The following is a 57,671-nucleotide window of genomic DNA, read 5'->3' as shown; positions in this document are numbered from 1 at the left end:
TTCCGGAGCCTGGTAAAATCGACTTCGTAGAGGAGCCTTACGTAAAGGCTGCTGTTATTGTCCCCAATGATTTTGTTGGAGCCATCATGGAGCTTTGCCAAGGCAAGCGCGGCGAATTTATCAATATGGAATATTTGGATACAACACGTGTAACCTTGACTTATGATATTCCGCTGTCCGAAATCGTTTACGATTTCTTTGATCAGTTAAAGTCAAGTACCAAGGGCTATGCTTCATTCGATTATGAGCTGTCAGGCTATAAGAAATCCAATCTTGTCAAAATGGATATCATGCTGAACAGCGAGCAGGTCGATGCTCTTTCGTTTATCGTTCACCGGGATCGGGCTTACCATCGCGGAAAAATTATTTGCGAGAAGCTGAAGGATTTAATTCCACGCCAAATGTTCGAGGTGCCGATCCAAGCGGCGATTGGCCAAAAAATCGTATCGAGGGAAACCGTTAAAGCGATGCGGAAAAATGTATTAGCCAAATGCTACGGCGGCGATATTTCGAGAAAAAGGAAGCTGTTGGATAAGCAAAAGGAAGGCAAGAAGCGGATGAAACAGGTCGGCAGCGTCGAAGTGCCTCAGGAAGCGTTCATGGCCGTATTGAAGCTTGACGATTAGAAAAATAAATCATGAGCAGGTGCGTGCAACTGACGCACCTGCTTTTATGTCACGTGAAGAAAGATAACAGGGAGGAATGTTAACGATGATCCACAGAAATGAAACACCCGCTGCGGTATATATCCACATTCCGTTTTGTACAAACAAATGCCATTACTGTGACTTTAACTCCTATGTATTAAAAGGCCAACCAGTCATGGATTATTTGGATGCGTTGGAGCGGGAGATGGAAAGGACGGTTCAGCTCGTACCGCCGCAGCAGATCGAGACTATTTTTGTTGGCGGCGGAACACCTACCGTACTTCTGCCGGATCAGATGGAAAGCTTTTTGAAGCGAGTGCGCACCTACTTTCCGAATCAATCGGCCGAACTCGAGTTTTCGATGGAAGCTAATCCGGGGACAACCGATAAGGAGAAACTTCAGGCCATGAAGGAAGGCGGCGTCAATCGGATCAGCTTCGGGGTCCAGTCGTTTGACAATGCTTTATTGGAAGGGATAGGCCGGATCCACAATACGGATGACGTGTACAGGAGTATCGAAAATGCACGAAGCGTTGGATTTACGAATATGTCCATCGATTTGATGTTTGGACTTCCGAATCAGACGGTTGAAGTAATGAACGATACCCTTGATAAAGCGCTGGCGCTTGACTTGAAGCATTACTCCATTTACGGCTTGAAGGTGGAAGAGCATACGTTGTTTCATTCGCTTTATCAAAAAAATCAACTGCCTCTTCCGGACGAAGATCAAGAAGTGGAAATGTTCCTTTTAATTATGAAGCGTTTGAGGCAGGCCGGGTACGAACAGTACGAGATCAGCAACTTCGCTAAGCCAGGCTATGAGAGCCGGCATAACAGCATGTATTGGTTGAATCGGAGTTACTACGGTTTAGGGGCCGGTGCTCACGGGTATATGTATGGAAAGAGACATGTCAATATTAAAGGCGTACAGCCTTATATTGATGCGACCCTCCATGGACTACCGCTGCTGGAGCAATATGAAATCAGCGAGCAGGATGCGATGGAGGACTTCATGATGGTCGGCTTGCGGATGCTGTGTGGAGTGAAGCGAGCTGATTTCAGCAAACAATTCGGCAGGGAGCTGGAAGCTGTTTTTGGCAATCCACTGAGCAAACTTTTGGAACGAAAGCTGCTGGAGCCGACAGAGGAGGGCTACAAGCTGTCGGAGAATGGGCTGCTGCTTGGTAACGAAGTGTTTGGAGAATTTGTAAGCCTGACAGCCGAATAAATTTTATATTGAATTATTTATACGTTTTGTTGTATATTTATTCATATAAATTGAATTTACGACATGAAATGGTGGGTTTTCTATGACAGTAACGTGCAGAAAAGCAACTGAGCAGGATATCGAGACGCTGTATACTATTATTCAAGGCTATGCAGAGCAAGGGATCATGCTGCCCCGAACGAGGGAAACATTAGCCGAGCAAATCGATACTTTTGTTGTCGCTGTTATAGATGACCAATTCGTTGGCTGCGGATCCTTAACGCGGCTCGGCCAAGATCTGGTTGAAATTCGCTCTCTCGGAGTAACTGAAGGACATAAAGGCTTGGGCATCGGCAATACAATCGTAGATTTTCTTGTAGAGGAAGCCAGACAACAGGGAATTCCAAAGGTAATGGCATTAACCTATGCGGTTAATTTCTTTGAAAGAAATGGTTTTTCTGTTGTTCAGAAAGAAATTTTCCCTGAGAAGGTATGGAAGGATTGTATTCATTGCAAAAAGAGAGATTGCTGTGATGAGATAGCGGTCTTAAAAATGGTAGATCCAATCGGTGTTGCAGCTTCGGGCAACTAGCCGTCAGAAGTATAAATGAATCGGTCTCTTGATTAAATATCAGGAAGACCGATTTTTGCTTTTCTTGATGATGGGGTGAACAAGGGGGGGCGCTCGAAAATTGCAGTATTGTAGCGGTAGTTTAACTTGACACAGACCGTTGGGTCTGTTATTTTTGTAATATGAATTAGCACTCGTCAGATTGGAGTGCTAACGACAAACAAACAGAAGCTTTTAATTGAACATAATGAATGACTGTGGATGGGGGGTATGTTCATGTTGACAGAACGCCAACGCCATATTTTAAGTGCCATTGTAGACGATTATATTCGCTCCGCCGAGCCGGTTGGCTCGCGCAGCATATCCAAACGGGGCAATGTAGGGTTCAGCCCGGCAACCATTCGTAATGAAATGTCCGACTTGGAGGAAATGGGCTTCCTGGAGCAGCCGCATACTTCTGCAGGCCGAATTCCGTCCCATAAGGGATATCGGTATTATGTGGACCACCTGGTTACTTTCGGGGGTCTTGGACAGCATGAGATTGACGTGCTTAAATTATTTTTTGCTGAGAAAATGCAAGAGATGGAGCAGGTCATCCAGCAGGTTGCGATGATTTTGTCGAATCTTACTAATTATACATCTATTGTAATGGGACCTGAAATGTTCGGCACTACACTGCGTCATCTGCAGCTCGTTCCTCTGAATGAGCGAACCGCAGTCGCCATTGTAGTTACTAATAGCGGCCAGGTAGAGAATAAGACGGTGTCGATTCCCGAAGGCATACCTATGTCGGAAATTGAGAAGGTCGTAAACCTGCTTAACGCCCGACTCAAGAATGTACCGCTGCTTCAATTCAAATCAAAGCTGTTTACAGAGATTGGCGAGGAAATGCGCAGCTGTATATCCGGGTATGAGGAAATTCTCACCATGCTCAATGGCGTTATCGATCAAGGAGAAGAGGACCGGATTTTCTTGGGTGGCACGACGAATATGCTTACACAGCCGGAATTTCAGGATATGGAGAAGGTCAAGAATATACTTGATTTACTCGCTGAGACACCGACGCTTGCCAAGCTTTTCACGGGCGCTTCCACAGGTATACAGGTGCGAATAGGCAGTGAGAACACGATGGCCGCCATCAATGATTGCAGCTTGATTACCGCATCTTATACTTTTGAAGGCAAGCATCTGGGAACGATTGGTATTCTGGGTCCGACCCGTATGGATTATGGCAAGGTTATTCATTTGTTGGATCATTTGTCCAAGGATATGACGCTGGTGCTGGAGCGATGGTATAAATGAATTCAATGAAGCCAGTGTCGCATGAAGGTGATGACACGTATGCCACATTGCTCAATAATGCAGGCGCAATTCGTGCGATCTGCTCCGCAGTCGAAGGTACGCTTGGACCCAAAGGCTTGGATACGATGCTTGTCGGCGGACAGGGTGAAGTCATCATTACTAATGATGGCGTGACCATTCTTGAGAAGATGGATGTCACTCATCCCGCTGCACGCCTGCTAATTCAGGTCGCGCGTTCTCAACAGCAGCAGGTAGGGGACGGTACAACGACAGCCACCGTGCTGGCTGGGGCTATTGTCGCTGAAGGGGTTGCACAGGTGACGCGCGGAGTGCCGGTAGCGAAGGTCGTCAAGGGCATTCAAGAAGGGGTGGCGACGGCGCTGGCTTCATTAGCCAAACGCAGCCGCAGGATCGAAGGATTTAAGGATCCTCTACTGTACAGGGTCGGCTACATTGCCGGCCGTGAGCATGCAGATTTGGCTGAGCTGATATTGGAAGGCGCGAAGCGTCTAGGTATTCACAAGCTGCAGGAGGAAAGCTTCCGATTTGCGGATGTTGTGATTTCACACAGCCGCGCAATCAGCGAAGTATGGCCGGGGCTTCTGATTCAGAAGAAGCCGGTTAACGCACAGCTGGACTTTCCTCCGGATTCAGCTTCGGTGCTCGTCTTTCAGGATGCATTCGAACCGGAGACGATCGATGAGGAAGCGCTCATGACGGAAGCCGGCTTTCAGAAGCAGATGCAGCTGAAGGAGCAGTTCCGACAGTGGCTCGACAAGCTGGTCGAGCTGCGGGTAGGGCTTGTAATCGCCGACCGGGGCGTTAACGCGGAGGCGGAGCAGTTCTGCACCGACCATGGTATCATGGTCGTGCAGCGGGTCCCTCGCCACGATTTGCGACTCGTGTGCGAATACACGGGCGCGCGGCCGATCCGCCGCAGCGGGCTGCGCAAGCCTGCCGCCGAGCTGGCAGGCTATCTCGGCTTCGCTGGGCGCGTATCGTATGACGAGCGTCTCGAATGCGTCCGCATGGCCGAAGGCAAGGGCCGGACGCAGGTGACGATCGTCGTCGGCGCCAGCACGAGCGAGGTCGTTGGCGAGCGACTGCGCATCGCCAAGGATGCGGCTTCCGCCGTGCAGGCTGCGCTGCGCGGCGGGTGCTTGCCCGGCGGCGGCGCAGCCGAGATGGCCGCCGCATACGACCTGGATCGTCACCGCGAGACGATCCAGGGCATGGAGGGCTTCGGCGTTGCAGCCGTAGCCCAGGCGCTGCGCAAGCCGCTCGCACAGATTGTAGTCAATGCCGGCTACAATCCGCTCGAGAAGGTCGAGGAAGTGAAGGCTGCGCAAATTGCAGCCGGTTCAGATTCTCTCGGCATTGATTGCGATACCGGCTATTTGGTTGATATGTTGGAGCACGGCGTGGTTGACCCTGCCCAGGTGAAGCTGCATGCGCTGCAGGCTGCCGGGGAAGTTGCCGCGGCGGTGCTGCGGATTCATACAGTAATTAAGATGAAGCAGCCTCGTACGGAAGAATAACGGGGTTGTGGTTAGAATAGTAGAGAGAGTATTGTGGATTCGGATCAAGGAGGTGACAGAAATTGAGTGCAAATCAAAAAAATCAGACAGAAGTTACTGCGGACACCGAACAAAATGTGGATACTACATATCCCGGTGACGTAGAAAATGCCAATAACATGTCCACAGAAGCTGAAGAGGCCGCTCAAGAGCAAGCTTCCGAGCAGGAGCTTGAGCAGCTGCGCAAGGAATCTGAGGAGAACTACCAACGTTATCTGCGGGCCCAAGCGGATTTTGACAATTTTAGAAGAAGAACCCGCCTGGAAAAGGAAGAGTTTGCTAAATATGCTTCTATGAAAGTTATTGAGCAGCTTTTACCTGTATTGGACAACTTGGAACGCGCTTTGAACGCAGGCCAAGAGGGTAAGGATTATGAAGCGCTGCATAAAGGTGTAGACATGATCTCCCGCCAATTGGACCAAGCTCTTGCGAACGAAGGCTTGCAAGCTATGGAATCCGTAGGACAACCGTTCAATCCGGAATTCCACCAAGCCATTATGCAGGTTGAGTCCGAAGAGCATGAAGAGGGTATTGTAGTAGAAGAAATTCAAAAGGGCTATTTATTGAAAGATAAAGTTCTTCGCCCTGCGATGGTAAAAGTGAGCTCTTAATTAATTATGACTTAATTAGCGAGTTGTTTACTTGGATTATCAGACATTTTTCGTTCTTCCACATAGATTAGTGAATATGGCTTCAAAATTAAAGGAGGATTATCTGACATGAGTAAAGTAATTGGTATCGACTTAGGAACAACCAACTCCTGCGTTGCTGTTATGGAAGGCGGCGAGGCCGTTGTTATTCCAAACGCGGAAGGCAATCGTACAACACCTTCTGTTGTAGGCTTCAAGAAGGATGGCGAACGCGTTGTAGGCGAAACGGCCAAACGTCAAGCCATTACAAATCCGGATCGTACTGTAATCTCGATCAAACGCCATATGGGTACTAGTCATAAGGAAACGATTGAGGGTACAACCTATACACCTCAAGAGATTTCCGCTATCATCCTTCAGAAGCTGAAGGCCGATGCAGAAGCTTATTTGGGAACTACGGTAACACAAGCTGTAATTACGGTTCCTGCTTATTTCAACGACAGCCAACGTCAAGCAACTAAGGATGCAGGCAAAATTGCCGGTCTAGAAGTGCTTCGTATTGTCAACGAGCCGACAGCATCCGCTTTGGCTTATGGTATGGAGAAATCCGAAGATCATACTATTCTTGTATATGACTTGGGCGGCGGTACATTTGACGTATCGATCCTTGAGCTTGGCGAAGGTATCTTCGAAGTAAAAGCAACCAGCGGCGACAACCGTTTGGGCGGAGATGATTTTGACCAAGTTGTTATCGACTATTTGGTAGCAGAATTCAAAAAAGAGCACAGCATTGATCTAAGCAAAGATAAAGCAGCTGTTCAACGTCTTAAGGATGCTGCGGAAAAAGCAAAGAAAGAGCTTTCCGGCGTATTGACTACAACCGTTTCCTTGCCATTTATCACTGTGGTTGATGGAGTGCCTCAGCATTTGGAAATCAACCTGACTCGTGCTAAATTTGATGAAATTACGGCTGCTTTGGTAGAAAGAACGATGGGACCTACTCGTCAAGCTTTGAGTGATGCTGGGCTATCCCCTAACCAAATCGATAAAGTTGTTCTTGTCGGCGGTTCCACACGGATTCCTGCCGTACAGGAAGCTGTTAAGAAGCTTATCGGAAAAGAGCCTCACAAAGGTGTAAATCCAGATGAAGTTGTTGCTTTGGGCGCAGCTGTGCAAGCAGGCGTACTAACGGGTGATGTGAAAGACGTAGTACTTCTTGACGTAACTCCGTTATCCTTGGGTATTGAAACTGCGGGTGGCGTATTTACTAAAATGATCGACCGCAACACTACTATTCCTACAACTAAATCCCAAGTTTACACTACTTATGCCGATAACCAACCAAGCGTGGAAATCCATGTTCTGCAAGGCGAGCGCGCTATGGCTAATGATAATAAAACATTGGGCCGCTTCATGCTGGGTGATATTCCTCCGGCACCGCGCGGTATTCCGCAAATTGAAGTTACTTTTGACATTGACTCCAATGGTATTGTTAATGTTAATGCAACGGATAAAGGAACAGGCAAAAGCCATAAAATTACGATCACTTCCTCCAGCGGCTTGTCCGATGAGGAAATCGACCGCATGATGAAGGATGCTGAATCCAATGCGGAAGAAGACCGTAAGCGTAAAGAGCTTGTTGAAGCCCGCAACAACGCGGATCAACTTGTTTACTCTGTTGATAAAACGATCAAGGATCTTGGCGACAAAGTAGATCAAGCTGAAATCGACAAGGCAAATGAAGCCAAAGAAAAAGTGAAAAAAGCTCTTGAAGGCGACAACCTGGATGAAATTAAAGCATCTACTGAGGCTTTGACCGAAATCGTACAGCAGTTGTCCGTGAAGCTGTATGAGCAAGCGGCGCAGCAAGCTCAAGCGGGTGAAGCTGGTGCAGCAGGTCCGGAAGGCGCAGCGAAGAAAGATAACGTCGTAGACGCTGACTTCGAAGTTGTTGACGAGAAGAAAAACAACTAATAAGAGCCAAAAAAGCATAGGTTGAATGAAAGGTCAAAGCCGTTTTTCGGCTTTGACTTTCCCTTTGTTGCTTAAGAAATTATGCGGAGCAAATTTCTGTGGATAGCGGGGGATTTTCTATGGTCTTATGAATGGGAGTGGGATAATGAGTAAACGCGATTACTACGAAGTGCTTGGGGTTAGCAAGAATGCATCGCAGGACGATCTAAAGAAAGCATACCGGCAAATGGCCCGTCAGTACCACCCGGATGTGAACAAGGCCGCTGATGCGGAAACAAAGTTCAAAGAAGCAAAGGAAGCCTACGATGTATTGAGTGATGATCAGAAAAAAGCTCAGTATGATCGATTTGGCCATGTCGACCCGAACCAAGGTATGGGTGGCGGCGGAAACGCTGATTTCGGCGGCGGCTTTGGCGACTTGTTCGATATGTTTTTTGGCGGCGGAGGTGGCGGGCAACGACGCAATCCGAATGCACCTCAGCGGGGTAATGATCTTCAGTATACAATGACCATTGAGTTTAAAGAGGCGGTTTTCGGCAAGGAAACGGATATTCATATTCCACGCACCGAGTCATGTGATACTTGTCATGGCAATGGGGCGAAGCCTGGGACGAAACCGGAAACCTGCTCGATTTGTCATGGCAGCGGGCAGCAGGAAGTGGTGCAGAATACGGCATTTGGTCGGATTGTTAACCGTCGCGTATGCTCAGGCTGCGGTGGTCAAGGTGTAACGATTAAAGATAAATGCGGAACATGCCACGGTACTGGTAAAGTGAAAAAACAGCGCACCATACACTTGAATATTCCAGCCGGTGTTGATGACGGGGCGCAGCTTCGTGTTACTGGTGAAGGAGAAGCAGGAACTAAAGGCGGTCCTTCCGGTGATTTGTACGTTGTTATTCGAGTTAAAGCCCATGACTTCTTTGAACGAGAAGGCGATGATATTTATTGTGAAATCCCGCTTACCTTCGCGCAAGCTGCATTGGGTGACGAGATCGAGATTCCAACCTTAACTGAAAAAATTAAGCTGAAAATTCCTGCGGGTACACAGACGGATACTTATTTCCGCCTGAAGTCCAAAGGGGTGCCTCGCTTACGGGGATATGGTCAAGGCGATCAGCACGTTAAAGTCGTCGTTGTTACTCCAACTACTATGAACGAAGAACAAAAGGAATTGCTGCGGGAATTTGCACGTCAAAGCGGCGAGCACACTCACGAGCAGAACCAATCTATTTTTGAACGAATGAAAAAGGCTTTTCTTGGAGATTAATTTATACGTAAACACAGCAGAAGGGTTATTCGTCTGCTGTGTTTTTTTGTGTTGAATAGATTTTACTTTATTGCGGAGAATAGGTGGAGCGTTTAAAAAGACATATAAAGCGAGGGATTTTTTCAATGACACATAAGGAAAAACAACACTTCCAACTGAAACAGCAAAATGTGGCTGACGGGAAAAATGAAGATGTCGATTTCAATGCAGAAGTTGCTGATGAGGATGATTTGAGGGCAGTGGAAAGAGCTAAAGAAGCTGACGCAAGACAAGAATAGCATTACTCCACTTGGTTACGAAGAGAGGTATTAGGATGACTGAGAAAGGCATACTGGCATATTTCCGTTCACCGGCCGAAGCAGAAAGTGTTTTGCCCAAGCTAAAAGCTCTGAGGGTGATCGATATGTCTATTGATAAGATAGGACAGTTCTCTGGCGATGGAGTAAGTGAATCTATCAATCCGGTTAGCGGAAATTTCCCTGGTTTAGCTTACTTGGATCTTGGGGCGGATGGATTAGATATCGATTCAAGCATATTGGCTGCGGCTAATACGGATGCAAGTGGTCTAAGCGCACCAAGAGCATCGGACGGCTCTATCGAGGATTATGGAGGGATTAACGGCTTGGATACATTGCTTACCGTTGTAGTTAACGATCAAAGCTATGACCAAGCTCTGCGCGTTATACGTGATGCTGGTGGACAAGTATAAAGTAAGAAGAACAGCTGCATGTACCTATTAAGAGGGTGTCCCAAAAGACATTTTGAGACAACCCCTCCACCATTTTATACTGAATAGATGGTAGCAAAAGAGCCCTCAATTCCACTTTAATAGTTGAAGGCTCTTTTGCACATTCTTGTGTATTCTTAGAATGAATAAGATGAGGTCGCTTTCCAGCGCGTGCTCATCGCGGGTATCGGGTTCGGGGTTCGGTTACGGCATTGCATGGCATTTTGGCGCACTCTGTGCAAAATTATCAGGAAAATGTCAAGTTAGTTACTCCGAAAATAGTGTTCCAAGCCTTATAGCTGGAATTCCTCATGCTAATTCTACGTATTTTGGCTAATATCGACCATTTCACCTATATTAGAGTTAGTTTTTCCAGTTAGATTGATTTCAGGCGATATCCACGCTGGATTAGCGTTACAATTTCCATCTATTTTCTTTCGCAGCGGCCCCGACAAATCATGGTCTCCTCTAGATTGAAAACAGCCTTTGAACATCGCTTCTTGCCCCATCACTTAAGCAACATCCAAAAGCGGCCGAACTCATTTCTGGATCTTCGAACCCCCACTCTGAGGGGAATTTCCCTACGAAAAAGACGCTTCCATTTCCGCTTACATGGTGGTTTTGGAGGCGTTTTTGTACATCCTTGGGACTGATTCATTCACTGATACCCTTTTGGGACAGCCTCTTTTTCTTTACAAAAAGTTCATATTATGTTCAAACATTTCAAAAAAAAGACCCACACAAAAAACAATCTCTGTGATATATTTCGCATAGAAACATTTCGTATAAGAAATATAAAGAAATCATACATTTCCTGTGCGAAATGAAATACATATAGAGACAGGATGGAGAAAAACAATGAAAAGAAGAAAAACACAATTTATGGTAGGTATGCTTTCCGCAGCATTATTATTTAATGGAACAATGGCTTTGACGCCATCTGTATATGCAGATGACGATGATGCAGTTGTCATTGTTAAAGCTCCTTTGGATAGCAATAAAATATTAACGGACTGGATGAGATTGATGGTTGTTAATACGTCCGGGGTTGCAAACAAGGATTTGAGTGATATTCTGGATGCTTTGGCCTCTGGACAAACATTAAGCCAAGCTTCAGGTTTGAATGGGAACTTGTCCAGTGAGCTGTTCAAGTTAGCTGACCAAACCGTTGCCAATGCAGCAAATAATTTTGCAGCGAGTGTTGATGAATTGGATAACTTAAGCAAAGAAATGAAAAGTAAGACGCTGGAAGTGTTATCGATTCCGGGTTACAGGGGAGGCAGTTTGAAGGCATTCGATTTTAAAGCGGTTCTTCAAAGTCGTATGTCGTCGCTCAATTCGGCTGCCATTACATTATCCGAGGATGATAACATAGATGTTCAGGATCGTTTGCAGAATGGTGCAACGCTGGTACAGGCAACCCGGTTAGATTCAGCGCAGCTGGTAAAGGGATTGCAGCAGCCGATCTATCAACAGCTTGAGCAAGCTGAGGCGGAAGGTACTATTTCATCTGAGCAAGCTTCGACATACAAGGAAGAGGCATTGCAGGCAATCCGAACAGGAATTGAAACTCCGGGCGGTATTACTGTAACGGTCCAGCAAGTTCAATCGAATTTTGATGGTGCAGCATTGTTAAAAAAACGTGAAAAATCGATCATTCAGGATATTTCCTTATTCACTGCAGAATATGATGCGAACGAGCTTAATGAAGCACTTAGCAGCGGCTTGAAGCTATCTCAAATTTCAGGGATTTCCACCTATGAGTTAATGGTTAACCTGAAAGGGTTGTGGGGAAAAGATATCGAGGAGGTTTATCTTAACGGACTAATCTCCGATAAGGAGAAAGAAGAGCTGTTGAATCAAGCCAGTATTGACATCCAAGCCGCAATAAATGCGTTAAATTAGGTTCTTTATGTATTGAACAATATCCAATGGCCCCTGCAAAGGTAACTCTTTTGCAGAGGCCATTTTTGTTGTCCACTTCTATCTGAAAAATAGAGCTTGTAAACTGTATTATTGAAAGCTTTCCAAGTCTGCTATTTTACCGGTGCGGTCAAGTATAGTATACTGGTAATCATGTGCAATTTTATGAGCTGTAGCTCAGCATATGCATATGAGACAGTTTTTGCTGGCGTTATAACTCAGCTTAAGCTTAAAATACAGGTTTTCCAATGAAAACTCCAAGGAGGATACAAAAGTGCGCTGGCATGAAGTGACGGTACATACAACTGAGGAAGCAATTGAAATGATTTCGAATTTTATACATGAGTTAGGTGCCGGTGGTGTTTCTATTGAAGAATCCGGTACATTGAACAAGAAGAGAGACACTTCGTTAGGCCAATGGTATGAACTGCCTTTTAATGATATTCCGGAAGGGAGAGCGGTTATAAAAGGCTACTTTTCTGAAGGAACTGACATGGAAGCAGTGATGGAGGAATTGAAGCAGTCCGTTGTTCAACTGGCTGAGTACGATATCGATACAGGCAGCCCTGAATTTGAGCTTAAGGAAGTGGATGATGAGGATTGGGCTAATGCGTGGAAACAGTATTTCAAGCCGATTCGCATTTCGGAACGCTTAACGATCAAGCCTACATGGGAGGACTACACCCCCGGACCGGAGGAATTAATTATTGAATTGGACCCGGGAATGGCTTTTGGTACTGGAACGCATGCAACAACCTCATTATGCTTGCGGACCTTGGAGAAAGTTGTCCAAAGCGGCGATGATGTGATTGATGTAGGTACCGGCTCCGGTGTGCTTGCCATAGCGGCGGCTAAGCTTGGAGCGAAGCATGTTCTAGCGCTGGACTTGGATCCTGTGGCCGTATCTAGTGCCAACGAGAATAGTCGATTGAATGGACTCGAAAGTCACATTACGGTAAAACAAAGCGATTTGCTGCAGGTACTGCGGGAAAGTACTTTGGAAGGCTCGTCAGATGCTCCTGTTTCTGCATTGGGTGTAAAAATTCCTGTACAGGTAGTCGTAGCGAACATACTGGCCGAAATCATTCTGATGTTCGTAAAGGATGTCTATGATGTGCTGGCCCAAGGCGGAACTTATGTTGTATCAGGTGTCATCAAGAGCAAGCAGGACGATGTGGAAAAAGGGTTGACGGCTGTTGGGTTTACTATTGCCGAGCACTATGAGGATCAAGATTGGGTTGTTATTATCGCCCGGAAACTATAGGAGGAAACTATGGATTTCAGCTCATTTCTTCCTTTTCCTTTAGAGGAAATGCCGTTTGTTTTCGTTGTTCTGTTGATTTCTTTTGCTATACATGAGTTTTCACACGCTTTTTTTGCAGACCGCTTTGGAGATCCGACGCCCCGTTCTATGGGGCGTCTGACGCTTAATCCCCGCGTTCACATTGATTGGCTGGGGATGATCTTTTTTCTAATCATCGGCATTGGCTGGGCTAAGCCCGTGTTAGTAAACCGTGCGAAATTCAAAAGTCCCCGGGTAATGGGAATTATTGTCTCTTTAGCAGGACCGCTCAGCAATCTGGTGCTTGCTTTCCTCAGTTTGATTATCTATTATTCATTGCTTCAGCTTCATGTGTTTGATGGATTTTCAGAGGGTGGAATTAAAGCAATCAAATTATTTTTTAATCTTATGGTTATCCAAAATATCTTTTTATTCATTCTCAATCTGATTCCATTCCCACCTTTGGATGGTTACCGTATTTTGGAGGATGTGCTGCCGCGATCCATGGCAATGAAGCTTAAGGCTTATGAGCAGTGGCTTTTTTTCGCGATATTGCTGATGGTTTTCATCCCGCCGATTCGCAGTGTAACCATTGGACCAGTGTTTGCGCTGCAATGGCCGATTCTAGGTGCGTTTAATCAGGCTGCGGGGCTCATTTTCGGCGCATTTAAGTGAGTGGTGAATGGCTGGGAGAGACCTTGGGGAATGCTGTAAATGATAGCTTTTTCATAAAAAACATAGTATGATGTAGGTTGATATTTTATTAAACGATGTTCATTTAAGCTAGACAGAAAGTAGAGAAGAGCATGCAGCGTTATTTTATTGCACCTGAACTTTTTGCCGACAACTCTGTAACGATTACAGGGGATGATGCTCACCATTTAATCCGTGTTATGCGGGCCAAAGTCGGGGAGAAAGTTATTGTCAGCAATGGTGTGAACCGTGAAGCGATAGTCCAAATTAACGAATTGGGTAAGGAGCAGGTGCTTGCCGATATTGTGGAGCTTCTTGAAATGAACCATGAGCCTGCTGTCGAGGTTTGGATTGCGCAGAGCCTGCCTAAAGGCGACAAGATGGAGCTTGTAATCCAAAAGGGGACAGAGATCGGTGCCGGAAGGTTTATTCCTTTTGTATCCGAACGAACCGTAGTACAGCTTGATGCCAAAAAAGAAGGCAAACGTGTGGAGCGATGGCAGAAGATCGCCAAGGAGGCGGCTGAACAAGCGCATCGTAACAAGATACCTGCTGTTGATGCTCCGCTATCGTGGAAACAGCTGCTCCAGTGTGCAACACAAGTTGATGCAGCATGGATATGTTATGAAAAGCAAGATGGTTTACAGTTGCGCCAAGAGATTCAAGCCGCTTTATCCACGATGAAGGATAGATTGGCTCCAATAGATTGCGGGTTGAAATCGATTGATGGCATATCCATGCCTGTCTCTACTCTGACGCAAGCTGGGAGCGAGAGGTCCTCGCTTAAGCTGATGCTGATTGTTGGTCCCGAAGGGGGCTTCAGCGAGCAGGAGATCGAAGCCGCAGAAGCGGCAGGATGCAGGTCAATCAGCCTAGGGCGGCGAATTTTGCGGACGGAGACAGCCGCAATGGTCGGACTAACCTGTATTTTGTACGAATCCGGAGAGATGGGAGGATAATAACAATGGCTTCAGTAGCATTTCATACATTAGGTTGCAAAGTGAATTTTTACGATACGGAAGCTATTTGGCAGCTGTTCAAGCACGAAGGCTATGAGCAGGTCGATTTTGAATCGACAGCTGACATTTATGTCATTAATACATGTACCGTAACCAATACAGGAGATAAAAAAAGCCGCCAGATGATTCGCCGAGCAATACGCCGTAATCCGGAAGCGATTGTCGCAGTCACTGGCTGTTACGCACAAACATCGCCTGCAGAAATTTTGGCGATCCCTGGAGTCGATCTGGTTATTGGGACACAGGACCGTGATAAAATCATTCCTTATGTTCAACAGCTGCATCAAGAGCGACAGCCGATCAATGCAGTCCGCAATATAATGAAAACCCGCCAGTTCGAAGAATTGGATGTTCCTGATTTTGCAGACCGTACACGTGCATTTTTAAAAATTCAGGAGGGCTGCAACAATTTTTGCACCTTCTGTATTATTCCTTGGTCCCGTGGCTTGATGCGCAGCCGCGAACCGGTTAGCGTTATTAAACAAGCTCAGATGCTGGTTGAAGCGGGATACCAGGAAATCGTGTTGACAGGGATTCACACCGGTGGCTATGGTGAGGACATAGAAAATTACAGCTTGGCTAAGCTGCTGTGGGATTTGGATAAAGTTGAAGGCTTGAAGCGAATCCGTATCAGCTCAATTGAAGCGAGTCAAATTACCGAGGAAGTGCTGGATGTTCTTAAAAACTCGGATAAAATGTGCCGACATTTACACATCCCGCTTCAAGCCGGCGATGACCGCGTATTGGCAAGAATGCGCCGTAAATATACGACGGCTGAGTTTGCGGGTAAAATTGAGCAAATTCATAAGATTATGCCAGGTGTCGCGATAACTACCGACGTAATTGTCGGATTCCCGGGTGAAACTGAGGAAATGTTCCGCAACGGGTACGAGTTTATGAAGCAAATGCAATTCTCTGAAATGCATGTGTTTCCTTATTCCAAGCGGACAGGCACTCCTGCGGCTCGGATGGAGGATCAGGTTGACGAGGAATTGAAAAATGCTCGCGTTCATGAGCTGATCGACTTATCCGAACGTATGCAGCTGGCATATGCACAGAAATATGTTGGTCAGGTGCTTGAGGTAATACCGGAACGCGCTCATAAAGGTGAGCCGGGAAGCGGTCTGATAATGGGGTATTCAGATAATTATTTACAGGTTGTTTTTGAAGGCAGTGAAGATTGGGTAGGCAGTGTATGCAAGGTAAAAGTTTTGGAAGCGGGCGTTAACGAGAGCCGCGGCCAATTGGTGCGTACTCTGGATTTATCTCATGCCCAAGCAGTGAATGTGTAGTGACTAGCAAGGATTTCATTCCGAATTAAGTGGATGAAGTCCTTATTCTTTCTCCTAAAGGAAAGGGTGGTTGGTATGAGAGAAATTTCCGCAGGCGGTGTCGTATATCGAAAAAAACAAAATGAATTGAAAATTCAAATGATTCAAGACCGTTACGGCAAAATTACACTTCCCAAAGGTAAAATGGAACCTGGGGAAACGGTGGAGCAGACCGCGCTGCGGGAAATTTTAGAAGAAACAGGTATTGTAGGAACAATTACGAAACCGCTTGAAGTTATTACCTATCAATTTACTTTAACTGGGGTTGGCTTGGTTGATAAAGAGGTTCATTACTTTTTAGTGGAAGCGAAGAGTGGCGAACTGCAGGCGCAGGTTGAAGAAATTCGGGGTGTTGAATGGCTTGATCCTATGAATGCCTGGTATCAGCAGAAGCATTCCGGGTATGGGAATAACGATTCGGTTATGAAAAAGGCATTACATTCCTTAGGATATGAGGTGAATTGAATGAGCGAAGCTCAAAAAGGGTTGTCCATCGACCCTAAACAAATTCCAGCTTATATAGACCACACTTTACTTAAAGCTGATTCCAATGAACAGGCTGTTCTGAAGCTGTGTGATGAGGCGGTAAAATACGGATTCTACAGCGTGTGCGTTAATGGAGTATGGGTGCCAGTCTGCAAGAAAGCTCTAACAGGCAGCGAGGTCAAGATCAGTGTTGTTTGCGGTTTTCCTTTGGGTGCCAATGATAGCGCGGTCAAGGCGTTTGAAGCTGCTAAAGCTGCTGAAGCCGGTGCTGATGAAATTGACATGGTGCTGCAGGTTGGACAGCTGATGGAAGGAAATTATGACGCAGTTCGTGAAGATATCCGGGCAGTCGTTCAAGCAGTTCAAGGACAGGCTATAGTAAAAGTAATTTTTGAAACGGGTTTCTTAAATGAAGAGCAGAAAATCGCTGCTTGCAGGCTGTCCGAGGAGGCTGGCGCTCATTATGTGAAGACCTCAACGGGCTTCGGTCCAGGCGGTGCGACTGTCGAAGATATTCGTTTAATGCGCGGTAACGTATCTGCTTCGATCGGCGTTAAAGCCTCCGGTGGAGTGCGTGATCTAGAAACCGCTCTGAAGATGATTGAAGCCGGTGCAACACGTCTTGGTACCAGCTCAGGTGTTGCTATTGTGAATGGTCTTAAAGACAATAGTTCGTACTAGTTTACGGTATATTGAACTTCAGATGTAGGGAGAACAACCGTAAAGCGTGTCCCAAAGGGACGAAAGCGATAGTTCACTTCAGTAACAAGGGAGTGGCTACTGAATGTCCCCTCCAAACTTTCGGGTGTCCAGAGGGCGTAGCCCTTTGGGCCCTCCCTTCCAGGGAGGGTTTGGGAGGGTAGGAAAACATATTAGAGATGGGGAACAGAATGTGCCCGCAGTATATTTAGATAAAAAGAGAAAAAAACGACTGGAAGCCGGACATCCCTGGATTTACAAATCCGAGCTGGAGCGCACCGAGGGAGAGCCCGTTCCAGGACAATTGGTAGCTGTACAGTCCCACCTGGGACAGTATCTTGCAACCGGTTATTGGAATCCTTTATCACAAATCACGGTGCGTATTGTTGCTTATGAACCGATTGAGGAGATGACGCACGCTTTTTTTGTGGAGCGTTTTATTCGCTGCATGGAACAGAGGGAGCGGTTTGTGCCGGGCGCGCTTTCGTACCGACTGGTATATGGGGAAGCGGATTTTTTGCCAGGATTAATCGTAGACCGGTTTGAAGATGTACTTGTTGTGCAGGTGCTGACCCTAGGAATGGAACGGGTAAGGGATGCTATCGTTTCGGCTCTGGTTGAGGTTGTGCAACCCAAAGGGATTTATGAACGCAGTGATGTGAGCATACGTGAGCTGGAAGGCTTGGAGCTGCGTAAAGGGCTTCTGTATGGTGAATGTCCGCGTCATGTACAGATTACCGAAAATGGTCTTCTGCTGGAAATCGATATTATGGAAGGCCAAAAGACGGGCTATTTCTTTGACCAAAGAGAAAATCGTGCTGCTATTGCACCATTAATGACAGGCTGGGGAAAACGAAGCGGCATCGCGCTGCAAGAGCTGCCGGCCGAGGATGGTTCTGGCGGAACCGTTAAGGTTCCAGTAAATGCTAATGGCAAAAAAGTTACATTTCCTTTATGGGATGGCGCTACGGTGCTGGAATGCTTTTCTCATACCGGCAGCTTCACATTGAATGCATGCAAGTATGGTGCGAAGAAGGTGACCTGCCTCGACATCTCGGAGCATGCAGTGGAAAGTGCACGGACCAATGTTAAGCTTAACGGCTTCGAGGATCGTGTAGAGTTCGTTGTTGCCGATGCTTTTGAATATTTGCGCCAGCAGGTGAAGGGGCTCGATCAGCGTCAGGAAAGAAGTATGGCTGATGTTAAAAAAGTCGACACATCGAAACCTCTAGATTCTAAAAGTCGAACCTGGGATGTAGTTATATTGGATCCGCCTGCGTTTGCAAAAACAAAGAGCGCGGTCGAAGGGGCATGCAGAGGCTATAAGGATATTAATCTTCAAGGGATGAAGCTGGTTAATGAAGGCGGCTATTTGGTTACGGCCAGCTGTTCCTATCATATGAGGCCGGATTTATTTCTTGAGACGATTCATGCGGCGGCGGCGGATGCGAAGAAAATTTTGCGGCTTATTGAGTTTCGAGGGGCAGGCAAGGATCATCCGCGAATTTTGGGTGTGGACGAAGGCCATTACTTGAAATTTGCTATATTTGAAGTGCGCAGTAAGTAGTGCTTCAGAGAATTCCCAAAAGGATAGTGCGAACAGCATCAGCCTCAAATTCGTCCAAACAAGCTTCCAATCCGCGGTCAACGTGATGGGGGCTTGTTTTTTTATAATATCAGACTTGATAAGTTTTCAGCGGAGCTGAAGAAGAACGTTTCTTATGGATCTAAGCCTCTAAGTGGTCGGGATAACCCGAATATGAACTATGCCATACAATGATTTAAACTGGTTTTCAAAAGAACGTCGTTTAGCCAGTTGAAAAATTGTGGTCTTACTTATATAATCATAATGATAATTATTCTCAAGTAGAGGGATGCTCTGAGCTGAAGATCTGAAATATAAACTGCAATTCGAGCGAAGGTGGTATATCACATGAACCAGGAAACGATTAATACAATAGGCTTGTGGGAAGCGATCCGTGATAGACGAAGCGTAGGTAAAGTAAAACAAGACCCTTTGGATCGTAATGATATTGAAAAACTTCTAGAAGCCGCAGCATGGGCTCCAAGTCATCACACAACAGAGCCATGGCGTTTCTTCGTCATGACAGGTCCGGGCAGGCAAGTGCTGGGAGATGCTTACGCGGATATTGCCATGGAGCTGGATCGGAAGAAGACGGATGATGAGCTGGAAATTTTGCGTAAAAAGCAGGCTGACAAAGCATTCCGCGCCCCAGTCGTTATTGCGGTTGCGGTATCTCCGTCCTCGGCTGCAGGCGTTAACCGAATGGAGGAATTTGCAGCTGTTCATTCAGCGGTGCAAAATTTACTGCTAGCCGCTCATGGTATGGGTTTTGGAGCCGTTTGGCGTACTGGTGAGCCCGCTTATCATCCGCGAATGAAGCAAGCGTTCGGTCTATCGGAAGCCGAACAGATTGTCGGCCTAATCTATATCGGATACCCTGTTAATCCGCAGCAGCCGGGCAAAAGAGAGCCTGTTGCCGCGAAAACAGTATGGATCACTGAGTAATTCTTTTACTTTTATTAATATGAGAGCCCGCTTGCTTCCTTTATGGATGATATGCGGGCTCTTTTCTTGCTGCGTACAAACATACGTTCCTGGGTTGTGGTATAATAATACCATAACATCCCTTACCATCAAGCACATATATTTGGTAGAATAATATAATTGCTAGAGATGGCTGAGAGGGAAGTTTTTTCTGGAGGAATAACTTGGCAGAGCATGGATGTAAGTTTTGCTATGGATACGATACAATAAAGGTTTCCTGAAGGAAGCTTAGTTTGGGGGGATACATAATGGCTCTGCGTTTTGTGCTGGGAAGAACCGGCAGCGGAAAAAGCGACTATTGCCTGAGCAGTATAAAGGACAAGCTCTTGGAGGCGCCCAACGGACGTCCATTGATTTTATTAGTACCCGAACAGGCCACATCCCTTGCCGAATATGCTCTCGTCTCATCACCAGAGCTGGGCGGGACATTGCGGGCACAGGTACTGAGCTTTCGCAGACTGGCATGGCGGGTTATGCAGGAAGTGGGGGGCACAGCCCGTCTACCGATTGATGGAACCGGAAAAACGCTGCTTATACATAAAATTTTGCATAAACATCGTGACAACTTGCAATTATTTCATACATCAACAGATCAAATGGGCTTTATCGAGAAGATTGGTGAACTGTTTACGGAATTTAAAAGGTATTGTATTACGGCTGACGGACTTGCGGATTTTGTTGCGAATACGCAATTAAGATCCAATAATTCAATACTGCTGTCAGACAAGCTGCAGGACTTGCAGTTGCTTTATAGAGAATTTGAGTCGGAGCTATCCAAGGCATATTTGGACGGAGAAGATTATTTAACTCTGCTCGCCGCCCAGTTGCCTCACTCTGAGTACGTTCAGGGGGCTGAATGCTGGATTGATGGATTTCATGGATTTACTCCTCAGGAGCTTGCAGTCGTCGAGGGATTAGCAAGCTTATGCAGCAGTGTAACTATGACGCTTACCTTAGACAAGGAATACCGTTTGGGACAAAAGCTGAATGATCTGGACCTCTTTCATCCGCCTGCCCGTACGATGCTGCAATTGCAGGAACGAATGGATCGTCTTCAGCTCCCCTTACAAGAGACGCTGATACTGCCTTCGCAGCCTCCGGCCCGTTTCAAGGACAGCCCGATGCTTGCTTATATGGAGGGAGCTTTTGAGCAGCGCTTGAAGAAACCATATCCAGCCGGAGAGCCTGCTGGCGGAAAGACCGGAGTTCGCTTGTCTGCAGCTGTCAGCCGTAGAGCGGAAGTGGAAGGGACTGCGAGAGATATTTTGCGGTTGGTTCGGGATGAAGGCCTCCGATATCGGGATATTGCGGTTACAGTAAGAAATGCTGAGGGGTATGGCGATTTGCTTGGCATGACCTTTACTGATTTCGGAATTCCTCATTTTTTTGATCAAAAAAGGACAGTAATGGATCATCCGTTGGTTGAGCTGATTCGTTCTGCAATGGAAGTTATATTGCGCTACTGGAAATACGAAGCTATTTTTCGTTGTACGAAAACGGGATTTTTTCTACCGCTTAGCTCGGACGAGAATCCGAATAATCTCGATCGCCATGCGCTGGATCAGCTTGAAAATTATGTGCTTGCATTCGGTATTCAAGGCGCTAGATGGTTTGATGGCAAACCGTGGACATACTCACTGCGTTCCAGCTTGGAGCAGCCGGACATAGAGGTCAATGAAGCAGAGGCAGCTTACTTACATAAGATTAATGCAAGCCGTAAACAGATTGCTCAGCCACTGCATCAATTTCAAGAGGAAATGAAGAAATCCAAGACAGTCAGGTCCAAGGTGGAGACACTGTACCGTTTGTTGACTTATCTGAAGGTGCCTGAGAGGCTTGAAAGCTGGAGCCAGGCTGCCGTTCATGCCGGAAATACAGAAAAGGCGAGAGAGCATTCGCAGGTATGGGACCGTATAATCGATATGCTTGATCAGCTTGTTGAATTAATGGATGCGGAGGAAGTTTCGGCTGAAGTATTTGCGGGACTGCTTGAGGCTGGAATGGAAAGTATCAAGCTCGGTCTTGTGCCGCCGTCCTTGGATCAAGTGTTGATTGGAAGTATGGACCGTACTCGCATGGGAAGCGTAAAGCATGTGTTTGTGTTAGGTGTCAATGAAGGAGTGATTCCTTCCAAAATGAATGAGGAAAGCGTTCTGTCCGAGCAAGAAAGAGAGACGCTCACTGATTTCGGTCTTCCGATGGCGGAAGGCAGCACAAGAAAGCTGCTGGATGAACAGTTCTTAATTTATTGCGCCTTCTGTACTCCTTCCATTTGTCTCTGGTTGAGTTATCCGCTAGCAGATGAGGAGGGGAAATCGCTTCTTCCATCCGATGTGATAAGGCATATGAAACGGATGTTTCCTTTCGTTAAGGAACGGCTTTTATTAAATGAGCCGACGTCGGCTATGAGCATAAGCGAGCAGATCGATTATGTGGAGCATCCGGGCAAAGCAATGTCGTTCCTGATTGTTCAGCTTAAGCAATCGATGCGAGGTGAGCCGGTCTCAGGAATCTGGTGGGCCGTTTACAACTGGTTTATCCAACAGCCTGGTTGGCAAAAGCGGCTGCGGTTAATGATGCAGTCCCTGCTGTATACGAATGAAGCCAAATCTTTAAGCAGCACGGTAAGCCGCCGATTATACGGAGACCATGTGCTTACAAGCGTGTCCCGGATGGAACGTTTCGTCTCTTGTCCGTTTTCGCAATATGCCTCTCATGGCCTGCGTCTTCAGGAACGGCGGATTTACCGTCTGGAAGCTCCTGATATCGGACAGCTGTTCCATGCCGCTCTCAGCATGTTCGCAGGGCAAGTGGCAAGCCTCGGCGGACATTGGAGCCGATTAACCGCTGAAGAGTGCTTATCGATTGCCGGAGATGTGGTGGATTTGCTTGCTCCAAGATTGCAAAGCGAAATACTGTTCAGTTCGAAGCGGCATCATTATATAACACGCAAGCTGAAGCAGGTAGTGGGTCGAGCCGCCATGATGCTTGGTGAGCATGCACGGCGTGGCCAATTTGAGCCCATCGGCCTGGAGATTGGATTCGGAGAGGGACAGGCGATTCCCCCGTTATCCTACATTCTGGAGAATGGCGTACGAATGGACGTAAGAGGCAGGATTGATCGAGTGGATCGAGCGGACACGGATCAAGGTACGCTGCTTCGCGTCATTGACTATAAATCAAGTCCTACCGCCCTCCATCTTGCTGAGGTTTTCTATGGATTATCACTGCAAATGCTGACGTATCTGGACGTTATTTTAACACATTCCAAAGAATGGCTAGGAACCGAAGCCAAACCTGCGGGAGTGCTCTATTTCCACGTTCACAACCCGCTGCTTCAGCTCAAAAATCGGATTTCTGCGGATAAAGCCGATGAAGAGCTGCGCAAACGCTTCAAGATGAGAGGGCTTGTAAGCGCGGATGCGCAAACAGCCCTATTGATGGACAGCGCATTGGCTGGCTCCAGCGGCCATTCCCAATTAATTCCGGTAGCTATGAAGGCTGACGGCAGTTTTTATAAATCATCCTCAGTAGCCGATGACGGGCAGTGGAATGTGCTGCGGAGTTATGTACGTGGTGCTATTAAAGGAATCGGTTCGTCGATGACTGGAGGCAATGTAGATATCGAGCCTTACCGAATGGGAACGGAAGCGGCCTGTACATTTTGCTCCTACAAGCCGGTTTGCCAGTTTGACTCTCAGTTCGAAGCTAATCAATTCAAGGTCCTTAAGCCGTTAGGCAAGGACCGCGCGATGGAGCTGATGAAGGAAGGGCTGGAGAACCGAGGTGCAGATCATGTGGTGGCGTTACGTGCAACCAAAGCAGGTGGCTGGAACCGGAAGGCCTCGGTTATCGAGGTTGAGCCCGAGCGGGAAAATGAGCAGTCAATTTTGAAGCAAGACGATAATTACGAAGCCGGCTTCACTAAAGTGAAGCGTTCAGGAGGTGCGTCGGATGATCAACAAGATAGCTAAGCCTGAAGGCACCTCATGGACGGATGATCAATGGGACGCTATTTCTATACATGGACATGATATGTTGGTTGCAGCAGCAGCAGGCTCAGGGAAAACGGCTGTACTTGTAGAGCGGATAATTAGCAGGGTATCCGATGAGTTGAATCCCGTGGACGTAGACCGACTGCTGGTAGCCACTTTTACGAAAGCTGCAGCAGCGGAAATGAGACACCGGATTAGCGAAGCTCTGGAAAAGGCGTTGGAGCGGAATTCCAGCTCGGATCATCTTCGTCGTCAGCTCGCGCTGATTGGAAGAGCGCCTATTACAACGCTGCATTCCTTTTGCCTGGAAGTTATTCAGACGCATTACCAAAGAATTGGGTTGGATCCTGGATTTCGCATAGCCAATGAGACGGAGAGCGAGCTAATGCGTCAGGATCTGATAGAGGAGCTGTTCGAGGAGCGGTATGGCTTATCGACCGAGGGAAGCGACTTCTGGCGTTTGGTGGATTGGTTTAGCGGAGAAAGAAGCGATGGTGCGTTATTCCGGTTGGTGCAGCGTTTGTATGATGAATCCCGCAGCCATCCGCAGCCGTCCAAGTGGCTGCGGGAGACGGCAGCGATGTTCGAGATAACACTGGATGCTCCGAATCCGTGGCTGCCCAGCTTGCTGTCATCTGTACAGCTGGAGCTGAAGGGAATAGCTTCGATTTTAGGAGAGGCCGTGTTAATCGCGGAGCAGCCGGGAGGTCCAGAGCCTTATTTGCACAATTTACGTGAGGATTTGGAGGCCGTGGCCTATTTACAGGAAGTGGCGGCTTATTCGTGGGAGCATCTGTATGATTCGTTCCAGGGCACTTCCTTTGGGAAATTAAAGCCATGTAGAGGCGATCAATATAATAAAGCATTGCAGGAGCAGGTTAAGGATTTAAGAAATAAGGCCAAGGAACAGCTGTCGGGTATGGCTGAAGAATTGTTCTCGCGGACCGTAGAGCAGTATGATGAAGAGCTGCAGGTCATGGCGCCTTTGATGAAAGCGCTGGTGGAGCTGGTTATCGAATTTGGAAGCCGCTACCAGGAAGCGAAGAAGACAAAAGGACTTGTTGATTTTGGGGATTTGGAGCATTTTTGCTTGCAAATATTGAGCGTCGAGGATTCGAGTACAGGAGGCATGATCCCATCAGAGGTTGCTTCCGGGTACCGGGAGCGATTTGTTGAGGTGCTGCTTGATGAATATCAAGATACGAACAGAGTTCAAGAAGCCATAGTTTCCTTTATTGCCCGTGATGCACCAGGCAACCGATTTATGGTTGGAGACGTTAAACAGAGCATCTATCGCTTTCGACTGGCGGAGCCAGGATTGTTTCTGGAGAAGTACAAGAGATACAAGACCGAAGAAAGTGAACCGGGACAAAGAATTGATCTGGCGAAAAATTTCCGCAGCCGACCTAAGGTGGTTGATGGAGTCAATTATATTTTTCATCAAATCATGGGCGAGACGGTTGGAGAAATAGAATATGATGAGCGTGCGGATCTAGTATTCGGAGCTAGTTACTATCCGGAATGGAATCGGATATCCAATGGCTCCGATTCGGTTGAGCTGCTATTGATTGATCGTTCAGACAATAGCTTGGGTGAACCTGACGAACAAAGCGAGTTTTCCAGGCAGCAGGATACTGAAAAGGATGGAAATGATTTCTCCGAGGCAGAAGCTTCGGACAGTTCAGATCCAGCAAGTGAAGCTCGTGAGCTGGAAACGGTTCAGCTTGAAGCCCGGATGATAGCGTCACAAATTCATAAGCTGCTGGGTATGAATGGAGAGCGCGTGTTTCAAGTGCTTGATAAGTCGAGTGGTGGACTAAGGGATATTACATTCCGTGATATGGTTATTTTGCTTAGAGCGACACAGCAGTGGTCTCCTGTTTTGATTGAGGAGCTGAGGCAGCAGGGAATACCTGCTTATGCTGAGTTGAATACAGGATATTTCTCAGCAACAGAGGTGGAAGTTCTGCTCTCTTTGTTGAAAATAATAGACAACCCGTTTCAAGATATTCCTCTGGCAGCAGTACTGCGTTCGCCTATCGTGCAATTAAGTACGGAGGAGCTGGCGCAAATCCGGATTTATGGTAAATACAGCAGCTTCTATGAAGCTGTTTGTGCCTATTCATGGAGAGACGTTGCGAACGGCGACGAATCTGAGGTTGATGTGGTTCTGCAAGGTAAGCTTAGCCGCTTTCTTAAGCAGCTTGAAGCATGGAGACAAGAAGCGCAGCAAGGTGCTCTGGCGGATTTGATATGGAATATTTACCGTGTCACTGGCTTTTATGATATGGCCGGAGGGCTTCCTGGCGGACTGCAAAGGCAGGCTAATCTAAGAGCGCTGTACGATCGCGCTAGGCAATACGAATCGACCTCGTTTCGCGGATTATTCCGTTTTCTACGCTTCGTTGAACGAATGAAGGACAGTGGCGGCGATTTGGGGACAGCCCGCGCTCTTGGAGAACAGGAGGATGTCGTCCGCATCATGTCTATCCATAAAAGCAAAGGGTTGGAATTCCCGGTTGTTTTTGTGGCGGGTATGGCGAAGCGGTTTAATCAGCGGGACTTAACAGATTCTTTTATGGTCCATAAGGATTTGGGCTTCGGACCGAAATTTATGGATGCAGAAGCTAGAATCAGCTATCCGACTTTACCTTGGCTTGCCATCCGGCGCAAAATGCGTATGGAAATGCTGGCTGAGGAAATGCGTGTATTATATGTAGCATTGACTCGGGCAAGGGAAAAGTTGTATTTGCTGGCAACCGTGAAGGAAGCGGATAAGCTTCTGCAAAACTGGGCGCGTTATATAGAGCATGATAAGCTGCTGCTGCCCGATGATACTTTGGCGAAAGCTCGCAGTTATTTGGACTGGATTGGTCCCGCGATTATGCGGCATCCCGATGGGAGCGTATTGCGTGAACAAGCAGGTGCTGCTCAGCTATCCCCGACTTTTTTTGCGAATGAAGCTTCCCGTTGGAAGGTTCAATTGGTTCGTCCCGAGGTGTTCGCAGCAATGGCTGAGGCTGCAGGGACTAATGAAATATCCAATGAATGGAAGCAAGCGGTTCTGGCTATGGAGCCGATAGAAGAAGGAAGCAATTTTGAAGCACAAGTAGAGAGCAAGCTTTCTTGGCGGTATGAGAATGCACAAGCCTCTTCGCTGCTATCCAAGACATCCGTAACTGAGCTAAAGCGCATGTCTGAGCATCATAAACTGCTGGAGTTGGTCTCAGATCAGCCGGTATATCCGGAAGCTTCTCAAGATAAAACTTACAGGCCTGCAATTGTCCGAAGACCCAGATTTATGGAGCAGACTCAATTAAATGCAGCTGAGAGAGGGACGGTATTTCATTCTGTCATGCAGCATATGAGGCTCAGTGCTCAGCCTTCTGAACTGGATATAAAGGAAACGTTAGCCGATATGGTTCGTAGAGAATTGTTGACCGAAGCTCAGAGTACAGTTGTGGAGCCGAGTGTAATCTTGTCTTTTTTTCAAAGCGAGCTCGGAATGAGGCTGCTTCGATCCCCGCAAATACATCGTGAGCTGCCATTCAGCTATGGCTTGCCGGCAAGCGAAGTATATGGAGTGACTGATGAAGCGACAGCAAATGAAACAGTTATGCTGCAAGGGGTCATCGATTGTATTTTTGAAGAGGAGCAAGGCTTGGTGCTGCTCGATTACAAAACGGATCATCTGAAAGGCGGCGGACCTGCGGCGCTGGATGGAATGCGTGAGCGATATCGTTTGCAGCTTGAATTGTATGCTAAAGCAGTGGAGCGGATATGGAAGCGACCTGTTATTGGGAAATATATCTTTTTATTTGATGGAGCTCAAGTGTTGGAGCTGTAGGAGTCTGTCCGACGATTTGATCTTCGTGAGTAAATATTCATGGATTTGCTTTCGGCGGACAGATATCTGGAAGAAGGTTGAAAAGAGAGGAGGTTTTTCATGAGGATTTTACATACGGCGGATTGGCATTTTGGACGAACTTTGGAAGGCAGAAGCAGATTGGCGGAGCAAGAGGCATTCGTGGAGGAGCTAGCACATATAGTTCGTGATCAGCAAATTGATCTCGTGCTTTTGGCCGGAGATGTCTATGATTCTGTAAACCCACCTGCCGCGGCGGAACAGTTGTTCTATGATGCGTTGGCAAGGCTGGCAGATAACGGGACAAGGCCTGTTGCCGTAGTAGCGGGAAATCACGATCACCCTGATCGGTTGGCTGCGGCTGCACCGCTTGCTCAGAAGCTTGGGGTATTGCTAATGGGCCTTCCGGAGGATCGCCATGAGCTTATACCTATTGCGCGAACAGGGGAAAGTGCATGCTTATTTGGACTGCCATATCCATCCGAATCCCGGTTGAAAGAGCTGCTATCGGATGATGCTGAGGAGGAACTGCTGCGAGCCGCTTATTCCGATCGAGTCAAGCATATTGCCATGGGACAGGCCAAGCATTTTCGTGCGGATACGGTGAATCTGATCATGAGCCATATTTATGTATTGGGCGGAGCGGAAAGTGAGTCGGAGCGGCCTATTCAAGTGGGGGGCGCCTATACGGTAGATACATCTGCTCTGGCGGTAAGCGGTGCGCAGTATGTTGCTTTGGGTCATCTGCATAGACCGCAAAACATTAAGGCTGCATCACTTATGCGTTACAGCGGATCGCCGTTAGCGTACAGCTTTTCCGAGCATGGGCAAGCCAAGTCAGTTACTATATTGGATGTGAAGCCCGGGGGCGAGGCTAAGCTTGAAGAACTTTTCTTGAGCTGTGGTAGACCCTTGGCACTTTGGAAAGCTGATTCCGGCTTATCTCAAGTACATAAGTGGCTTGATGAGGGGCGAGATGCGAAAGCCTGGATAGATCTTGAAATTAATATGACCGAAGCTATGTCAATGGAACAAATACATACTTTACGGAAAGCTCGGGAAGGAATTGTTAACATTCGTCCTATTTACCCTGAGATGGAGGCTGCTGCTGCGGGTGAGGCTTCAATGAGAAGCATGCCGATAGATGAGCTCTTTCGCCGATATTATATTCGTCAGACAGGCGGGGCTGAGCCGGAAGCGGAGCTGATACAGCTGTTTATGGAGCTTCTGGAGGCACAGCAAGCGTGAACTGAAATCGAAAAGAAAAGACTTTTCTTAGAATTGAACTCCGCTTAGCTTGTTGAAGAAGAGTAATTGAAATTAGGAAAGGAGTGATTGGATATGAGACCGATGTATCTGCAAATCGCCGGTTTGCAGAGCTACCGTGAACTGCAGGAGATTGATTTCACTCAGCTATGCGATGCTGGAGTGTTCGGGATTTTCGGACCGACGGGCAGTGGGAAATCCACAATTCTTGATGCAATGACATTGGCATTATTCGGTAAAGTGGAGCGTGCGGCTAACGGAACACAAGGGATCATGAATCACGCAGAGAACGCTCTGTCCGTCTCCTTCACGTTTGAGCTGGGACATGCTCAAGGTTCAATTCGTTACCGTGTAGACCGGCAGTTTAAGCGGGGCGGGGATGTAACGGTTAATAATACGATCAGTCGGCTTATCCGGTATCAGGATGGGGAAACGATTGTTTTGGCTGATAAATCGGGTGAAGTGAATCAGCAGGTACAGGATATATTGGGCTTGTCCATGCAGGACTTTACTCGAGCCGTAGTTCTCCCGCAAGGGAAGTTTGCCGAGTTTCTCGCATTAAAGGGGAGTGAACGGCGGCAAATGCTCCAGCGGTTGTTCCACCTGGAGCCATATGGAGATCAACTAAATGCCAAGACATCGGCACGCTTTAAAGAGGCCGATGTGGCTATCAAGGAGCTGCACGCCGAGCAGCAGGGTCTCGGCGACGCTTCGCAGCAAGCGCTGGACGCAGCTGCGGAAGCGCTGCAGGCTGCTGCCCAGGCGGCACAGCAGCTGCGGGCGCAGCTCGCCGCGTGCGAGGCCCGCGCCGCCGAGCAGCGCCGCGTACGCGAGCTGCAGCACGCGCTCACGCAGGCGCAGCAGCAGCTCGCGCAGCACACGGCCCGCGCGCCGCAGGTGCACGCGCTGCAAGCTCGGCTCGCGCGCGCTGCGCAAGCCGAGCTTGCGCAGCCTTACGCGCGCCAGCGCGAGCTCGCAGCGGCACGGCTGACGCGCGAGCGCGACGCTGCAGAAAGCGCCGCGGCCGCGCAGCAGCGAGCGCTTTCTGCGCTCGAACGCGCTAGCGCAGAGCATGCGGCTGCGCGCGAGGCGCTGGTCGCGCAGGAGACGCCGCTGCTGCTGCGGCTCGACAAGCTGCAGCAGGCGCTCGCGCTGACTGCGGAGCTGGCACAGCAGCGGGCCGTGCTGAGCGGGCTCGCTGCGCAGGAGGCGCAGACGGCTGGCGCGCAGCGGACCGCGAAGGAGCAGCTGCTGCGGGAGCAGGAGCTGCGTCATAAAGCGGTGAAGCGACAAGCGGAGCTCAAGGAAGAGCTGAAGCTGGCAGAGGTGCGCAGCGAGGACCGTGAGCTGCTGCGGGCAGCTCTCCAGGACAAGCGCTCCATTGAGCAGCAGCAGCGCCAATTGGAGGAGCAGCGGGTTGAGCTGCAGCGTCATCAGAAGGAGCTCGTCGAGCTGCAGCAAGAGCGCATAGCAGCTGAGCAGCAGGAGTTGCTATGGGGGCGGCGATTGGCAGGCTGGCTTACAGAAGTGTCAGACGTCTACTCCGTATCATTGTCGCGTGAAGCTGAGTTGCAGCAGGTGCACGATATGATTCCGATGCTTCTTGATGAACGCAAGAAGTTAAATCGGCAAGCCGAGCTTCATGCTATGGCTGCTGAATTGGCGGGACAGCTGACAGCCGGAGACGGTTGTCTGGTATGCGGGTCAATCCATCATCCCAAGCCGTTTGTTCTCGATGAAACAGGAGCAGCTGGCGGGCTTGACGAGAGCTCGCAATTTGCGTCAAGCTTGGATAAAATGCAAGCACAAGCAAGGCAGCAGCTGATGGATAATAACCGGCAGCAGGTTATGCTGAATGGCTTTGTTCAGCAATGGCAGCCGATGCTTCCTCAGCTGCAAGCCAACGAATATATATCAGAAGCAGCGGCAGCTTTATATTCGTGGAATCAAGCGCCCGAAACCAAGCAGCCTGCAACAGCTGCTTCTGCGCTGCTGACTGAGCAGGAGCTGCTATCCCGGGTTGATAACGCCGAGAGTAGCTTGAAGCAGGCCCGGCTGCATGAGCAGCAGCTGCAGCAAGAGCTTCAGAGTCTATTGCAGGAGCGTGGACAGCTCGACCGAATGTTAAGTGACAGGAAGTCCAGGCAGCAAAGTTTGGGTCACCTTATTCATGCAGCGCAGCAAAAAGAATTACAGCTCATGCAGTTAACTCAAGAGCAGATCGCAGCTTGGACAACGAAATTTGCTGCCTTTTCCTTTGAGGCCCTTGAATCCGCTGTAGAACAACAACAGCTGCAAGAAAAAACAGCGGAAGAGCTGCGTCAAAGACTTGATAAAAGCATAAGCTTTATCGAAGAAAAGCTCAGCCTGATTGCGGAGCTTCAGGAACAGACTAATGCTTTGGACCGGACTTTAATCCAACTGCAAACCGAGCTGAAAAATGTGCAGGAGCAGGAAGCAGAGAAAACAATCCGGCTGCGTGAATGGGCAGGGGAAGAGCCTGTAGAAGAGCAGGTAGCACAAGCCAATTTGCAGCTAAGTCAGCTGAGAGGCGCTTCGGAGCAAGCCAAACAAGGTTTTGAGAAAGCTCAAGCCGCCTCACAGCAGGCATCCCAGGTTTATGCAGGTGCAGGACAGGCGGCAGAGACTGCTGCCGAGCAAGCAGCAGCAGCCGAAGCGGAATGGCAGAAGCAAGCTGAACGGTTTAGCTTTGCCGATCCTCTGGAGGTACAGGCTGCTGTAATCTCTGATGCTCAGAAGTTATCCTGGACTTCGGAAGTGGAAGTATTCGGTAAACTGGAGCATCAGCTTAGGACGCAGCAGCAGCAGCTGTCTGAGCAGTTGGAGGGGCGTTCTATTTCAGAGGAGGATTGGTCAGCTCTGGAGGCGGAGCTTGCGGAAAGCAAGCGACTGGATGAAGCGGCTCTGCAAGCTCAAGCAAGGGCTGAGCGGGATTGGGAGTCATTGCAAGCAAAGCATCAGCGCTGGAGCGAGCTTGAAGCGAAACGTGCTGCAAAGCAAGGCGAGCTGACATTACTCAGCAAGCTGCAAACGGTTCTTCGAGGGAATGCTTTCGTAGAGTTTTTAGCTGAAGAACAATTGGTCCAGGTTAGCCGTTCCGCATCGGAAAGATTAGGTCAATTAACTCGCCAGAAATATGCCATAGAGGTGGATTCTACGGGGGGCTTCGTTATTCGCGATGATTCCAACGGAGGTGTAAGACGTCCGGTGTCGAGCTTGTCCGGCGGAGAAACTTTTCTGACCTCACTTTCGTTGGCGCTTGCTTTGTCCGCACAAATTCAGCTTAAGGGCCAGTATCCTCTGGAATTTTTCTTCTTGGATGAAGGCTTCGGTACATTGGATCAGGATCTTCTGGAAACTGTAATCATCGCCTTGGAGAAGCTGCATTTTGACAGGTTAACTGTAGGCGTGATCAGCCATGTGCCTGAACTGCGTGCAAGATTACCACGTAGACTCGTAGTTCAGTCGCCTGAGCCAGGCGGAAGCGGTAGTGTTGTTCATTTGGAGACACTTTAAGCTGCCCATATGTATTTAGGAGGAGTACTATTATGGCTTTTTTTAAACGGCTTACATCGAACTGTATGAAAGGCTTGCTGGTGGTTACAGTAGCAGCCGGATTGCTTGCAGGAGCTCCGGCTGTGCAGGCCGACGCGATATGGGATCAATGGAAAGCAGCAGAATCGGCAGTTAAGAGAGGGAAGCCGGAAGAAGCGGTGCCGCATTGGAAGTTTCTTGTCGAACACTATGTTTCCATAGGAGATTGGCAGAGTGCAGCTCTTTTTTGCGGATCGCTCGATGAGTATTATGACAGTATTCAGGATTATGAAAATGCCATCTACTATTATGAACTGGAAAATGAGTACTGGCTTAAATTCGGTAAGGATTGGGGGGCTGTTGATATCCAGCGTGCCGAGCAAATCCGAACGATTGCAGATGTATATATGTCCTCACCCGATGAGGATACGGTAAGACGTCAGGCAGCTCCCAAGAATGGCAAACTGGCCAAGTTTGAGCCGGAGTACGGGATGTACATTGGACTGTACTCTGAACAGGATCCCGCGATGCAAAATAACTTCACGAAGTCCGAAGCTCTATACGGTAAGAAGCACGCTTTATATTTGGCTTATTCTCCCTATGACACTGCATTTCCGAAGCAATATGCGACAAGAGCCAAAGAAGCCGGGTCTGCACTGCAAATCGCTTGGGAACCGAGCAAAGGACTGGATTCTGTCCAGGATGACGCTCATTTACGGGAGTGGGCGCGAGCTGCGAAAGCCTCCGGTATTCCAATCTTCCTTCGCTATGCAAGCGAGATGAATGGGAACTGGGTAGTATGGCACGGAGATCCGCAAAAATATATAGAAAAATTCCGCTTGGTTCATGATGTTATGGCTCAAGAGGCGCCGAATGTAGCGATGGTTTGGAGTCCGGGTGATGTACCTGCTTATTCGATGGATGTGTATTATCCTGGAGATGAGTATGTAGATTGGGTTGGGGTCAGTCTGTATACCGAGCCTTATGAGAACGGAGACCCTGCACAAAGTAATATGCAAGCTACGAGCCCGATTGAAAGGCTTGATTCCTTGTACAAAACCTATGCGGACCGCAAACCTATTATGATCAGTGAAACAGCGGTATCCCATTATGCGCATATTCCGCAGGAGTCGTTTACGGATTATGGTTTGTTAAATCTGCAGCGTTTGTACGAAATCATGCCATTAAAATATCCGCGTTTAAAGTCAATCACCTATTTTAATGTTGATTTGAAAAACCGTGAATCCAGAAATAACTATTTACTTGGGGCTAATGAGGCTATGAAAGCTTTGTACTCCAAAATGATTGCTGCACCTTATTATTTAACCAAAGTCGAGCAAGGAGCCAAACCGTCAGACCGTACGGGCCATGTGAAATTGTCTGTAAGTGGTGAAAACATATTTGCGCGTAAAACGAAACTAACTCCTTGGGTTAAAATACCGGATATTTACATTGGAAAAATAGACTATTCCATTAACGGGGAGATTATTAGAACCGAGACGGGTCCACCCTTCGGTTTTGAGCTGGATGCTGGCGATGTGCCGGATGGAGCATCATTAAAGCTCGAAGTTTATAATCGCAGCGGCAGCAAGGCAGCTTCACGGACCTTTTCGTTATCCTCGCAAGTGAGTGTAGCTATTGACGGAAAGCTGCAAAGCTACGAGCAGCCACCCATAATTAAGGAGGGCAGCACTTTAGCTCCTCTACGAGCTATTTTTGAGTCGGTGGGTGCTGCTGTTTCTTGGGATGCCTCAACGCAAACAGCTACAGGACGAAAAGGGAATACAACTGTTTCTCTGAAGATCGGTGACCGCAAAGCCGTTAAAAACGGACAAACCATTGAACTGGAAGTTCCAGCCCAATTAATTAACGGCTTTACGTTAGCTCCGGCACGATTCGTTGGTGAAGCATTTGGCGGAGAGCTTCAGTGGGACGGCAAGTCCAGAACCGTACAGATCCAAACTACGGATAAAGGCAAAGCTACAAGCCAAATGAATTCTATCCCATCCAATTTATCGGAATTGCCTGGAACCATAAGTTCAGTAGAAGAGACTGCCCGCCAAATACTCAACGATTCACCATCTTCTGGAAATTCAATGCTAACGCAAGAGCAAAAACCCGATTCCTTGGAATCGGGTTGGCTCATACAGCTAAAGCTATCCTTCAATATGGCTCAGAGAAGCTTCAAAGCGGTCGCTTCCTTCATCTACCGACTGCTCCCAAACTCCTTTTTATGACAACACACCCACTTTTACATCTTCCAGTATGGATTTTGCAGCTTGGCGTGCGCTTGAGAAAGCACGTTCCGCCAATTCACCTTTGCCTACACACCCGTCCCCGCAGAAGTAAAATGGAACATGATCCAATCGCGTTGGCAGTAGATGGTTCGTTATTACGTTTTTCACGCTGGAAACCATAGCTTTCTTGGAAACTCGCTTGACAGCCGTTTCATCCCGCCAGCCCGGATAATAATGATCGAACAGAGCTTCCATTTGCTTCGTTTTACTATCCAGATAAGCTTTGCGTTCCTCCTCGTCAGCGAAGCGTTCGCTTAAGTAGGCAATACCCTGGAGCAGCTGTCCGCCTTCCGGCACGAGAGTGTGGTCGGTGGCAGAGACATCACTGATGAACATTTTGTTATCCATATCGCTGATATAGCTGAATGGGCGTGCGACTACACGCTTCAAGCCAATGTCATAGACCATTACCTCTGTAGCTGTATTATTCTCATATGGTGCCAAGAAGGGCTCCCAAGGCGATCCCTTTAGCAGCTTGCCAATTTGCTGGACAGGCATGGCAAAAATAATTTTGTCAAAAGCAAGCTCCCGGGTTTTGGTCTTCAATACAAACTTGCGGTCGGCATAGCTTACACTTTCTACGCCCTCCTGAAGAGCCATCTCCCAGCGGCTGGAAATGTCAATTTTTTGCCGAAGCTGATTGGTTATGACAGCCCAGCTGCCTAGAACATAGTTAACAGGGCGGCCGGATAAAAATAAATTGTGGTAGTAATCGCTAATAACCGGACCGGGAACTTTACGTGCTTCCTCCGGGGTAATGAAGAAATTAGAGCAAACCAGATGCTCCCACAGCTCTTTAACATCTTCGTCAGCATCGGATTGGGCTAAATAGTCCCCGAGCGTTTTATAATGTTTAACATTGTGAATTTGCGCGATGATTGCTGTAATTTCCCCAACAAACCGTACCTTTTGCAGCGGGTTCAACAGCTCCGTTCTCATAAGATTAACAAAATCCAATGGAGCGGGAGTTAATTGACCGTTTTTCGCATACATTACCTTACGTTTATCCACCTGTTTGGAGCTGAAAGATAGTCCCAGCTCGCGTTCCATAGTAGTTATTTCATGCCGGTCAATGCCGTAGATAGCATGTGCGCCATAATTTAGTGTAAATCCAGCTTTTTCATAAGTAAAAGCTCTTCCTCCCCATTGAGGACTCCGTTCAAACAGCACACCTTCTATGCCTGGTTCCTCCGATAAATAGGCAGCTGCAGTCAAACCTGCTAAGCCGCCGCCGATAATGGCAACTTTCATTTTACTCGCCTCCTTATTATTATGTGCAAGCCATTGTATGTCAGAAGAGGGTTTTCCTGAATTTGTAGAAACAAGCTCCGAAGACTGCTCTGATCTTAAGCCTGACCAAATCCATGCAAGGTTTCTTCGCATTAATTCATTAAGATTAGGATTATCTTGTGAACACCATGTCAACAAGGTTCCTCTATAAGCTGCTACCAGAAGTGTCACCTTATTCGGGTCTGGGAGCCAGCGGAGCAGCCGGTCAAACAGTAATTGATACTGCTCCTCCTCAATGCTTTTCAACGCTTCGTTTTGTAAAGATAATGCAATCAAGCTTTGCACCAGCTTGGGGTAAGCCTCAATATTAGAAGCCAAGTCTAATAACAAACGGTTTATATGACCTTCTAATGATTGCACCTGTGAAGGAGTACGCTCTGACCAATCATTAATGGTTTTGATCTGTTTGCGTGATACTTCACGTAAAATTTCATCTTTCCCTTTAAAATAATGATAAAAAGTTCCTTTAGATGTGTTAGTAGCAGAAATAATGTCGTCAACGGAAACCTGCTCATAGCCTCGAGCCATAAATAATTGCAAGGCCACCTCTATCATGTACTCCCGCTTTTTTCGTGTAGCCGCACGCATAAACCTGTTCATGAGACCAATCACCCCATTGTAGAACCAACTTCTAACTATCATTATAGTTAAAATTAGACTGTAAGTCTATAAATGAATGCTGATATCGTCTAAACGATAAAAGTCATGTTTATGTATGAAATATTGCTTATTCACCAAGCTGTATAAGGAAATTAAATTTAGATGCTTTTGCTTCATCATTTAAGCTTTCCCTCCCAAGAAACAATGCATCCTGAATCCTGGATATCGGCTATTTTCAATTGGTGGATGGAAATATAATAAATTGTAATATTTCGTGAGCGTATTGGACTGGATTTTTGTGCCCAAATTCGTTATGATACAAGTATCGTTTTTTTATACATGTTATTGAAGGAGGACAGCCTGCAGTGGATTGTATCTTTTGTAAAATTGTAGAGGGTTCTATTCCTTCGAAAAAAGTATATGAAAACGAGCATGTACTGGCATTTCATGATATCCAGCCTGCTGCTCCGGTACATCTTTTAATCATCCCGAAGAAGCATATCGCAACTATGAATGATGTCGATGCGGGTGATTGGGGCTTGATTGGTGAAATTCATCGTGCCGCGCAAGAAATTGCTAAGCAAGAAGGCGTGGCGGAAAGTGGTTACAGGCTCATTAATAATTGTGGCAAAGATGGTGGACAGGTGGTCTATCATATTCATTACCATCTGCTGGCGGGAGTAAAGTTGGGTCCACTCCATGTGAACTGATTTATTTATTCTCTGGGTTGACACCTGCTTTATGTTTGCCATATAATGAAGTTTGATGAATTGCTTTTGCTTTTTTTCGTCTTGGACGGTCTGTTCGGAGGGAGGGAAAACTGGTGTCAGAAACTCGAGTTCGCAAAAATGAAACTATAGATGCAGCCCTTCGTCGCTTTAAGCGCTCCATCGCAAAAGATGGTGTACTTGCGGAGGTTAAGAAACGCAAGCATTATGAGAAGCCTAGCGTTAAGCGTAAGAAGAAGTCAGAGGCTGCTCGTAAGAGAAAGTTCTAGGAGGCTTAATCGATGAGCTTAAGCGAGAGATTAAACGAAGATATGAAGCTCGCGATGAAGAGCCAGGCCAAGTTTAAACTGTCTGTGATTCGTATGGTTCGTGCTGCTATTAAGAACATTGAGATAGATCAGCGTAAAACCTTGGATGATCAAGAAGTGCTTGACGTGCTAAGTCGTGAGATCAAACAGCGCAGAGATTCCCTCCAAGAATTTGAAAAGGCCGGTCGTGAAGACTTGGCCGAAACCGTTAAGGCGGAAATTGATATTCTGATCGAGTACTTACCGCAACAGTTGACTGAAGAAGAAGTAAAAGCCATTGTACAGCAGACCATCCATGAAGTGGGAGCTTCTTCTAAAGCGGATATGGGAAAAGTTATGGGTGCATTGATGCCAAAGGTTAAGGGACGTGCTGATGGCAAGATTGTCAATCAAGCCGTTCAACAATTATTAGTATAGTAAGTTATGAAGAGCACTCCTGTATCAGGGGTGTTCTTTTTTTAAAACATTGAATCGATAGGCTATCTATTACGTAAGTATGTATGAAGCACAGAATAATGGCATTAGTCGCACATAAAAAGCCATTTTTCTAACAAAGACTAAGATTACGATAGCGGATTCGTTAAAGCGAAATCCGGGGGAGGTGGGTTACAATGTTGTTAATGAAACATGGTTCCCTGTTTCTAAGATCGTGCTTGCTGGTGCTCTTCTCGGTAATGCTTCTCCTGCTGCCGGGAATTGCGGCTTTTGCAGATGTTAATGCTCCTCAACAACCTGCGTCATCGGTTCCAGCAGCGGCTCCGGTAGTTGTGGTGCCTGTTCATCAAAGTATTGAGAACGGGCTGCAGAAATTTCTGGAAAGGGCTTTGAAGGAAGCTGAGGAAGCAAGCGCCATGTACATCATTCTGGATATTGACACACTGGGTGGACGTGTGGATGCAGCAGAAGAAATCGGGGAAATGATCCGCAGCAGCAAGGTGCCGACACTTGCTTATGTGCATGGAAAGGCGGTTTCTGCTGGAAGCTATATTGCGCTTAACGCAACTAAAATTGCAATGGAGCCCGGCAGCTCTATCGGAGCAGCCGCTGTTGTAGACATCGCAGGGAATGAAATTGAGAGCGTTAAGGTTATTGCTCACTGGTCGAGTGAAATGCGGGCAGCGGCAGAGCTAAGGGGACGCAATCCGCTAATAGCGGAGGCAATGGTTGATAAAAACGTCGGAGTCTCGATGCCTCAACTAACTCGCAATGTTCCAAAAGGTCAGTTGGTCTCACTAACTGCTGAAGAAGCAATTAAGGTAGGCTATGCCGAAGTAATCGCCAAGGATGTAAACGATGCCATCCGGTTTGTCGGTGGAGCTGATCATCCGGTGCTGCATATCGATCCTACCCCAGCTGAAAAATTTGCACGGTTCATTACTCAGCCGTGGGTATCCATGCTGCTTCTTTTCATTGGTATTGCCGGAGTACTGATTGAATTGTTTGTTCCCGGCTTTGGGGTTCCAGGTATTGTTGGTTTAATTGGCTTTGGATTGTATTTTTTTGGTAATTATATATCCGGTTTTGCGGGGGTGGAGGATATAGCGCTCTTTGTGATTGGTGTTGTATTGCTGATTATTGAAATCTTTGTTTCCAGCTTCGGAATCATAGGGATTCTTGGTATCGCATGTTTGTTCAGCAGTGTCATAATGGCTGCCAATAATACGAAGCAAGCTGCTTTAAATTTGTCGATTGCCGTTGTGTTAGCCATTATTGTTGTTGCCATTATCATTAAATATTTTAAACATCGCGGGGTTTGGAATCGGTTTATTTTACGGGAAAAGCTCACGACGGATCAAGGCTTTACATCATCGAGAATTCGCACAGATCTTCTGGGCAAGTCTGGCCTATCCGTAACTCCATTGCGCCCGGCAGGAACTATTCTCGTTGCTGACGAGAGAGTGGATGTGGTAACTACAGGCGAGTTCATCCCGGTAAATAAGCAAGTTGTAGTGGTGCAAGTGGAAGGCTCGCGGATTGTTGTTCGTGAGGCGCATGAATTGGTACAATAAGTTTTATCTAAATTAAATATTGGGAGGACGTCAAACATGGATTCTATTGTTTACATTTTTTTATTGGCAGTCATTATTATTATTGCACTTTCGGTATTTCTAAGTTTTGTACCGATTATGCTATGGGTTTCAGCACTGGCTTCAGGCGTACGCATTGGTATTATTACACTTGTTGCTATGCGTCTGCGACGTGTAACGCCTAGTCGTATCGTTAATCCGATGATCAAAGCAACCAAGGCAGGCATAGATATTTCTATTAACCAGTTGGAAAGCCATTTTCTCGCAGGCGGTAATGTCGACCGTGTTGTTAATGCGCTAATTGCTGCCCATCGTGCGGATATTCCTTTGCCGTTTGAACGCGCCGCGGCAATTGATTTGGCGGGACGTGACGTTCTTCAGGCTGTACAGATGAGCGTAAATCCGCGTGTTATTGAAACACCTACCGTTTCGGCTGTTGCAAAGAATGGTATTGAAGTTAAAGTAATTGCCCGCGTTACTGTTCGAGCTAATATTGAGCGTCTTGTCGGTGGAGCCGGTGAAGAAACGATTATCGCGCGTGTTGGCGAGGGGATTGTTACTACAGTAGGTTCGTCCGAGTCACATAAGGATGTATTGGAAAATCCGGATATGATCTCCCGTACCGTTTTAAGTAAAGGGTTGGATGCTGGAACGGCTTTTGAAATCTTGTCGATAGATATTGCGGATGTGGATGTTGGTAAAAATATCGGAGCTTATTTGCAAACCGAGCAGGCGGAAGCGGACAAACGGATCGCTCAAGCGAAAGCTGAAGAACGCCGTGCAATGGCGGTAGCCCAAGAGCAAGAGATGAAGGCGTTAGTAGTGGAAATGAAGGCGAAGGTGGTAGAATCCGAGTCCCAGGTGCCTTTGGCGATGGCAGAAGCGCTCCGTAACGGCAAGCTTGGCGTAATGGATTATATGAACTTGAAAAATATTGACGCGGATACCCAAATGCGTTCTTCCTTAGGCAAAATGAATGATGGCGGCAAAAATGGCGATCATGAGTAACTCGGAAGGGGTGTGCCGGATTGAAACTGATCGAATTTCTCCTGAATAACTGGTATATAGCGATTGTAGTTTTTTTTCTGGCTAGCAGCTTCCTGAAGCGTTTGAAGGGCGTTCCCGGCAGCCAGCCCCCCAAGCAAGCTATGCCCCCGTTTGGGGGCGGAGGCAATCCTATGCAAGGGTGGGGGCGTGATAAAGCGCCTGCGGTAACAACTGCTAATCAGCCGAATCAAAGAAAGAATCGACCACAAACTGCAACCGAGAGTGCACAGCGTCGTCCTGATTCATACGTGCATCCCGAGCACGTTCATCCTAGCTCAGAGAAACGACCTGAAGCTGACTTTTGGGGAGATAGCGATTTATCAAGTTCGCGCCAGGATGAACGTACGAAGCAAAAGCGTTCTGAGGAACAGAAATACCGTGAGGATGCAGTAGACGCCCATAAGCTCGCTCAGGGGGTCATATGGGCTGAAATTCTTGGTCCACCTAGGGCGAAGAAGCCATTTCGAAAATAAATCATTAACTAATGAGCACCGGATCCTAAAGAAAATTGGGATTGCCGGTGCTTTTTGCTTTGCTTTCATAATCTGTGAATTTCTAGCATATGGTGTAAATAGCCCATACTTACGCAAAACCGGACTTTCCTACAGAAAGTTTTTAGGAGGGAAAAAATGCGCAGTCTGACTAAAAGGCTTAATCAATTCACGGCAAAGCTGCTGGACCTTCCACAAGACGTTGCTTTGGACCTGCCTCGAATGACTATGATAGGCAATTTGCAGCTTTATATTGAAAATCATCGCGGGGTGCTGCATTTTTCGAGTGAGCGGCTGCTGCTGGCGTTGCCCAAAGGGAAGCTGGAGGTTCAAGGCACACAGCTTGTCATAAGAGCTATTTTAACGGAAGAAGTGTTTATTGAAGGAATTATCGGGGAGATCAAATTTTATTCGTAAAGAGGGTGCTCAAGCTTGAAAACATCGATGCTTACGTCGCTGCGCGGGTATGTTTTGATTGAAATTAAAGGGCAACAGCTGGAACGCTTGATTAATAGGCTGACAGAAAAGCGGATGTCCGTTTGGGACATTCGATTTCGAGATGAAGCTAAGGTGGAGCTATATATTTCACTCAAGGATTTCTTTCGGCTTCGTCCGCTTTTAAAAGAGACAGGCTGTCGGTCTCGCGTACGCAAGAGGTTCGGCTTTCCTTTTGTGATGGACAAACTGGAGAAGAGAAAGGTTTTTGCAGCGGGAATCCTATGCTTTATTATCGGTCTATACCTGTTGTCTTCAATTGTGTGGCAGGTACGGGTTGAAGGGAATGAACTGATAAAAACAGCGGATATTTTGCAAGTGGCGAAGCAAGAAGGCGTTTATAAACTCCAATGGAAGTTCCGCCTTAAGGATGCCGATGCGCTATCCAAAAGCTTGCAGAGCAAGATGCCGGAAGCTGCCTGGGTAGGGGTTGAGTTTCGCGGGACCCATGTTGTCATTAAAGTGGTGGAAGCCGTAATACCGGAGAAGCCTCAACTGCTTAATCCACGCCACTTGGTCGCTTCCAAAAGTGCAATGGTGACTTCCATTTTTGCCGAAAAGGGACGGCCGGTTGTCAAGACGAATACCTATGTGAAAAAAGGGGATATTCTTATTTCCGGCGTTTTGGGGGACGAGCTTAATCAGAAAACGGTTGTAGCCGCGGGAGAGGTCAAAGGTTTGGTATGGTATGCTCCCAAGGTTGAGGTGCCGCTCGTACAGCAATATAAAATCTACACGGGAGAAACCCTGAAACGATTTTACCTGGTAGTGGGTAATCGCGGCTTGCAATTGACAGGCTTTGGGACGGTTCCTTATCAAACTTATGAAACGATTCCGGAACGCAAAACATTCATGTGGAGAGACTTTGTATTGCCCATAGGCTGGCTTAAAGAGCGCGTGATGGAGACAGGCATTGTCGAGCAGTCCGTCGAGCTTCAAGAGGCAAAAACGCGAGGTTTGGAGCAGGCCAAATCGGATATATTGGAAGCTGCTGGAAAAGGTTCGAGGGTTGTAAGTGAAAAAATTTTGCATGAAAAGACGGAGAATGGTAAAGTTTATATGGAAGTGCATTTGGAAGTGGAAGAATCTATTACCCAAGAACTACCTATTGTCGCTGTACCGTAATGCTTGGCAATAAAACTTATTAAGCAAAACTCAGATGAAAATTACGATGGAAGTCTTGCCAAAGCAAACTCGAAGGAGAAGAGGCCTGTTGATTGATAATGCCAGCTTTGTGAAAGTAGCTTTAAAAAATACGTCCGAGGCACTGTCTTTGTTTGGACCTCAGGATAAGTTCCTGCATTTGATTGAGCAGCACACCACTGCCAGGATTCAATCGCGTGAGGAAGAGATCGTTATCCAAGGCGAATCGGGAGAATTGCAATCCCTTAAGCAGCTTTTTGAGGTGCTTCTGGAGCTGGTGCGCAACAATTATATTCTAAGCGAGCGGGACGTAAAGTATGCGTTGGAGCTAGCCAAGCAAATGAAAGCGGATCAACTGCTGGATTTATTCAAGGGCGATATCGCCGTTACTCACAAGGGCAAGCCTATTCGTGTTAAAACGATCGGTCAAAAGCAATATGTCTCAACGATCAAGAAGCTCGATATCGTATTCGGGATCGGTCCTGCCGGTACAGGTAAAACCTACCTTGCAGTCGTGCTTGCGGTTGCAGCGCTTAAGGAAGGGAAGGTCAAACGTATCGTTCTGACGCGGCCTGCTGTTGAAGCTGGAGAGAGTCTGGGCTTTCTGCCTGGAGATTTACAGGAAAAGGTTGACCCTTACTTACGTCCATTGTATGATGCTCTTAACGATGTGCTGGGACCGGAACAGGTGGTCAAATCGTTGGAACGGGGATTGATCGAAATCGCTCCGCTTGCCTATATGCGGGGGAGAACTTTGGATGATTCCTTTATTATATTAGATGAAGCTCAGAACACGACCCCAGAACAAATGAAGATGTTTCTAACTCGCCTCGGTTTTGGCTCCAAGATGGTTATTACCGGAGATGTAACGCAAATTGACCTGCCTCGCGGCAAAAATTCGGGACTTGTTGAAGCCAGACGTATTTTATTAGGCATTGAAGAGATAGGATTTATTGAGTTTTCCGATGCAGATGTTGTCAGACACTCCTTGGTTCAAAAAATCATCGTTGCTTATCATAATGAACAAGAAAAGTAGCGCGGAGAAAGGGATGACCTTTCGATTATGAAAAACCAGGCTTCGATTCAAGGGAAATTTCAATACCGGCTATCCGGTTGGAAATATAGCGCACTTGTGCGCTTTCTTCTGTTTTTACTGCTTACAGCGGTGTTTTATTTGGCGCTTACAAACAAGATCATTCCCCAAACCTATGATATCCAAAAAGGATCGCATGCAGAGAAGGACATTATAGCTCCACGTGCGATAGAAAATGCAATTGCAACGGAACAAGCCAAGGAGGATGCGGCTCAGCGCGTCCAACCCGTATACAAAATCGTATCGTTGAAAAATGATGTGCTCGTAGAGTCGATTTTCGAAAAGCTGCAGCAAATCAACGCTGATGCTGAAGTGACACTTGGCGATAAGGTCAATATTTATAAAACGGTCATACCGAACATCATAGAGCTTCATACCGACAAACAAGTGAAAATGTATTCCGGCAGCGGTCAATATAACGAAGTTATGCTTGAAGAAATGAAGAAAAAGATTGTTGAGCAGCAATATCGGATACCGGAAGAAACATTTTATAAATTGCCACGCCTATTGAAGGAAGATTTAATCGCTATGGAGCCGGTTGCCAAGGATATTGTAAACCGCTTGATGAGCGATCAAATTTTGGACGCGCAAACGGTAAGGGCCAAGGTAGCGGAGCTGGTGAACAGCTCGACCTTAAGCAAAAGCACGGCGAGAGAAATTGTGCAGGAGCTTGTGAGAACTGCAATTACGCCGAATAAGTTTTTTGATCAAAAGGGAACCGATGAGGCGAAAGGCCATGCACGTGATAATGTGAAGCCGATTTTCATTAACAAGAATGAAGTGTTGGTGAAGAAGGGCGATCAGATAACCGATGAGATGTATTTGCGTTTAAGCAGTCTGGAAATGCTGAAAGATGAGTCGAGCAACTGGCCCAAAATTGGATTAGTGATGCTGGTATCGATGTTCAGCCTTGTTATATTCATGTTTATCCGGCAAAGCTCACAATCGATCAAAAATAATAATGCGCAGCTGTTGATGCTGGTTCTCATACTACTGATTACATTATTCGGGATGAAGCTGTTTTCACTTGTACAAAATTTAGATTACCCGTATATTGGATTTTTAGCGCCTTCGGCAATGGGGGCTATGCTGATAACCATATTACTGGATTCGAGTATGGCTTTTGTTGCCACCGTTCTTTTTGCTGTCATGTCGAGCATTATTTTTAATACGGACCATTTACAACCATTTGACTTTCGATATGCATTGCTGACGCTGGTAACCTCATTTGCGGCGATCTTCTCGATTCAACGAGCCAGTCAAAGGTCTTCAATTTTAAAAGCCGGGATGATCGTCTCTTTACTTGGGATGGTTCTTGTTGCCTCACTGCTGCTTATTGAAGGCCATGAAACAAGCAAGAACGCTTTGGTCGCTCTATCCTTCACAATTGGGAGCGGATTGCTCACAGCTGTTTTTGTTATCGGACTTCTACCCTTCTTTGAAGTTGCATTCGGAATTTTATCTCCGTTGAAATTGGTGGAGCTGTCCAATCCGAATCACCCTCTGCTGCGTAAGCTGCTGACGGAAACGCCAGGCACCTACCATCATAGTATAATGGTTGGCAATTTGGCGGAGGCCGCTGCAGAAGCGATTGGAGCCAATGGGCTGCTATGCAGAGTGGGTGCCTATTATCACGACATTGGGAAGACCAAACGTCCGGTTTATTTTATCGAGAATCAATCGAATATCGAAAACCCGCATGATAAAATGGACCCCGAATTAAGCAAATCAATTATTGTTGCTCATGCCCGCGATGGTGTAGAGATGCTGAAGGAGTACCAGATACCTAAGCCGATCCGTGATATTGCAGAGCAGCATCATGGCACGACACTGCTGCAATTTTTTTACCATAAAGCTAAGAAAATTGCCGAGGCCGAGGGACAAACAAAGTCGGTGGAGGAAGCGGATTTTCGCTATCCGGGTCCTAAGGCGCAGTCTAAGGAAGCAGCTATTGTCGGGATTGCCGATTGTGTTGAAGCGGCGGTGAGGTCACTGAGAAGCCCTACGTTGGAGCAGATTGATACCATGGTGCGGAGAATCAGCAAAGGCCGATTGGATGATGGACAATTTAACGAATGCGATTTAACCATTAAAGAACTGGATCAAATCGCCAAAACATTGAATGAAACATTACTCGGTATTTTTCATTCTAGAATCGAATACCCTAACGATCTGCCGGCGCAATCAGACGCCCCAAAGCAGACAAAAAGGAGTTAAACCTCATGAGCCTACGCTTGGAATGGAATAGTGAACAAAATGAATTTGAAATCTCTCCGGAATTTGTAGCTAAGCTGGAGCTGCTTTTGCGCCTTGCAGGTGAAGCGGAGCAGGTGGATGAAGGCGAAGTAGCGTTAACCTTTGTCGATGATGCAGAAATTCACCGCCTGAACAAGGAATATCGGGGAATAGACAAGCCTACGGATGTGCTTTCTTTTGCGATGCAAGAGGTGGGTGATGATGAGCTGGAGATTATCTTCGATGAGGATGATTTCGTGCAAAATGATGACCTGAGCGATGCCGAGAAGCTGGACAAATCAGGCGAAGCTGACGAGGAGCTTGAGGAGGATAGCGACGAGCTCGATGAGGACGAAGAAGCCATGTTTGAGGAGCCTCTCGGTGACATCATCATCTCAGTGCCTCGAGCAATTGCCCAAAGTGAAGATTACGGACATTCAGTGGAACGGGAGCTAGGCTTTCTGTTCGTTCATGGTTTTCTCCATTTGATCGGATACGATCATCAGGACGAGGAATCGGAAAAAGAGATGTTTGCTAAGCAGGAGCAAATTTTACAGCAGGCAGGTCTCCTAAGATGAGACAGCAGGTGAAGTGGCACAGAAGCTTCCGGTTCGCATATGAAGGAGTGAAGTACGCCTTATCTACGCAGCGCAACATGAAGTTCCATTTTTTTGCCGCTTTTGTTGTATTATTGTTGGCTTTATATTTAGGCTTGCCGAAGCTGGAAATTTTATTTATTTTATTAGCTGTTACATTAATGATTGTTACAGAATTAATTAATACGGCTGTTGAAAAGGCTGTAGACCTAGCCATGCCGGATCTCCATCCGCTGGCCAAAATAGCCAAGGATGTCGCCGCAGCCTCCGTACTGGTGTCTGCGGCTTTTGCCGCGATAGTAGGGATGATTGTATTTTACGACCCTATCGACAGGCTGTTTATAAATGTCCGTTCTGCTGAAGGGCATTCCTTTTCCGCAGGAATGGTCTGGGTATTATTGAGCTTGGTTATGCTTACCGTTATTGTGGTAGAGACGCGGTTTTCCTCGAAAGGCAATCATGTGCGGCCAAGTCTGCTGGCCGCTGTTGCTTTTGCGATTTCGACGTTTATTGCCAGCTATGTTACTATTACTTTAATAGCTTTATTGGCTTATTTATTAGCTTTTATGGTCATGCTGGTGTTATACGACAAGCGCAGTCGATCGATGCCAGCGCTTGTGCTGGGGGCTTTGATCGGCTGTTTTATAACGGTTTTAGCCTATTATTTAATGAATGTGTAAAGGGGCGATGAGGATGGAGCGGCAACAACTTATTTCTTTTGCCAAAGAAGCAAGGGAGAGGGCATATGTTCCTTATTCGCAATTTAAAGTAGGCAGTGCGCTCCTGGGGAGTAATGGTACCGTCTATATGGGCTGCAATGTGGAGAATGCCGCTTATGGACCTACCAACTGCGCCGAGCGTACGGCTCTTTTTTCAGCTATTGCTGATGGGGCACAGCCAAGATCGTTCAAAGCAATCGCTGTAATTGGTGATACATCACAGCCGATCACACCTTGCGGAGTATGCCGTCAAGTATTGATTGAGCTATGTGCGCCGAATATGCCAGTCTATATGGCAAATATTAATGGAGACATAACGGAAACGACTGTTGCCGAGCTGCTGCCGGGGGCTTTCACCAGCAATGATCTCAATGGAGGATAATTAAAAGATGACAGCATCAGCTAAGAAAGTATTTAAATCCGGCTTTGTGGCCATTATCGGCCGTCCTAACGTCGGAAAATCGACATTAATGAATCAAGTAATCGGGCAAAAAATCGCTATTATGTCTGACAAGCCACAAACAACCCGCAACAAAATTCATGGAGTCTACACAACGACTGATTCTCAAATCGTATTCCTGGATACTCCGGGTATTCATAAGCCTCAATCCAAGCTAGGCGAGCACATGATGAAAATTGCAGAGAGCTCTTTGAGTGAAGTGGATGCGGTTCTGTTTCTAATTGATGTGGTAGAAGGTCTGGGTGGCGGCGACCGGTTTATTATCGAGAACTTGAAAAAAGTAAAAACTCCCGTTATTTTGGTTATGAATAAAATCGACCAAGTACAGCCGGAAGCTATATTGCCAGTAATTACAGCCTACAAGGATTTGTATGACTTTGCGGAAATTGTGCCTATTTCTGCTATTAAAGGAAACAATGTTAACACATTGCTGGAGCAGGTTACGAAATATTTATCTGAAGGGCCGCAATATTATCCGGCTGATCAAATAACCGACCATCCAGAGCAATTTGTGTGTGCCGAGCTGATCCGGGAAAAAATTCTCCATATGACACGCGAAGAAATTCCGCATTCCATCGCTGTATCGATAGAAGATATGAAGGTTGAACCGAATGGCGTCGTCCACATTTCCGCTGTTATTTTTGTCGAGCGTGACTCGCAAAAAGGCATTATTATAGGGAAAAAAGGAGCGCTCTTAAAAGAAGTCGGGCAAAAAGCGCGCCAAGATATCGAAGCTCTTCTAGGTTCTAAAACGTTCCTTGAGCTGTGGGTGAAAGTGAAAAAAGATTGGCGTAATCAAGAGCGGGTATTGAAGGATCTCGGCTTCCGCAACGACTAATAAGTGCAGTGCCAGTTATTGCTTAGGATACTTTCACGCCTTTAGTATCATCCTATTTCTATCAACAGGCATCATTCCGTCTTGCTGAAGCAGAAGCCTTTGTTCGGAAGTCCCTTTACTTCTTAAGCTTTAAGTCTTTGCTTACGAGGCAGCTTCCTTCAGAAGCTTGTAGGAGAGGAGATTGATACACATGAGAGATTTTTCGTGGAAGTATTTTTCAATAACCGGTGATGTGGATGCCTACCTGCTTTATAAAGAAATTTCTGATCCGACTTCTGATGACGATGCAGAGGAGGAGAACGATCAGGAAGATTTGTTACAATAGCTTTATCAGGCTTGGGGGGAACTGACGATGCAGTACCGAGTGCAGGGAATCGTCATCCGCAGTATGGATTACGGAGAGAATAACAAGATTATTACGTTGTTCACTCGAGAGATAGGTAAAGTCGCCGTTATTGTTAGAGGCGCCAAAAAAGTGAAGAGCCGTTACTCATCGGTTGCCCAGTTATTTACCTGCGGCGACTATTTGTTTTTTAAATCCGGTCAGTTAGGTACATTAAATCACGCGGATATTATTGAATCGAATCATCACCTAAGAGAAGAGCTGTACAAAACATCCTATGCCTCCTATATAGCGGAGCTAACGGATCGAATGCTTGGGGACCAGGAAGCTAATGTTTTTTTGTATGAGCAATTGCTGGCCGCCTACCAAGGACTTGATAGCGACAAGGATATGCAAATCATTGTACACATTTATGAAATGAAAATATGGATGCAGTCAGGTTATCAGCCGGAGCTTGATGAATGTGTTTCCTGCAGGAGCAGCAGTGGAGAAATGCGATTTAGCGCCGGTATGGGAGGCATTTTATGCGAAAGATGCCGAACTAAGGATCCCCAAGCTTTACCTCTGTCCGCTGGAACTCTTAAACTGATCCGGCTGTTTGCACGCATGGATATCCGACGGCTTGGACAAATAGATGTGAAGCCGGAAACCAAAGAAAGCCTCAAAAAGCTGATGAGGAGCTATTTCGACACTCATATAGGTCTTGTTCTAAAGTCGAGAAATTTCTTGGATCAAATGGACAAGTATGGCATATAAATTTAAAAGCGTCTTAGAAAAATTGTTTTGACATTTTTATTTACCTTTGGTAATATATTTTATTAACATAAAAGATGGACTCTCGTCTTTAGTCTAACTCGGGCTTGGGGACGAGATGTTTTTTTTGAGCGAAGTTGTTAGGCTTTGCTTCGCTGGCAGCCGCTTATCCTTGAGGGATGGTCAATTCAAGAAAGAGGTGAGTTCATGGCAGAGAGGAAGAATCCGGTCATATACATAGCCTCTGATTCGGCAGGGGAGACTGGTGAGTCTGTTGTACGCGCAGCCGCGGTTCAATTTTATCCGCAGCAGGTTGATGTACGGGTCGTACCGTTTTTGGAAAATCACGAGGGTATAGATAAATTGATTCAAACTGCCAAGGAACGGGATGGAATCATCGTTTTTACACTTGTAATTCCGGAGCTTAGGGATTATTTGGTTGAGCAGTCCATACGGAATCAGCTTATGTATATTGATTTGCTCGGACCCATTCTGGGCTCGCTTGAAAAAAAGCTGCAGCAGGAATCCCGCCATCAGCCGGGTATGATACATCCTCTGGATGAAGATTATTTCAAGAAGGTCGAAGCCGTAGAGTTCGCTGTCAAATATGACGATGGTAGAGATTTTACGGGAGTACTGCAGGCCGATATTGTACTTGTGGGAGTGTCAAGAACGTCGAAAACACCACTATCCATGTACCTTGCACACAAAAAATTTAAAGTGGCCAACGTCCCGCTTGTTCCGGAAATTCAGCCGCCCGAGCAGCTGTTTACCGTATCTAATAAGAAGGTTATCGGTCTTCGCATCACTCCTGAGAAGCTGAATATGATTCGTTCAGAACGGCTAAAGACTTTGGGATTGCCGCAGACAGCGATGTATGCCAATGTTGAAAGAATTAATCTGGAGCTTGAATATGCAGATAAGATAATGAAAAGGATAGGCTGCACAGTCATTGATGTTTCGAACAAGGCTGTGGAGGAAACGGCTAGCTTAATCATCGATTGGTATCACGGAAGATAGCTAATGCTTTTTTACATAACCTCAGCAGGATTTTTTATTTCTTCATCGTATATAATATTAGTGCATGTTTTAAAAGTACGTTTATAAGCAGTCTTTATAAACCAGTTATTACTTTAGTACTTAAAAAGGATTCCGGTGGACTTACGATGCCATTCAAAATTATGGTCGATGCTGACGCTTGTCCGGTTAAGCCTGAAATCGTTAAGGCTGCAGCACAGTTTAAGGTTGAAGTTATGATGGTAGCTTCATATGATCATCGGCTTGCTCCAATGGAGGGAGTCCAGATCATTCAAGTGGACCGGTCGGATCAGTCAGCAGATTTGTATATAGCGAATCGAATTGCTCCCGGCGACGTATTAATAACACAGGACTTTGGCTTGGCCGCACTTGCTCTTGGCAAGAAAGCGATAGCACTATCCAATCGCGGCCAAAATTACAATGATCGCACCATTGATTTTTTACTCGATCGCAGGCATGAACAGGCAAAGCAGCGACGCGGAGGCAAGCATTCCAAAGGACCTAAACCGTTTACCGACGAGGATCGACAGTTTTTTCTACAAACTTTGACAAAAGTTTTACTTCGCTTGCAGGATAATTCATAGCTATAGCGAATATTATTACGTGTTAATTTGATTGAAGGTGGATAGGATGAGTAACGGACGTATTCCTGAAGAAATTATTGAGGCGGTCCTTAAGCATCATGATATTGTCGATGTGGTTGGCCGTTACGTCCATTTAAGCAAGCAGGGGCATTATATGAAGGGGCTTTGTCCCTTTCATTCGGAGAAATCGCCGTCCTTTACTGTAACGCCTGAAAAGCAAATCTATCATTGCTTTGGTTGCGGAGCTGGTGGAGGCGTGATTCAGTTCATAATGGCCATGGAAGGCTACTCTTTCGCGGAAGCCATCAGCCAAATGGCTCAAGAAGCTAATTTGGATATTGGTATTGATCCTGCAGCAGATAGCCGTTCACAGCAAAACCCGGATAAAACAAAGCTGTATGAAGCCTACGAACTGACCGGTAAGCTATATCAGTATATACTAAAGAATACCGAGCAAGGGAAACAGGCTATGCAATATTTACGCTCACGCGGGTTAAACGACAAGCTGATCGAAACCTTTGGCATTGGTTATGCCCCAGCCCCTTGGGATACCTTAACCCAGCTATTAGAAAGACGTCAATTTCCATTACCTTTAATGGAAAGAGGCGGCCTGCTTTCTGTCAGGCAGGACGGACAAGGTTACTTCGACAAGTTTCGGGACAGAATTATTTTTCCGATTCATGATTGGAAGGGCCGGCTTATCGCATTTGGCGGAAGAGCCATGGGGGATGCACAGCCCAAGTATTTGAATAGTCCGGAGTCAATGCTTTTTCATAAAAGCAGAAGCTTGTACAATATTCATCTGGCCCGGCCACAAATACGAAAGAAACAGCAGATTGTGTTGTTCGAAGGGTATATGGATGTTATTAAAGCTTGGGAAACTGGGGTAATAAATGGTGTAGCGACGATGGGCACTGCTTTAACTGAGGAGCATGCCGAAGTGATCCGCAAGCAGGCCGATCAAGTAATAGTTGCTTATGATGGTGATTCTGCTGGACAAAATGCGGCTTACAAGAGCATCCCGATTTTGGAAAAAGCAGGATGCCTCGTCAAGATTGCGCTGCTTCCAAATTCTCAGGATCCCGATGAGTATATTACAACTAACGGTTCTGAACGATTTGTACGGGATGTGATTGAAGCTGCCGTACCGTCGATCAAATATAAATTAATTCACTTTCGCAAAAATTTTAAACTGCAGGAGGATGGGGATAAGCTTCGCTACATTCAGCAAGCTCTCAAAGTTATTGCGGACATTCCATCACCCGTTGAAAGAGAACACTACGTGAGGGAATTGTCGACCGAATTTCGGCTAACATTTGAAGCCGCTTTGCAGGACCTGAACGAAATCAGACTTCAATCGGAAAAAAACAACAAATTCGGGGATAATAAAGACAAAGCGTGGAATAATGTTATGAATGATGGGAGACCGCGGGAACGTGCGCCTTCCTTGCTTAAAGCATATCATAATGCTGAGCGTCAGTTATTGGCTATCATGATGTTTGACCGTGATACTACGAAATATGTAGAGCGGCAGCTGGGTGATCAATTCAATGTGGATGCACACGCTGCGCTAGCTGCTTATTTATACGCTTATTTTGCACAGGGGTATGAGCCGAATGCAAGCAGTTTTATTGCCATGCTTCAAGAAAAAGAGCTCGAGGGTTTGGCAAGTTCGATTGCTATGATGGGTAATTCTCATGGGGTCAATGGTCAAGTTATTGATGATTACATCCGGGAAATAAAGAAATATCCTCAACAGCAGCTAATTGAGCTAAAAAGAGAAGAAATGCTTAAGGCCGCAAGTTTAGGCGATTTGACATTGGCTGGACAAATAGGTAATGAGATTATGTCTCTGGAGAAGCAGTTAAAATCCTCTTAAGCAGCTATAGCTATAAGAGGATGTATCCAGGGAGGAGGGAGTTGGCATATGGCGAACGATCAACGTTCCGAGATAGAGACCGAGTTGACGTTAGATCAAGTAAAGGAACAACTGATTGAGCAAGGTAAAAAGCGTTCTTCTTTAACCTACAAAGATATTATGGAGAAGCTGGCTCCTTTTGATCAGGATCCTGAACAAATTGACGAATTTTTTGAACAGCTTTCAGAGGTAGGCATCGACGTAGGCAATGAATCCGATGAAGATAACGAGCATAGACCTAGCGATCAGGAGCATGATGATTTTAATTTTGACGACGATCTGTCGCTTCCTCCGGGAATTAAAATTAATGATCCGGTTCGGATGTATTTGAAGGAGATTGGCCGAGTTCCGCTGTTATCGGCAGAGGATGAAGTGGGGCTGGCGAAACGAATTGAATTGGGTGACGAAGAGGCAAAACGCCGTTTGGCTGAAGCCAATCTTCGCTTGGTAGTTAGTATCGCCAAACGTTATGTCGGCCGCGGTATGCTGTTTTTGGATTTGATCCAGGAAGGCAATATGGGCTTGATAAAAGCTGTTGAAAAGTTCGACCATGATAAGGGCTTTAAGTTCAGTACCTATGCGACATGGTGGATTCGCCAAGCGATAACCCGTGCTATTGCTGACCAAGCCAGAACGATCCGTATTCCGGTTCATATGGTAGAAACTATCAATAAGCTGATCAGAGTGTCTCGTCAATTACTTCAAGAGCTTGGTCGCGAACCGACGCCTGAGGAAATTGCAAAAGAGATGGACTTAAGCACAGACAAAGTGCGCGAAATTATGAAAATTGCGCAAGAGCCGGTTTCTTTGGAAACACCGATCGGGGAAGAAGATGACTCCCATCTGGGTGATTTTATCGAGGATCAGGAAGCGTTGGCTCCTGCTGATGCCGCAGCTTACGAGCTGTTGAAGGAACAACTGGAGGATGTGCTGGATACACTCACCGAACGCGAGGAGAACGTGCTTCGACTTCGTTTTGGCCTGGACGATGGTCGTACTCGTACGCTTGAGGAAGTGGGTAAAGTATTCGGCGTTACCCGGGAGCGGATTCGCCAGATTGAAGCTAAGGCGCTTCGCAAGCTAAGACATCCAAGCCGCAGTAAACGTTTGAAAGATTTCCTTGAATAAAGCTGTGAAATTAGACCCATTGACCTTGCTGCGCAACTGCGGTGAGGTCTAATTTTTTGTTTCACCTCAACCGATAAAAAGATAAGATGGACCAAAATGGAAGCTGATGCCAAAGTTGATGAGGTGATTCGAAAAGTATGGACGAAAAAAGAAAAATTTTAATACGTGAAATTGAGCACTGGCGTAAAAGTAAGCTGCTGCCGGAACATTACTGTGACTTTTTATTAAATATATATTTAGAGAATTCGGCGGAGAAGCCTTCATCCTCAGGCGGATTTCTCGGTGTATCCCCTGCGTCTATAAAAAACAGTAACTGGAAAATATGGATTGTCTTCTTCGGCGTTATTGCTCTTATTTCTTTTGCTGCTCTTAATTTTACTGCTTTTGAATTACCAATGCAAATGGGCATAGCATGCGTCTTTTTATTTGGCTGTTATACCATAGGAAGTCTGCAAAATAAAAAAGAGCCGGTTCGTGCACAAATCTTATTCGGAATGGCATCCTTATTTTTACTTTTTATAGGCGTCATCTTGATGAGGCTTCATAATGTTCATGCACCTGTTCTAGTGGTTGGATATGTGGTATTCTGCAGTCTCGTATGGATATTGACCGGACTGCTGGCGCGGCTTCTGCTGTTCCAGCTGTGCGGATGGATAGTCCTTGTATTTTGTTACGGCTGGCTGCTGCATTACCAGCTCGATTCAATTAATTGGCTTACGCTTGAGTTAAGCTGGGTGCCGTTATGTATTTTATTCGGATGGGTCGGCTGGATGATTCATGAGAAAAGCAAACAAATAGGTACAGTGTTCCTGATGCTTAGCTGTATCGTTTGGTTTATGCCCGAGTTGTATGGTATGCTTTATGCCGAGCAGTATGGTGAAGATGCGGTACAAATAGCTTTTTTAGGTAAATTGCTAGTCGAAGCCAGTTTATTATTTGTTTTACGAAAAAAATGGACAGAGTGGGTTGCTTAACATGTTGCGATTGTCAAAAAGACTCGAAATGATAGCTAAACAAGTTCCCGAAGGAAGCCGAATGGCGGACATTGGCTCCGATCATGCGCTGCTGCCTTCTTATTTGGCTGAGCGGGGGAAGATTAGCAAGGCTGTGGCAGGGGAAGTTAATCTTGGTCCGTATCAGGCAGCTGCCAAGCAGGTGCGTGATGCAGTGTTGGGATCATTAATAGATGTTAGGCTCGGTGATGGGCTGGCTGTAATTCAACCGGGAGAAGTCGATGTTATAACCATAGCTGGCATGGGTGGTGCATTAATTGCTGCCATCTTGGAAGCGGGTCAAGATAAGCTTGCAGGAGTTAGTATGCTGATCCTTCAGCCCAATGTGGGCGAAAGCTTCGTGCGCACATGGTTATTGGAGCATAGCTGGGTTCTCATCAGAGAGCAAATCCTCGAAGAGGATGGTAAAATATATGAGATATTAACTGCTGTACCTGCTCAGCATACCGAATTGACTAATGGCCAGCTGTATGAGAGCCGAATACTTGGTGCAGGGATTACTGCAAATGAGGAGCTGCAGCTGAAGCTTGGACCTTATTTTCTTCAAGAGCCTTCAGCCGTTTGGTTCCATAAATGGAAGCTTGAGCTTGATAAGCTCGAAATGATTCGTGGTCAATTGGCCCGTTCTTCCCAACAGGAAACACGCAGTAAAGAGCAATTAATTGAATCGGAAATAAAGCAAATCAAGGAGGTATTGGCTTGCTTGCAAAAGGACAAAGCATCATTCAACTAATGGAGGAGCTGGCTCCTAAACATTACGCGGTACCTGATGATAAAATTGGCTTGCAGTTAGGGAGTCTGCATAAGGAAATAAGCGGTGTGCTGGTCGCGCTGGATGTAAATGATGAAGTCATTGACGAAGCTATCCGGCTAGGTGCTAATTTGATCATTGCCCATCATGCTATTATTTATAGACCACTGGCTCATCTTCAAACGGACTCCCCTGCAGGGAGGCTCTACGAAAAGCTGATTAAACATGATATTGCTGTATATATTGCCCATACCAATCTCGATGTGGCGGAGGGCGGTGTCAACGATATGATGGCACAGGCACTAGGATTAACCGGCTTATCGCCTTTGGAGGATGTACATACGGATAAGCTTAAAAAGCTGGTCGTGTTTGTACCGGTAGACCATGTAGAGCGTGTTCGCGAGGCGTTGTTTCAAGCAGGTGCAGGCTGGATCGGGAAGTACAGTCACTGCAGCTTTAATAACGAAGGGACGGGAACATTCGTACCTGAGGAGGGCAGCGAGCCTTTTATTGGACAGCAGGGCAAGCTGGAGAAGGTTCAAGAGATACGATTGGAGACGATTGTGCCTCAAAGTGTCGAAAAAAGAGTAGTTCAAGCCATGCTAAAGGCACATCCTTACGAGGAAGTTGCCTACGACTTGTACCAACTTGATCTTAAAGGCCGTTCCTTTGGTCTAGGAAGGGTTGGGAAGCTTCCTGCGCCTGTTACTCTGGAACAGTTATGCGAGCAAGTGAAGACCGCTTACAGCGTGCCTGCGTTGAGGGTAGTGGGGGACCCCCAGCATTCGATACGCAAGGTAGCTGTTCTGGGCGGATCAGGAAGCCGATATGTGCGCCATGCTTTGTTTGCGGGAGCAGATGTATTGATTACAGGCGACATCGACTATCATACGGCGCAGGATGCAGCCGCGGCTGGAATCGCGTTGATTGACCCGGGGCATAATGTTGAAAAAATTATGAAGCAGGGTGTTGCCGATTATTTGAATAGCAAGCTGCTTCAAAAAAAATCGACTACTCCGGTATTTGCATCCCAAATTGACACGGAGCCGTTCCGTTTTGCATGAGATTGAGAGGTCTCGATAAAGGCTATCTTATAATATCAGCGTACTATGTCAATAAGCTTTAAACTGACTTTTGAGTAACTCAAACACACCTAACCATAAAAATTTTTAAAAATTAGTTAGCAACTGACGAAGAGCAGTGGACTTAACCGTCATATCTCGAACTT

48 protein-coding genes (1 of these 48 running past the window's edge) are annotated in these 57,671 nt (G+C 46.7%); 47 read left to right on the top strand and 1 reads right to left on the bottom strand.

Annotation, left to right across the window (positions count from 1 at the left end; all coding sequences use genetic code 11):
• From lepA to NV381_RS09475, 24 genes are all read left to right on the top strand, one after another.
• Positions 1–626: the final stretch of a translation elongation factor 4 gene (lepA, locus tag NV381_RS09590; RefSeq protein ID WP_258213059.1), read on the top strand. The gene continues 1,186 nt to the left of window position 1, outside the view; 626 of the gene's 1,812 nt are visible here — the last part of the coding sequence; the start codon falls outside the window, past its left edge; the stop codon is at positions 624–626.
• Positions 627–711: 85 nt separating this feature from the next.
• Positions 712–1,875 (top strand): radical SAM family heme chaperone HemW, encoded by a 1,164-nt coding sequence (gene hemW / locus NV381_RS09585; RefSeq protein ID WP_258213058.1) that lies wholly within the window; start codon positions 712–714, stop codon positions 1,873–1,875.
• A gap of 82 nt (positions 1,876–1,957) precedes the next feature.
• Positions 1,958–2,446, top strand: coding sequence for an N-acetyltransferase (locus tag NV381_RS09580; RefSeq protein WP_258213057.1), 489 nt, complete (start codon positions 1,958–1,960; stop codon positions 2,444–2,446).
• A gap of 255 nt (positions 2,447–2,701) precedes the next feature.
• Positions 2,702–3,727 carry a heat-inducible transcriptional repressor HrcA gene (gene hrcA, locus NV381_RS09575; RefSeq protein ID WP_258213056.1) on the top strand — a complete coding sequence of 342 codons (1,026 nt, stop codon included), beginning with the start codon at positions 2,702–2,704 and terminating at the stop codon, positions 3,725–3,727.
• Complete coding sequence (locus NV381_RS09570; protein WP_258213055.1) at positions 3,724–5,265, top strand: TCP-1/cpn60 chaperonin family protein; 1,542 nt, start codon at positions 3,724–3,726, stop codon at positions 5,263–5,265. Before hrcA ends, NV381_RS09570 begins: the two co-directional genes overlap by 4 nt.
• A gap of 62 nt (positions 5,266–5,327) precedes the next feature.
• A complete protein-coding gene (grpE, locus tag NV381_RS09565; RefSeq protein ID WP_258213054.1) occupies positions 5,328–5,915 on the top strand; it encodes a nucleotide exchange factor GrpE in 588 nt (195 codons plus the stop codon).
• A 108-nt stretch (positions 5,916–6,023) separates the two neighbouring features.
• The gene (gene dnaK / locus NV381_RS09560; RefSeq protein WP_258213053.1) at positions 6,024–7,868 is read left to right on the top strand and encodes a molecular chaperone DnaK; all 1,845 of its coding nucleotides are present in this window, start codon (positions 6,024–6,026) and stop codon (positions 7,866–7,868) included.
• Between the two features lie 145 nt (positions 7,869–8,013).
• A complete protein-coding gene (gene dnaJ, locus NV381_RS09555; protein WP_258213052.1) occupies positions 8,014–9,138 on the top strand; it encodes a molecular chaperone DnaJ in 1,125 nt (374 codons plus the stop codon).
• A gap of 83 nt (positions 9,139–9,221) precedes the next feature.
• Positions 9,222–9,416 carry a YfhD family protein gene (locus NV381_RS09550; RefSeq protein ID WP_258213051.1) on the top strand — a complete coding sequence of 65 codons (195 nt, stop codon included), beginning with the start codon at positions 9,222–9,224 and terminating at the stop codon, positions 9,414–9,416.
• A gap of 35 nt (positions 9,417–9,451) precedes the next feature.
• A complete protein-coding gene (locus NV381_RS09545; RefSeq protein WP_258213050.1) occupies positions 9,452–9,847 on the top strand; it encodes a hypothetical protein in 396 nt (131 codons plus the stop codon).
• An 876-nt stretch (positions 9,848–10,723) separates the two neighbouring features.
• Positions 10,724–11,770, top strand: a complete 1,047-nt coding sequence (locus tag NV381_RS09540; RefSeq protein WP_258213049.1) for a hypothetical protein — start codon at positions 10,724–10,726, stop codon at positions 11,768–11,770.
• A 292-nt stretch (positions 11,771–12,062) separates the two neighbouring features.
• Positions 12,063–13,052 (top strand): 50S ribosomal protein L11 methyltransferase, encoded by a 990-nt coding sequence (gene prmA, locus NV381_RS09535; RefSeq protein ID WP_258213048.1) that lies wholly within the window; start codon positions 12,063–12,065, stop codon positions 13,050–13,052.
• 9 nt (positions 13,053–13,061) lie between these two features.
• Complete coding sequence (locus NV381_RS09530) at positions 13,062–13,745, top strand: site-2 protease family protein (RefSeq protein ID WP_258213047.1); 684 nt, start codon at positions 13,062–13,064, stop codon at positions 13,743–13,745.
• Positions 13,746–13,876: 131 nt separating this feature from the next.
• A complete protein-coding gene (locus NV381_RS09525) occupies positions 13,877–14,722 on the top strand; it encodes a 16S rRNA (uracil(1498)-N(3))-methyltransferase (RefSeq protein WP_258213046.1) in 846 nt (281 codons plus the stop codon).
• 5 nt (positions 14,723–14,727) lie between these two features.
• The gene (gene mtaB, locus NV381_RS09520; protein ID WP_258213045.1) at positions 14,728–16,074 is read left to right on the top strand and encodes a tRNA (N(6)-L-threonylcarbamoyladenosine(37)-C(2))-methylthiotransferase MtaB; all 1,347 of its coding nucleotides are present in this window, start codon (positions 14,728–14,730) and stop codon (positions 16,072–16,074) included.
• A gap of 75 nt (positions 16,075–16,149) precedes the next feature.
• A complete protein-coding gene (locus NV381_RS09515; protein WP_258213044.1) occupies positions 16,150–16,578 on the top strand; it encodes an NUDIX hydrolase in 429 nt (142 codons plus the stop codon).
• Positions 16,579–17,280: a deoxyribose-phosphate aldolase gene (deoC, locus tag NV381_RS09510; protein ID WP_258213043.1), complete on the top strand. Its 702-nt coding sequence runs from the start codon at positions 16,579–16,581 to the stop codon at positions 17,278–17,280.
• Between the two features lie 211 nt (positions 17,281–17,491).
• Positions 17,492–18,865 (top strand): class I SAM-dependent rRNA methyltransferase, encoded by a 1,374-nt coding sequence (locus NV381_RS09505; protein WP_258213042.1) that lies wholly within the window; start codon positions 17,492–17,494, stop codon positions 18,863–18,865.
• Between the two features lie 366 nt (positions 18,866–19,231).
• Positions 19,232–19,828: a nitroreductase family protein gene (locus NV381_RS09500; protein ID WP_258213041.1), complete on the top strand. Its 597-nt coding sequence runs from the start codon at positions 19,232–19,234 to the stop codon at positions 19,826–19,828.
• Positions 19,829–20,115: 287 nt separating this feature from the next.
• Positions 20,116–23,841 (top strand): helicase-exonuclease AddAB subunit AddB, encoded by a 3,726-nt coding sequence (gene addB / locus NV381_RS09495; RefSeq protein WP_258213040.1) that lies wholly within the window; start codon positions 20,116–20,118, stop codon positions 23,839–23,841.
• Positions 23,822–27,709, top strand: a complete 3,888-nt coding sequence (addA, locus tag NV381_RS09490) for a helicase-exonuclease AddAB subunit AddA (protein ID WP_258213039.1) — start codon at positions 23,822–23,824, stop codon at positions 27,707–27,709. Before addB ends, addA begins: the two co-directional genes overlap by 20 nt.
• A gap of 99 nt (positions 27,710–27,808) precedes the next feature.
• Positions 27,809–28,975: a metallophosphoesterase family protein gene (locus tag NV381_RS09485; protein ID WP_258213038.1), complete on the top strand. Its 1,167-nt coding sequence runs from the start codon at positions 27,809–27,811 to the stop codon at positions 28,973–28,975.
• A 93-nt stretch (positions 28,976–29,068) separates the two neighbouring features.
• On the top strand, positions 29,069–32,530 hold the full coding sequence (locus NV381_RS09480) for an AAA family ATPase (protein WP_258213037.1): 3,462 nt from the start codon (positions 29,069–29,071) through the stop codon (positions 32,528–32,530).
• 32 nt (positions 32,531–32,562) lie between these two features.
• Positions 32,563–34,785 carry a stalk domain-containing protein gene (locus NV381_RS09475; RefSeq protein WP_258213036.1) on the top strand — a complete coding sequence of 741 codons (2,223 nt, stop codon included), beginning with the start codon at positions 32,563–32,565 and terminating at the stop codon, positions 34,783–34,785.
• On the opposite strand, the gene NV381_RS09470 is transcribed toward NV381_RS09475, so the two are convergent.
• Positions 34,780–36,735, bottom strand: a complete 1,956-nt coding sequence (locus tag NV381_RS09470; protein WP_258213035.1) for an FAD-dependent oxidoreductase — start codon at positions 36,733–36,735, stop codon at positions 34,780–34,782. The two genes, NV381_RS09475 and NV381_RS09470, sit on opposite strands and share 6 nt — an antisense overlap.
• 365 nt (positions 36,736–37,100) lie before the next feature.
• Here NV381_RS09470 and NV381_RS09465 point away from each other — a divergent pair, with 365 nt between their 5' ends.
• From NV381_RS09465 to NV381_RS09355, 23 genes are all read left to right on the top strand, one after another.
• Positions 37,101–37,445 (top strand): histidine triad nucleotide-binding protein, encoded by a 345-nt coding sequence (locus tag NV381_RS09465; RefSeq protein ID WP_258213034.1) that lies wholly within the window; start codon positions 37,101–37,103, stop codon positions 37,443–37,445.
• Positions 37,446–37,558: 113 nt separating this feature from the next.
• The gene (gene rpsU / locus NV381_RS09460) at positions 37,559–37,732 is read left to right on the top strand and encodes a 30S ribosomal protein S21 (RefSeq protein ID WP_010491812.1); all 174 of its coding nucleotides are present in this window, start codon (positions 37,559–37,561) and stop codon (positions 37,730–37,732) included.
• Between the two features lie 12 nt (positions 37,733–37,744).
• On the top strand, positions 37,745–38,188 hold the full coding sequence (locus NV381_RS09455; protein WP_258213033.1) for a GatB/YqeY domain-containing protein: 444 nt from the start codon (positions 37,745–37,747) through the stop codon (positions 38,186–38,188).
• 194 nt (positions 38,189–38,382) lie between these two features.
• A complete protein-coding gene (locus NV381_RS09450; protein WP_258213032.1) occupies positions 38,383–39,780 on the top strand; it encodes an NfeD family protein in 1,398 nt (465 codons plus the stop codon).
• Between the two features lie 36 nt (positions 39,781–39,816).
• Positions 39,817–40,806, top strand: a complete 990-nt coding sequence (gene floA, locus NV381_RS09445) for a flotillin-like protein FloA (RefSeq protein WP_258213031.1) — start codon at positions 39,817–39,819, stop codon at positions 40,804–40,806.
• 20 nt (positions 40,807–40,826) lie between these two features.
• The gene (locus NV381_RS09440; protein WP_258213030.1) at positions 40,827–41,318 is read left to right on the top strand and encodes a hypothetical protein; all 492 of its coding nucleotides are present in this window, start codon (positions 40,827–40,829) and stop codon (positions 41,316–41,318) included.
• A gap of 156 nt (positions 41,319–41,474) precedes the next feature.
• Positions 41,475–41,753, top strand: coding sequence for a sporulation protein YqfC (gene yqfC / locus NV381_RS09435; RefSeq protein ID WP_171653653.1), 279 nt, complete (start codon positions 41,475–41,477; stop codon positions 41,751–41,753).
• 15 nt (positions 41,754–41,768) lie between these two features.
• Entirely contained in the window at positions 41,769–42,956 is a 1,188-nt protein-coding gene (gene yqfD / locus NV381_RS09430; RefSeq protein WP_258213029.1) for a sporulation protein YqfD, read from the top strand.
• Between the two features lie 91 nt (positions 42,957–43,047).
• The gene (locus tag NV381_RS09425) at positions 43,048–44,010 is read left to right on the top strand and encodes a PhoH family protein (protein WP_258213270.1); all 963 of its coding nucleotides are present in this window, start codon (positions 43,048–43,050) and stop codon (positions 44,008–44,010) included.
• Between the two features lie 27 nt (positions 44,011–44,037).
• Entirely contained in the window at positions 44,038–46,284 is a 2,247-nt protein-coding gene (locus NV381_RS09420) for an HD family phosphohydrolase (RefSeq protein WP_258213028.1), read from the top strand.
• Between the two features lie 5 nt (positions 46,285–46,289).
• Positions 46,290–46,880: an rRNA maturation RNase YbeY gene (gene ybeY, locus NV381_RS09415; RefSeq protein ID WP_258213027.1), complete on the top strand. Its 591-nt coding sequence runs from the start codon at positions 46,290–46,292 to the stop codon at positions 46,878–46,880.
• Positions 46,877–47,578 carry a diacylglycerol kinase family protein gene (locus NV381_RS09410; protein ID WP_258213026.1) on the top strand — a complete coding sequence of 234 codons (702 nt, stop codon included), beginning with the start codon at positions 46,877–46,879 and terminating at the stop codon, positions 47,576–47,578. Before ybeY ends, NV381_RS09410 begins: the two co-directional genes overlap by 4 nt.
• A gap of 13 nt (positions 47,579–47,591) precedes the next feature.
• On the top strand, positions 47,592–47,999 hold the full coding sequence (gene cdd / locus NV381_RS09405; protein WP_258213025.1) for a cytidine deaminase: 408 nt from the start codon (positions 47,592–47,594) through the stop codon (positions 47,997–47,999).
• 7 nt (positions 48,000–48,006) lie between these two features.
• Complete coding sequence (era, locus tag NV381_RS09400; protein ID WP_258213024.1) at positions 48,007–48,915, top strand: GTPase Era; 909 nt, start codon at positions 48,007–48,009, stop codon at positions 48,913–48,915.
• 190 nt (positions 48,916–49,105) lie between these two features.
• Entirely contained in the window at positions 49,106–49,240 is a 135-nt protein-coding gene (locus NV381_RS09395; RefSeq protein WP_258213023.1) for a YqzL family protein, read from the top strand.
• Between the two features lie 27 nt (positions 49,241–49,267).
• Entirely contained in the window at positions 49,268–50,014 is a 747-nt protein-coding gene (gene recO / locus NV381_RS09390; RefSeq protein WP_258213022.1) for a DNA repair protein RecO, read from the top strand.
• 204 nt (positions 50,015–50,218) lie between these two features.
• Positions 50,219–51,031, top strand: a complete 813-nt coding sequence (locus tag NV381_RS09385; RefSeq protein WP_258213021.1) for a pyruvate, water dikinase regulatory protein — start codon at positions 50,219–50,221, stop codon at positions 51,029–51,031.
• Between the two features lie 146 nt (positions 51,032–51,177).
• Positions 51,178–51,633, top strand: coding sequence for a YaiI/YqxD family protein (locus tag NV381_RS09380; protein WP_258213020.1), 456 nt, complete (start codon positions 51,178–51,180; stop codon positions 51,631–51,633).
• Positions 51,634–51,679: 46 nt separating this feature from the next.
• Positions 51,680–53,512 (top strand): DNA primase, encoded by a 1,833-nt coding sequence (gene dnaG, locus NV381_RS09375; protein ID WP_258213019.1) that lies wholly within the window; start codon positions 51,680–51,682, stop codon positions 53,510–53,512.
• Between the two features lie 48 nt (positions 53,513–53,560).
• Positions 53,561–54,679, top strand: coding sequence for an RNA polymerase sigma factor RpoD (rpoD, locus tag NV381_RS09370; RefSeq protein WP_171653640.1), 1,119 nt, complete (start codon positions 53,561–53,563; stop codon positions 54,677–54,679).
• Positions 54,680–54,816: 137 nt separating this feature from the next.
• Positions 54,817–55,653 carry a hypothetical protein gene (locus tag NV381_RS09365; RefSeq protein WP_258213018.1) on the top strand — a complete coding sequence of 279 codons (837 nt, stop codon included), beginning with the start codon at positions 54,817–54,819 and terminating at the stop codon, positions 55,651–55,653.
• Between the two features lies 1 nt (position 55,654).
• On the top strand, positions 55,655–56,425 hold the full coding sequence (locus NV381_RS09360; protein WP_258213017.1) for a tRNA (adenine(22)-N(1))-methyltransferase: 771 nt from the start codon (positions 55,655–55,657) through the stop codon (positions 56,423–56,425).
• Entirely contained in the window at positions 56,392–57,507 is a 1,116-nt protein-coding gene (locus NV381_RS09355) for a Nif3-like dinuclear metal center hexameric protein (RefSeq protein WP_258213016.1), read from the top strand. Before NV381_RS09360 ends, NV381_RS09355 begins: the two co-directional genes overlap by 34 nt.
• Positions 57,508–57,671 lie beyond the last annotated feature (164 nt).

The sequence above is a fragment of the Paenibacillus radicis (ex Xue et al. 2023) genome, assembly GCF_024722015.1.
In the GTDB taxonomy this organism is placed as follows: domain Bacteria; phylum Bacillota; class Bacilli; order Paenibacillales; family NBRC-103111; genus Paenibacillus_S.
This window is presented reverse-complemented; position numbering and strand designations above follow the sequence as displayed.

Bases quoted from the DNA above. Each gene is read 5' to 3' on its own strand.
- NV381_RS09485 (WP_258213038.1), top strand. From the start codon at position 27,809: ATGAGGATTTTACATACGGCGGATTGGCATTTTGGACGAACTTTGGAA.
- addA (WP_258213039.1), top strand. From the start codon at position 23,822: ATGATCAACAAGATAGCTAAGCCTGAAGGCACCTCATGGACGGATGAT.
- NV381_RS09420 (WP_258213028.1), top strand. From the start codon at position 44,038: ATGAAAAACCAGGCTTCGATTCAAGGGAAATTTCAATACCGGCTATCC.
- NV381_RS09540 (WP_258213049.1), top strand. From the start codon at position 10,724: ATGAAAAGAAGAAAAACACAATTTATGGTAGGTATGCTTTCCGCAGCA.
- ybeY (WP_258213027.1), top strand. From the start codon at position 46,290: ATGAGCCTACGCTTGGAATGGAATAGTGAACAAAATGAATTTGAAATC.
- NV381_RS09545 (WP_258213050.1), top strand. From the start codon at position 9,452: ATGACTGAGAAAGGCATACTGGCATATTTCCGTTCACCGGCCGAAGCA.
- NV381_RS09500 (WP_258213041.1), top strand. From the start codon at position 19,232: ATGAACCAGGAAACGATTAATACAATAGGCTTGTGGGAAGCGATCCGT.
- dnaK (WP_258213053.1), top strand. From the start codon at position 6,024: ATGAGTAAAGTAATTGGTATCGACTTAGGAACAACCAACTCCTGCGTT.
- NV381_RS09450 (WP_258213032.1), top strand. From the start codon at position 38,383: ATGTTGTTAATGAAACATGGTTCCCTGTTTCTAAGATCGTGCTTGCTG.
- era (WP_258213024.1), top strand. From the start codon at position 48,007: ATGACAGCATCAGCTAAGAAAGTATTTAAATCCGGCTTTGTGGCCATT.
- recO (WP_258213022.1), top strand. From the start codon at position 49,268: ATGCAGTACCGAGTGCAGGGAATCGTCATCCGCAGTATGGATTACGGA.
- floA (WP_258213031.1), top strand. From the start codon at position 39,817: ATGGATTCTATTGTTTACATTTTTTTATTGGCAGTCATTATTATTATT.
- NV381_RS09365 (WP_258213018.1), top strand. From the start codon at position 54,817: ATGGACGAAAAAAGAAAAATTTTAATACGTGAAATTGAGCACTGGCGT.
- NV381_RS09580 (WP_258213057.1), top strand. From the start codon at position 1,958: ATGACAGTAACGTGCAGAAAAGCAACTGAGCAGGATATCGAGACGCTG.
- NV381_RS09530 (WP_258213047.1), top strand. From the start codon at position 13,062: ATGGATTTCAGCTCATTTCTTCCTTTTCCTTTAGAGGAAATGCCGTTT.
- NV381_RS09525 (WP_258213046.1), top strand. From the start codon at position 13,877: ATGCAGCGTTATTTTATTGCACCTGAACTTTTTGCCGACAACTCTGTA.
- NV381_RS09480 (WP_258213037.1), top strand. From the start codon at position 29,069: ATGAGACCGATGTATCTGCAAATCGCCGGTTTGCAGAGCTACCGTGAA.
- NV381_RS09570 (WP_258213055.1), top strand. From the start codon at position 3,724: ATGAATTCAATGAAGCCAGTGTCGCATGAAGGTGATGACACGTATGCC.
- hemW (WP_258213058.1), top strand. From the start codon at position 712: ATGATCCACAGAAATGAAACACCCGCTGCGGTATATATCCACATTCCG.
- NV381_RS09380 (WP_258213020.1), top strand. From the start codon at position 51,178: ATGCCATTCAAAATTATGGTCGATGCTGACGCTTGTCCGGTTAAGCCT.
- dnaG (WP_258213019.1), top strand. From the start codon at position 51,680: ATGAGTAACGGACGTATTCCTGAAGAAATTATTGAGGCGGTCCTTAAG.
- deoC (WP_258213043.1), top strand. From the start codon at position 16,579: ATGAGCGAAGCTCAAAAAGGGTTGTCCATCGACCCTAAACAAATTCCA.
- NV381_RS09475 (WP_258213036.1), top strand. From the start codon at position 32,563: ATGGCTTTTTTTAAACGGCTTACATCGAACTGTATGAAAGGCTTGCTG.
- NV381_RS09395 (WP_258213023.1), top strand. From the start codon at position 49,106: ATGAGAGATTTTTCGTGGAAGTATTTTTCAATAACCGGTGATGTGGAT.
- dnaJ (WP_258213052.1), top strand. From the start codon at position 8,014: ATGAGTAAACGCGATTACTACGAAGTGCTTGGGGTTAGCAAGAATGCA.
- yqfC (WP_171653653.1), top strand. From the start codon at position 41,475: ATGCGCAGTCTGACTAAAAGGCTTAATCAATTCACGGCAAAGCTGCTG.
- NV381_RS09455 (WP_258213033.1), top strand. From the start codon at position 37,745: ATGAGCTTAAGCGAGAGATTAAACGAAGATATGAAGCTCGCGATGAAG.
- mtaB (WP_258213045.1), top strand. From the start codon at position 14,728: ATGGCTTCAGTAGCATTTCATACATTAGGTTGCAAAGTGAATTTTTAC.
- rpoD (WP_171653640.1), top strand. From the start codon at position 53,561: ATGGCGAACGATCAACGTTCCGAGATAGAGACCGAGTTGACGTTAGAT.
- cdd (WP_258213025.1), top strand. From the start codon at position 47,592: ATGGAGCGGCAACAACTTATTTCTTTTGCCAAAGAAGCAAGGGAGAGG.
- NV381_RS09515 (WP_258213044.1), top strand. From the start codon at position 16,150: ATGAGAGAAATTTCCGCAGGCGGTGTCGTATATCGAAAAAAACAAAAT.
- hrcA (WP_258213056.1), top strand. From the start codon at position 2,702: ATGTTGACAGAACGCCAACGCCATATTTTAAGTGCCATTGTAGACGAT.
- NV381_RS09385 (WP_258213021.1), top strand. From the start codon at position 50,219: ATGGCAGAGAGGAAGAATCCGGTCATATACATAGCCTCTGATTCGGCA.
- NV381_RS09360 (WP_258213017.1), top strand. From the start codon at position 55,655: ATGTTGCGATTGTCAAAAAGACTCGAAATGATAGCTAAACAAGTTCCC.
- addB (WP_258213040.1), top strand. From the start codon at position 20,116: ATGGCTCTGCGTTTTGTGCTGGGAAGAACCGGCAGCGGAAAAAGCGAC.
- NV381_RS09410 (WP_258213026.1), top strand. From the start codon at position 46,877: ATGAGACAGCAGGTGAAGTGGCACAGAAGCTTCCGGTTCGCATATGAA.
- NV381_RS09470 (WP_258213035.1), bottom strand. From the start codon at position 36,735: ATGAACAGGTTTATGCGTGCGGCTACACGAAAAAAGCGGGAGTACATG.